General features: G+C 54.0%; 54 protein-coding genes, 1 other RNA gene and 1 other annotated feature (1 of these 56 only partly in view). Of the genes, 32 read left to right on the forward strand and 23 right to left on the reverse strand.

Annotation, left to right across the window (positions count from 1 at the left end):
• The 3 genes from spy to hutH all read left to right on the forward strand — a co-directional run.
• A protein-coding gene (gene spy, locus LH23_RS14280; RefSeq protein ID WP_039292319.1) for an ATP-independent periplasmic protein-refolding chaperone Spy crosses the window boundary here: on the forward strand, positions 1-262 show its 3' portion. The gene continues 224 nt to the left of window position 1, outside the view; the window shows 262 of its 486 coding nt (coding positions 225-486); its start codon lies beyond the left edge, outside the window; the stop codon is at positions 260-262.
• 476 nt (positions 263-738) lie between these two features.
• Positions 739-1284, forward strand: a complete 546-nt coding sequence (ves, locus tag LH23_RS14285) for an environmental stress-induced protein Ves (protein WP_008456615.1) — start codon at positions 739-741, stop codon at positions 1282-1284.
• Positions 1285-1546: 262 nt separating this feature from the next.
• On the forward strand, positions 1547-3091 hold the full coding sequence (hutH, locus tag LH23_RS14290) for a histidine ammonia-lyase (protein WP_039292323.1): 1545 nt from the start codon (positions 1547-1549) through the stop codon (positions 3089-3091).
• 30 nt (positions 3092-3121) lie between these two features.
• Here hutH and cho read toward each other — a convergent pair whose 3' ends face one another.
• From cho to nadE, 3 genes are all read right to left on the reverse strand, one after another.
• On the reverse strand, positions 3122-3985 hold the full coding sequence (gene cho / locus LH23_RS14295; RefSeq protein WP_039292326.1) for an excinuclease Cho: 864 nt from the start codon (positions 3983-3985) through the stop codon (positions 3122-3124).
• A 66-nt stretch (positions 3986-4051) separates the two neighbouring features.
• The gene (yddG, locus tag LH23_RS14300; RefSeq protein ID WP_039292328.1) at positions 4052-4942 is read right to left on the reverse strand and encodes an aromatic amino acid DMT transporter YddG; all 891 of its coding nucleotides are present in this window, start codon (positions 4940-4942) and stop codon (positions 4052-4054) included.
• A 66-nt stretch (positions 4943-5008) separates the two neighbouring features.
• The gene (gene nadE / locus LH23_RS14305) at positions 5009-5836 is read right to left on the reverse strand and encodes an ammonia-dependent NAD(+) synthetase (protein ID WP_039292331.1); all 828 of its coding nucleotides are present in this window, start codon (positions 5834-5836) and stop codon (positions 5009-5011) included.
• A 267-nt stretch (positions 5837-6103) separates the two neighbouring features.
• Between nadE and osmE the strand changes: the two genes are divergently transcribed.
• On the forward strand, positions 6104-6445 hold the full coding sequence (gene osmE, locus LH23_RS14310; RefSeq protein ID WP_008456607.1) for an osmotically-inducible lipoprotein OsmE: 342 nt from the start codon (positions 6104-6106) through the stop codon (positions 6443-6445).
• Between the two features lie 150 nt (positions 6446-6595).
• A complete protein-coding gene (gene cedA / locus LH23_RS14315; RefSeq protein WP_039292334.1) occupies positions 6596-6832 on the forward strand; it encodes a cell division activator CedA in 237 nt (78 codons plus the stop codon).
• Between the two features lie 45 nt (positions 6833-6877).
• Here cedA and LH23_RS14320 read toward each other — a convergent pair whose 3' ends face one another.
• The 3 genes from LH23_RS14320 to hxpB all read right to left on the reverse strand — a co-directional run bounded on the left by LH23_RS14320 (position 6878) and on the right by hxpB (position 9782).
• Positions 6878-8269, reverse strand: a complete 1392-nt coding sequence (locus LH23_RS14320) for an L-cystine transporter (RefSeq protein ID WP_039292335.1) — start codon at positions 8267-8269, stop codon at positions 6878-6880.
• 132 nt (positions 8270-8401) lie between these two features.
• Positions 8402-8992, reverse strand: coding sequence for a metal-dependent hydrolase (locus LH23_RS14325; RefSeq protein WP_039292338.1), 591 nt, complete (start codon positions 8990-8992; stop codon positions 8402-8404).
• A 121-nt stretch (positions 8993-9113) separates the two neighbouring features.
• Positions 9114-9782 (reverse strand): hexitol phosphatase HxpB, encoded by a 669-nt coding sequence (gene hxpB, locus LH23_RS14330; protein WP_039292341.1) that lies wholly within the window; start codon positions 9780-9782, stop codon positions 9114-9116.
• A gap of 168 nt (positions 9783-9950) precedes the next feature.
• Here hxpB and LH23_RS14335 point away from each other — a divergent pair, with 168 nt between their 5' ends.
• On the forward strand, positions 9951-10487 hold the full coding sequence (locus tag LH23_RS14335) for a YniB family protein (RefSeq protein WP_039292345.1): 537 nt from the start codon (positions 9951-9953) through the stop codon (positions 10485-10487).
• A 35-nt stretch (positions 10488-10522) separates the two neighbouring features.
• Here the strand turns inward: LH23_RS14335 and LH23_RS14340 are convergent, their stop codons facing one another.
• The 3 genes from LH23_RS14340 to pfkB all read right to left on the reverse strand — a co-directional run bounded on the left by LH23_RS14340 (position 10523) and on the right by pfkB (position 12792).
• Entirely contained in the window at positions 10523-11383 is an 861-nt protein-coding gene (locus tag LH23_RS14340; RefSeq protein WP_039292348.1) for a fructosamine kinase family protein, read from the reverse strand.
• Positions 11384-11481: 98 nt separating this feature from the next.
• Positions 11482-11763, reverse strand: coding sequence for a type V toxin-antitoxin system endoribonuclease antitoxin GhoS (ghoS, locus tag LH23_RS14345; protein ID WP_039292350.1), 282 nt, complete (start codon positions 11761-11763; stop codon positions 11482-11484).
• A 99-nt stretch (positions 11764-11862) separates the two neighbouring features.
• Entirely contained in the window at positions 11863-12792 is a 930-nt protein-coding gene (pfkB, locus tag LH23_RS14350; protein WP_039292352.1) for a 6-phosphofructokinase II, read from the reverse strand.
• Positions 12793-13082: 290 nt separating this feature from the next.
• On the opposite strand from pfkB, the gene LH23_RS14355 reads away from it, so the two are divergent.
• The 18 genes from LH23_RS14355 to selO all read left to right on the forward strand — a co-directional run bounded on the left by LH23_RS14355 (position 13083) and on the right by selO (position 29303).
• The gene (locus LH23_RS14355) at positions 13083-13841 is read left to right on the forward strand and encodes a DUF481 domain-containing protein (RefSeq protein WP_039292354.1); all 759 of its coding nucleotides are present in this window, start codon (positions 13083-13085) and stop codon (positions 13839-13841) included.
• Between the two features lie 124 nt (positions 13842-13965).
• On the forward strand, positions 13966-14220 hold the full coding sequence (locus tag LH23_RS14360; RefSeq protein WP_039292356.1) for a hypothetical protein: 255 nt from the start codon (positions 13966-13968) through the stop codon (positions 14218-14220).
• A 258-nt stretch (positions 14221-14478) separates the two neighbouring features.
• Positions 14479-16407 carry a threonine--tRNA ligase gene (gene thrS, locus LH23_RS14365; protein ID WP_039292358.1) on the forward strand — a complete coding sequence of 643 codons (1929 nt, stop codon included), beginning with the start codon at positions 14479-14481 and terminating at the stop codon, positions 16405-16407.
• Positions 16408-16410: 3 nt separating this feature from the next.
• Positions 16411-16953: a translation initiation factor IF-3 gene (infC, locus tag LH23_RS14370; RefSeq protein WP_071530481.1), complete on the forward strand. Its 543-nt coding sequence runs from the start codon at positions 16411-16413 to the stop codon at positions 16951-16953.
• 91 nt (positions 16954-17044) lie between these two features.
• The gene (rpmI, locus tag LH23_RS14375; protein ID WP_006118955.1) at positions 17045-17242 is read left to right on the forward strand and encodes a 50S ribosomal protein L35; all 198 of its coding nucleotides are present in this window, start codon (positions 17045-17047) and stop codon (positions 17240-17242) included.
• A gap of 44 nt (positions 17243-17286) precedes the next feature.
• Positions 17287-17643, forward strand: a complete 357-nt coding sequence (gene rplT, locus LH23_RS14380; protein ID WP_000124850.1) for a 50S ribosomal protein L20 — start codon at positions 17287-17289, stop codon at positions 17641-17643.
• Positions 17644-17883: 240 nt separating this feature from the next.
• Positions 17884-18007 (forward strand) — a sequence feature (Phe leader region).
• Positions 17889-17933 (forward strand): pheST operon leader peptide PheM, encoded by a 45-nt coding sequence (pheM, locus tag LH23_RS23995; RefSeq protein WP_106120997.1) that lies wholly within the window; start codon positions 17889-17891, stop codon positions 17931-17933. Its footprint overlaps the feature before it by 45 nt.
• A gap of 60 nt (positions 18008-18067) precedes the next feature.
• On the forward strand, positions 18068-19051 hold the full coding sequence (gene pheS / locus LH23_RS14385) for a phenylalanine--tRNA ligase subunit alpha (protein WP_039292361.1): 984 nt from the start codon (positions 18068-18070) through the stop codon (positions 19049-19051).
• A 14-nt stretch (positions 19052-19065) separates the two neighbouring features.
• The gene (gene pheT, locus LH23_RS14390) at positions 19066-21453 is read left to right on the forward strand and encodes a phenylalanine--tRNA ligase subunit beta (RefSeq protein WP_039292363.1); all 2388 of its coding nucleotides are present in this window, start codon (positions 19066-19068) and stop codon (positions 21451-21453) included.
• Between the two features lie 4 nt (positions 21454-21457).
• Complete coding sequence (gene ihfA, locus LH23_RS14395; protein WP_001229265.1) at positions 21458-21757, forward strand: integration host factor subunit alpha; 300 nt, start codon at positions 21458-21460, stop codon at positions 21755-21757.
• Positions 21758-21885: 128 nt separating this feature from the next.
• On the forward strand, positions 21886-22839 hold the full coding sequence (locus LH23_RS14400; protein WP_039292389.1) for a bifunctional helix-turn-helix transcriptional regulator/GNAT family N-acetyltransferase: 954 nt from the start codon (positions 21886-21888) through the stop codon (positions 22837-22839).
• Between the two features lie 107 nt (positions 22840-22946).
• Positions 22947-23927: a vitamin B12 ABC transporter permease BtuC gene (gene btuC / locus LH23_RS14405; protein ID WP_039292391.1), complete on the forward strand. Its 981-nt coding sequence runs from the start codon at positions 22947-22949 to the stop codon at positions 23925-23927.
• A 26-nt stretch (positions 23928-23953) separates the two neighbouring features.
• Positions 23954-24505, forward strand: coding sequence for a glutathione peroxidase (locus tag LH23_RS14410; RefSeq protein ID WP_039292394.1), 552 nt, complete (start codon positions 23954-23956; stop codon positions 24503-24505).
• A gap of 1 nt (position 24506) precedes the next feature.
• Positions 24507-25253 (forward strand): vitamin B12 ABC transporter ATP-binding protein BtuD, encoded by a 747-nt coding sequence (gene btuD / locus LH23_RS14415; protein WP_039292395.1) that lies wholly within the window; start codon positions 24507-24509, stop codon positions 25251-25253.
• Positions 25254-25329: 76 nt separating this feature from the next.
• Entirely contained in the window at positions 25330-25791 is a 462-nt protein-coding gene (locus tag LH23_RS14420) for a C40 family peptidase (RefSeq protein ID WP_039292396.1), read from the forward strand.
• Between the two features lie 127 nt (positions 25792-25918).
• Positions 25919-26893, forward strand: coding sequence for a LacI family DNA-binding transcriptional regulator (locus LH23_RS14425; RefSeq protein ID WP_039292399.1), 975 nt, complete (start codon positions 25919-25921; stop codon positions 26891-26893).
• A gap of 117 nt (positions 26894-27010) precedes the next feature.
• Positions 27011-27793 carry an EAL domain-containing protein gene (locus LH23_RS14430; RefSeq protein ID WP_156108041.1) on the forward strand — a complete coding sequence of 261 codons (783 nt, stop codon included), beginning with the start codon at positions 27011-27013 and terminating at the stop codon, positions 27791-27793.
• Positions 27794-27857: 64 nt separating this feature from the next.
• A complete protein-coding gene (gene selO / locus LH23_RS14435; protein WP_039292402.1) occupies positions 27858-29303 on the forward strand; it encodes a protein adenylyltransferase SelO in 1446 nt (481 codons plus the stop codon).
• Here the strand turns inward: selO and LH23_RS14440 are convergent, their stop codons facing one another.
• From LH23_RS14440 to LH23_RS14475, 8 genes are all read right to left on the reverse strand, one after another.
• Entirely contained in the window at positions 29304-30083 is a 780-nt protein-coding gene (locus tag LH23_RS14440; RefSeq protein WP_039292406.1) for a heme ABC transporter ATP-binding protein, read from the reverse strand.
• Positions 30080-31039: a FecCD family ABC transporter permease gene (locus LH23_RS14445; RefSeq protein ID WP_039296715.1), complete on the reverse strand. Its 960-nt coding sequence runs from the start codon at positions 31037-31039 to the stop codon at positions 30080-30082. Before LH23_RS14445 ends, LH23_RS14440 begins: the two co-directional genes overlap by 4 nt.
• A gap of 35 nt (positions 31040-31074) precedes the next feature.
• The gene (locus LH23_RS14450; protein WP_039292408.1) at positions 31075-31890 is read right to left on the reverse strand and encodes a heme/hemin ABC transporter substrate-binding protein; all 816 of its coding nucleotides are present in this window, start codon (positions 31888-31890) and stop codon (positions 31075-31077) included.
• Positions 31887-32918: a hemin-degrading factor gene (locus LH23_RS14455; protein WP_039292409.1), complete on the reverse strand. Its 1032-nt coding sequence runs from the start codon at positions 32916-32918 to the stop codon at positions 31887-31889. Before LH23_RS14455 ends, LH23_RS14450 begins: the two co-directional genes overlap by 4 nt.
• Positions 32919-32929: 11 nt before the next feature.
• The gene (locus LH23_RS14460; RefSeq protein ID WP_039292410.1) at positions 32930-34909 is read right to left on the reverse strand and encodes a TonB-dependent hemoglobin/transferrin/lactoferrin family receptor; all 1980 of its coding nucleotides are present in this window, start codon (positions 34907-34909) and stop codon (positions 32930-32932) included.
• Between the two features lie 103 nt (positions 34910-35012).
• Positions 35013-35177 carry a hemin uptake protein HemP gene (gene hemP, locus LH23_RS14465; RefSeq protein ID WP_039292411.1) on the reverse strand — a complete coding sequence of 55 codons (165 nt, stop codon included), beginning with the start codon at positions 35175-35177 and terminating at the stop codon, positions 35013-35015.
• Between the two features lie 187 nt (positions 35178-35364).
• Entirely contained in the window at positions 35365-36411 is a 1047-nt protein-coding gene (gene aroH / locus LH23_RS14470; protein ID WP_039292413.1) for a 3-deoxy-7-phosphoheptulonate synthase AroH, read from the reverse strand.
• A gap of 170 nt (positions 36412-36581) precedes the next feature.
• A complete protein-coding gene (locus LH23_RS14475; protein WP_008456534.1) occupies positions 36582-37415 on the reverse strand; it encodes a pyruvate, water dikinase regulatory protein in 834 nt (277 codons plus the stop codon).
• 327 nt (positions 37416-37742) lie between these two features.
• On the opposite strand from LH23_RS14475, the gene ppsA reads away from it, so the two are divergent.
• A complete protein-coding gene (gene ppsA, locus LH23_RS14480) occupies positions 37743-40121 on the forward strand; it encodes a phosphoenolpyruvate synthase (protein ID WP_039292417.1) in 2379 nt (792 codons plus the stop codon).
• Positions 40122-40199: 78 nt separating this feature from the next.
• On the opposite strand, the gene LH23_RS14485 is transcribed toward ppsA, so the two are convergent.
• Entirely contained in the window at positions 40200-41762 is a 1563-nt protein-coding gene (locus LH23_RS14485; protein ID WP_039292420.1) for an alpha/beta hydrolase-fold protein, read from the reverse strand.
• Positions 41763-41913: 151 nt separating this feature from the next.
• On the opposite strand from LH23_RS14485, the gene LH23_RS14490 reads away from it, so the two are divergent.
• Positions 41914-44076, forward strand: a complete 2163-nt coding sequence (locus tag LH23_RS14490) for a TonB-dependent siderophore receptor (protein ID WP_039292424.1) — start codon at positions 41914-41916, stop codon at positions 44074-44076.
• A gap of 9 nt (positions 44077-44085) precedes the next feature.
• Complete coding sequence (locus tag LH23_RS14495; RefSeq protein ID WP_052050244.1) at positions 44086-44988, forward strand: alpha/beta hydrolase; 903 nt, start codon at positions 44086-44088, stop codon at positions 44986-44988.
• Here LH23_RS14495 and rprA read toward each other — a convergent pair.
• Together rprA and ydiK are read right to left on the reverse strand one after the other, a co-directional pair.
• Positions 44985-45091: antisense sRNA RprA (gene rprA / locus LH23_RS23500), an RNA gene on the reverse strand. The two genes, LH23_RS14495 and rprA, sit on opposite strands and share 4 nt — an antisense overlap.
• 357 nt (positions 45092-45448) lie before the next feature.
• Positions 45449-46561: an AI-2E family transporter YdiK gene (ydiK, locus tag LH23_RS14500; protein ID WP_039292429.1), complete on the reverse strand. Its 1113-nt coding sequence runs from the start codon at positions 46559-46561 to the stop codon at positions 45449-45451.
• A gap of 203 nt (positions 46562-46764) precedes the next feature.
• Here ydiK and LH23_RS14505 point away from each other — a divergent pair, with 203 nt between their 5' ends.
• From LH23_RS14505 to LH23_RS14520, 4 genes are all read left to right on the forward strand, one after another.
• Positions 46765-49821: an FAD-binding and (Fe-S)-binding domain-containing protein gene (locus tag LH23_RS14505; protein ID WP_039292439.1), complete on the forward strand. Its 3057-nt coding sequence runs from the start codon at positions 46765-46767 to the stop codon at positions 49819-49821.
• Entirely contained in the window at positions 49818-50228 is a 411-nt protein-coding gene (menI, locus tag LH23_RS14510; RefSeq protein ID WP_039292448.1) for a 1,4-dihydroxy-2-naphthoyl-CoA hydrolase, read from the forward strand. Before LH23_RS14505 ends, menI begins: the two co-directional genes overlap by 4 nt.
• Positions 50229-50361: 133 nt before the next feature.
• Positions 50362-51186 carry a CPBP family intramembrane glutamic endopeptidase gene (locus LH23_RS14515; RefSeq protein WP_039292451.1) on the forward strand — a complete coding sequence of 275 codons (825 nt, stop codon included), beginning with the start codon at positions 50362-50364 and terminating at the stop codon, positions 51184-51186.
• Positions 51187-51320: 134 nt separating this feature from the next.
• Positions 51321-51833 carry a DUF4823 domain-containing protein gene (locus tag LH23_RS14520; RefSeq protein ID WP_039292452.1) on the forward strand — a complete coding sequence of 171 codons (513 nt, stop codon included), beginning with the start codon at positions 51321-51323 and terminating at the stop codon, positions 51831-51833.
• 78 nt (positions 51834-51911) lie between these two features.
• On the opposite strand, the gene LH23_RS14525 is transcribed toward LH23_RS14520, so the two are convergent.
• Positions 51912-53552: an ABC1 kinase family protein gene (locus tag LH23_RS14525; RefSeq protein ID WP_039292455.1), complete on the reverse strand. Its 1641-nt coding sequence runs from the start codon at positions 53550-53552 to the stop codon at positions 51912-51914.
• A 63-nt stretch (positions 53553-53615) separates the two neighbouring features.
• Between LH23_RS14525 and LH23_RS24000 the strand changes: the two genes are divergently transcribed.
• Positions 53616-54683: a hypothetical protein gene (locus tag LH23_RS24000; RefSeq protein ID WP_156108042.1), complete on the forward strand. Its 1068-nt coding sequence runs from the start codon at positions 53616-53618 to the stop codon at positions 54681-54683.
• 70 nt (positions 54684-54753) lie between these two features.
• On the opposite strand, the gene LH23_RS14530 is transcribed toward LH23_RS24000, so the two are convergent.
• Together LH23_RS14530 and LH23_RS24440 are read right to left on the reverse strand one after the other, a co-directional pair.
• Complete coding sequence (locus tag LH23_RS14530) at positions 54754-55815, reverse strand: acyltransferase family protein (RefSeq protein ID WP_039292462.1); 1062 nt, start codon at positions 55813-55815, stop codon at positions 54754-54756.
• 373 nt (positions 55816-56188) lie between these two features.
• The gene (locus LH23_RS24440; protein ID WP_081946098.1) at positions 56189-56650 is read right to left on the reverse strand and encodes an SGNH/GDSL hydrolase family protein; all 462 of its coding nucleotides are present in this window, start codon (positions 56648-56650) and stop codon (positions 56189-56191) included.
• Between the last annotated feature and the right edge of the window lie 724 nt (positions 56651-57374).

Genomic DNA, 57374 nt, shown 5'->3' on the forward strand with positions numbered 1-57374 from the left:
CAAGATGCAGCGTCCATCCGTTGACGAACGCCGCGCCATGCACGACGTGATTGCCAGCGACAGTTTCGACCAGGCCAAAGCACAGGCGCAGGTCGATAAAATGGCAGAGCAGAATAAAACGCGCATGCTGGCGCATCTGCAAACCCAGAACAAAATCTACAACATCCTGACCCCGGATCAGAAAAAACAGTTTAATGCGAATTTTGAGAAGCGTCTGACAGAACGTCCCGGGCATGAAGGTAAAATGCCAGCTGCTCAGTAAGTCTGAGCAACTAAATTAAGACCGCCGGTCTTGTTCACAATAGCGAGGTACGCTGTGAACAGGGCCGGCGGTTTTCTCGTTTAATCTTGTCACTCCGCGATTTTTCCCTATGTTTGACTCAAATAATACCGCCTCGTGACAATCACTATGGCGGGGAAAGCCATTTTAAACACCCAATTTCAGCAACTTACATTCAAAATTGCAGCTCACTCCGCAGATTTTATCGCCCGATATTGAGGGTGATAAATTTACTTTGCTTCCCGACAAAAAAGCCGCTAAATCATTGTCACAAAAATAGAACCAGGGCTACAGCAACCGGCTTCGGCTGCCGATAACACTGGCGTCAGGCAAAGATCTGACGAACAAAACAGAGAACTGATGAGCAGGCCGCCGGGGCGGAGATCTTCCTTTGGGGGCGCTCAATTTAAAGAGCAAATGCCAGGGTGCACGGATGCCGTGCGTCCTCAGGAGTGGTGATGGAATTCTTTGATATACGAAAGGTGCCGGTTAACCTCTGGCGCAACGGCGCCGGGGAAACGCGAGAAATATGCTGTTTTCCGCCCGCGACGCGTGACTTCAACTGGCGCGCCAGCATCGCCTCTTTGGCTCACAACGGCGAGTTTCCCGTCTTTCCGCAGGTTGACCGGGTGATGACTCTGCTGGAGGGGAGTGAGGTCGTTCTGGACGGCGGAAAGGCGTTCAGGCATACGCTTAAACGCCATCAGCCTTTTACTTTTGCTGGCGAACAGCCCGTAAAAGCTGAACTGACCCGCGGTATGTCGATGGATTTTAACGTCATGACGCGCCGGGACCGATGTCGGGCCCAGGTGCGGGTGGCGGACAGAACCTTTACCACTTTTGGTACCCGGGGCGGCGTTGTTTATGTCCTGAGTGGGGAGTGGCAGTTGGAAGATAAGCTGCTGTCACCGGACCAGGGCGCCTGGTGGCAGGAAGGGAGCCATACGCTGCGGTTGCTAAAAAACGAAGGCCAGCTGCTGTTCAGCGAAATTACCTATTTGTAGACTGAATGCCCGGGTAACGACCGGGCAATCCACTATCTTTCTGCTGGTTATCCTCAGAAACGGCTGTTTTGTTGCGGTTTCGCTCTCCATTTCCCCTCCATGTAAACGTCCTGCAGCATCCCGTGCTGGATAAATTTCACAAGCGCGATCCGGCTCACCGTTCGATAAAAAAGTCCTATGACCCGCTGGCGGAATATTTGGTTTATTAGTTAAGTTGTATATACAAATATAGACAAAAACCCGATGCAAACAGGATGCTGACATGTCAACGCAAAAGAAGCTATGCAGTCTCACTCCAGGTTCCGTTTCACTGGCCACTCTGCGCGAGATCTATCACGGAAACGTGCTGCTCAGGCTTGACCCCGGTGCGGTTGCCGCCGTTGAGCGTGCGCTCGGCACGGTAGAGGCTATTGTTGCCCATGGCGACGTGGTTTACGGTATTAACACCGGTTTTGGCAAGCTGGCACAAACCACCATTGCTACCGATCACCTGGCCGAACTTCAGCGTAACCTGGTGCTTTCTCACAGCGTGGGGCTTGGGGAAGCGCTGCCGGATGATGTGGTCCGGCTAGTGATGGCCAGTAAAATTATCAGCCTGTCACGCGGGCATTCGGGCGTTCGCCTGCTGGTGATCGACAGCCTGATTGCGCTGTTCAACTCGGGCGTAATGCCGGTGATCCCGGAGAAAGGCTCGGTGGGGGCATCCGGCGATCTGGCTCCGCTGGCGCACCTGTCGCTGATGTTGCTCGGGGAAGGGAATGTCAGGGTTAACGGCGAACAGATCCCTGCCGTTGAAGGTTTGAAGCTGGCAGGCGTTAAGCCGCTAGTGTTGGGGCCAAAAGAAGGTCTGGCGCTGCTCAATGGCACTCAGGTTTCGACGGCGCTTGCGCTGCGAGGGCTGTTTGAGGGCGAGAAGGTGTTCGCCGCCGGGCTGGTGGCTGGAGCTTTGTCGCTGGAGGCTATCAAAGGCTCAGTGAAACCGTTCGATGCGCGTATCCATCTGGCTCGTGGCCAGGCGGGACAGATTGATGTGGCTGCGGCGGTCACTTCGCTTCTGGCCGACAGTAAAATTGTTGATTCTCACGCCCACTGCGGCCGTGTACAGGATCCTTATTCCATTCGCTGCGTGCCGCAGGTGATGGGCGCGTGCCTGGATAACCTGCGTCATGCCGCGCGTGTGCTGCAGATTGAGGCTAATGCTGCCTCCGACAATCCACTGGTGTTCAGTGACACCGGGGAAGTGATTTCAGGCGGGAACTTCCACGCGGAGCCGGTTGCCTTTGCCGCCGATATTATCGCGCTGGCAGTGGCGGAAATTGGGGCGATTTCGGAGCGTCGTCTGGCATTGCTGCTGGATACCGGACTTTCTGGCCTGCCGCCGTTCCTCGTGAAAGAGGGCGGGATTAACTCCGGCTTTATGATTGCGCAGGTCACCGCCGCCGCGCTGGCCTCGGAGAATAAATCGCTCGCCCATCCGGGCAGCGTCGACAGTCTGCCAACGTCTGCGAATCAGGAAGACCATGTTTCGATGGCGACCTATGCGGCTCGTCGTCTGGGATCCATGTGCTTTAACACTGCGGCAGTGGTGGGGATTGAGGCGATGGCTGCTGCTCAGGGCATTGAATTTCACCGGCCGTTGCGGAGCTCGCCGCTGCTTGAAAAGGTCTTCGGAGATATTCGCGAGCGCGTGGCATTCCTGGAAAAAGACCGTCTGCTGGCACCGGATATCGAGCAAATGCGCCTCTGGGGCTGCAGCGACGGTTGGCCGGAGGCTATCATGAAGCTTCTGCCTTCATCGGCGGCATAGCCCTTTCAGACTCCTCTCTTTGAGGGGAGTCTACTCGAGCTCTATCACCTCATATTCCCCGCTCAGCATCAGCTTGCAAAGGATCTTGTAGCCATCGTTGTCAAAACCTTCGGGCGGCTGACGGCGGACTGCAGCTTTATCCAACTGCGGCACGGAGCCCAGATAAAACCAGTGATCGATCAGGTGATACTCGGTCATCTCCGGGCTGCGTTCCACGATGGCGACGGCGTTTTTCCATGGCCAGCAAATCAGGCGAACCTGCTCGAGAGCCTGAACCAGGCGGGCGTGATGCTCGGCCTGAGTCTCTTTCCCGCAACAGGCTCCGGCGCAGCGTTTAAGCGCAGAGCGAAAACAGGCCCGGCCTTTACTCAGTGATTCCAGACCCAGCAGGCCATAACAGAGATAATGCTCATCGGCCAGCCCTTGCAGCGTTTGCAGCGCTGCCCGACGGTTAGCGTACAGCCCGTACAGGCCCGGCTGGCGGGAGAAATCGACATCTTTGGCGTAGACAACCTGCGGGGTGGCCCCCTGAAGAGACAGGGAACAAAGCTGGCGGTTACGACGCAGGCGTTTGTTGAACAGAGGCTGTTGCTCTTTGATCATTTGCGCTTCGAGCAGCAGCGCCCCGAGTTCGCCGGCGGTGCGGATAAAGGTAATCCGGCGGGACTGCCTCAAGAGCGCAGCTTCATCAGGCGTACGAAAATGGGACATCACGCGCGTGCGGATATTGACGCTTTTGCCGATATACAGCGGCATGACGTCGCTTTCACCGTGAAAAACATAGACGCCGGGTTTCTTGGGCAGGTCATCAAGCCACGGCCTGAGATGCTCCGGATATTCATAGACCGCCGCGGCTTCAAACTCTAGCCGCGACGTATTTGCACGCCTGACCACATCGGACTCCTGGGTACTGTTTATTTCACCAGTATAGCAGTCCAGGGCGTGAAGGGGGAACCGCCGTTAACCATAGCGGCGCGTGGCAAACCAGCAGAGCAGAGAACCACCGACGACCATCAGTACGCCCTGCCAGAACGCAAAGCCAGGATGCAAGCCCAGCCACAGCGTGGCGAGGAGGGCCGATAACACCGGCGTGAAGTAGGACGCCGTGGCAAGCAGCGTCATGTTTCCCTGCTGAATACCCATATTCCAGGCTGAGTAGGCGACGGCGGTAGAAATCCCCATAAATAACAGTTGTGCCGTGCCGGATAGCGTAAAGTGCATTTCCGGGTGTTCCACAAAGGCGAACTTAATCCATAGCACCAGCGCGGTGGCGCAGAAAAAGAGGCTGACGCCGCTTTTACCTTCACTCCAGCGGCGGGTAAGGTTGCAGTAAAGCGCCCAGATAACGGCGGCGGCGAAAGCCAGGCCGTAGGCCAGCGGGTTATCGAGAATGTTGTGCCACATCACGAGAGGAGACCAGTCGCCATCTCCTTTCATAACCTGCACAATCCCTGCAAGGGAAAGCGCGAGCCCTGGCCACAGCCATAAGTTGCTGCGTTGCCCGTTGATAAACAGGGCGAAAAAAACGGTCAGGCAGGGCCAGAGATAGTTGATCATCCCCAGCTCCAGGGACTGAGCGCGAGTGTGCGCAAAGCCGATTGAGAGCGCCAGGCTTATTTCATAGCCCACAAAGAGCAGCCCGCCAACCCAGAGATAGCGGGGTGGCAGTTCGCCTATTTTGGGTAAGCCCCGGACGAGGCAAAGACACAATGCGCTGACGGTGTAGAGCAGAGCCGCCCCACCGACTGCGCCAAAGTGCTCGCTGATGCTGCGCAACAGGCCAACGGAGGTACTCCAGAGTAGGATTGCGATAAGGCCGATGAGCGTGGCGCGCTGCGAAGAGGTGTCCATGTCCATCCTGTAAAAAAGGCGGCATTTTGCCGCCCTGAAAAATTGCTAACGCAAAGCTGGTTCTGGCTATTTTTTCCAGAAATCATCAAAGACGGTAATTGGCGGACGACGTTTGTGTTCCGTTTTCAGATACCAGCCTTCGATGATTTTTGCGGTTTCAGCCGGAACGGTTTTGCCTTCCAGATAATCGTCAATTTGCACGTAGGTGACGCCCAGGGCTGCTTCATCCGGCAGAGAAGGGCGATCGTCTTCGAGATCGGCTGTAGGGGCCTTCAGGTACAAATGTTCCGGGCAGCCGAGCGTTTTCAGCAGCAGTTTGCCCTGGCGTTTGTTGAGGCGGAAAATAGGGTTAATGTCGGTGCCACCGTCGCCATACTTGGTGAAGAAACCAGTAACGGCTTCCGCGGCATGGTCAGTCCCCACGACGACGCCTTTGGTCATCCCGGCGATGCTGTACTGTGCTTTCATGCGTTCACGGGCTTTTTCATTGCCGCGAACAAAATCGCTCAGTTCGATACCCGCTTCGCGCAGCGCCTGCTCGCTGGCAAGCACGGCGCCCTTAATGTTCACCGTTAGTACGCGATCGGGTTGAATAAATGTAATGGCGTCCTGGCAGTCCTGCTCGTCGGCCTGCACGCCAAACGGCAGGCGCACGGCGATAAACTGATAGCCGTTGTCGCCAGTTTCTTCACGCAGTTCGCTAATGGCTAGCTGGCAAAGTTTGCCCGTCAGCGTGGAGTCCTGGCCGCCGCTGATCCCCAGCACCAGAGATTTAATAAACGGGTAGGTTTTAAGGTACGTTTTCAGAAAATCAACGCTGACGCGGATCTCTTCGGTGGCGTCGATCTGTGGCTTGACGCCCAGTGCCTGAATAATCTCTTGTTGCAGAGCCATTTAACCCCTCCAATAAGCATTACCTGCAACGTGCAGGCTGCAAAATTTAACTGCCCTAAAACTTACCCTGTTGTGCTGAAAACGACAAGGCTCAAAGGCTTACCCGGCCCGCAGGCGGCGAGTTTTCCTGCAGACCAGACAGGATCCTTATGCATACTCATATTGTCCGAATTTTCGCGTGTTAAGGCTAACAATTTGAAAAATGTTCTTTTATATTCCAGGCTTATCTAACACGCAGGATCAATACATTCATTGATGAGGATAATTATGAATAATAAATTTGCAGGATTTTTAGGCGCGGCAGCGGTAATGACTATGCTGGCAGGGTGTACCGCTTACGATCGTACCAAAGATCTGGTGACTGAGCCGGTGGTGAAAGATGTGAAAAAAGGCATGACTCGTGCCCAGGTGCAGCAGATTGCGGGTAAACCGTCTTCCGAAATAACCATGATCCACGCCAAAGGCACCTGCCAGACCTATATTCTGGGCCAGCGTAACGGCAAAGCTGAAACCTACTTTGTTGCACTGGATGACACCGGTCGCGTGATGAACTCCGGCTACCAGACCTGTGCTGAATACGACACCGACCCGCAGGCACCTAAAGCCTAAGTTATTCCGCGTTAAAGAGCCCGGCAGCAGTCTCTGCGCCGGGCTTTTTTTACCTTACAGGCGGAGACAGAGAAGAGGGGGCGACGAAGAAGGGGGAGATCCGCTATCATGGTGAGGTTGTTCACTAATTCATTTCAAATCCCGTTGCCTATGAAACCACTGCGCCAACCGAATACTCGCCCAATCATTACCTACACGCCTCGCGTGGAGCCAGCGCCGCCTGCTCATGCGTGGCGAGTAGACGGGTTTAAAGATGTCTATCTGCTGCGCGGGCAGTATGTAGCGTTTGTTTTACTGGGTGATGCCTTCCGCCAGTCGCCGCCGTTTACTCTGCCCGAGTCGGCACAGCGCTGGGCAAAACAGGTTCGACAGGAAAACGAAGTATAAAAAAAGGCCGCTATCATTAGCGGCCTTTTTGTTTTTCAGTTCAGATTAACGGTGAGCTAATTCCACTTCATCATCACTGTTCAGAATCTCTTTGTCAGTCTGCTTCATCAACTGGCTGGTAATGGTCCCGGCGGTCATTGACCCGCTAACGTTCAGGGCGGTACGGCCCATATCAATCAGCGGCTCAACGGAAATCAGCAGTGCGACCAGCGTTACCGGCAGCCCCATTGCTGGCAGAACAATCAGCGCAGCGAAGGTTGCACCACCGCCCACGCCGGCCACGCCAGCGGAGCTAACGGTCACAATCCCTACCAGCGTTGCAATCCAGACAGGGTCCAGCGGGTTAATCCCGACGGTCGGCGCCACCATCACGGCAAGCATAGCCGGATAGAGGCCCGCACAGCCGTTTTGGCCGATGGTTGCACCGAAGGAGGCTGAGAAGCTGGCGATAGATTCTGGTACGCCAAGACGGCGGGTTTGCGCTTCCACGTTCAGAGGGATACTCGCCGCGCTGGAGCGGCTGGTGAATGCGAAGGTCAGCACCGGCCAGACTTTGCGGAAGTATTTCACCGGGCTAACGCCGTTGAACGCCAGCAGAATCGCGTGAACGCCAAACATAATCGCCAGGCCAAGGTAAGATGCCACCACAAAGCTGCCCAGCTTGATGATGTCCTGCAGGTTTGAACCTGCTACCACTTTGGTCATCAGCGCCAGCACGCCGTATGGCGTCAGCTGCATTACCAGGCGAACCAGTTTCATGACCCAGCTTTGCAGGGTGTCGATAGCTACCAGCACACGCTCGCCTTTTGGCGCATCATCTTTCAGCAGCTTCAGCGCCGCGACGCCCAGGAAGGCAGCAAAAATTACCACGCTGATGATAGACGTCGGGTTGGCACCGGTCAGATCGGCAAACGGGTTTTTCGGCACGAAGGAGAGGATCAGCTGCGGGACGGTCAGGTCTGCAACTTTACCAATGTAGCTGGACTGAATCGCCGCCAGGCGGGCGTTTTCTGCGTTGCCCTGAACCAGACCTTCTGCGGTCAGACCAAACAGGTTGGTGACCAGCACCCCGACCAGCGCGGCAATCAGCGTGGTAAATAACAGAGTACCGATAGACAGAACGCTGATTTTCCCCAGCGAAGACGCATTATGCAGCTTGGCTACGGCGCTCAGGATTGAGGCGAAGACCAGCGGCATAACAATCATCTGCAGCAGTTGCACATAGCCGTTCCCGACCACATTAAACCACTGAATGGAATCTTTCAGCACTGCGCTGTCGGAACCATAAATAGTGTGCAGCGCCAGGCCAAAGATCACGCCCAGTACCAGACCTGCCAGCACTTTTTTGGCGAGGCTCCATTGCTTATGGCGAGTTTGTGCCAGCAGCAATAGCAATACAACGAACACCACAATGTTCGCTACCAGTGGAAAATTCATCCCCGTATCTCCTGATTTATTGTCACGCGGCCGCGCATGGGCGACCGTTATGTTGCAAAGCGTAACAGATGGCAGGGTGTTGGCTTATATTCAAAAGGAATTGATTATTACAAAATGAATGATATTGGCTGTTTAACGCTCAGTCTGGTGAGTTATGAAGCTATTAAAGGTGGTTTGCAGCGAATTTATCATCTGCGAAGACCAGCGCACTGCACCGTTTTCGGGCAGGCTTTGGGGCATCCATACCGCAAAACCAAACAGCGCCATGCACAGGGCGCGCTCGAGCTGATTGCCTTTTTGCGGGCGGACGATGGGGAAACGGAAACGCCAGCGGCACGGCCACAATAGCGGCACCCCGGCAGGGGTCAGCATGTCTGCAAGGATATGGCTCAAATAACCCAGCACCATGCCCTGCAGCGCATCCGCCGGAATAACCCAGTTTTCCGGTACCTTGAGGTAAAACAGCGCCAGCCCGGCAAACACCGCAAACAGGCTGTGGGTAAAGCCCCGATGGCCGCACATTCGCGCCACCGGTTTTGAGATCCAGCTCAGCCGCTGGCCCAGGAAGGATTTGGGGTGGTCAATATCCGGTAACAGGCAGGTCAGAATTGCGGACGGCACAATATGCCACCAGTCCCCCTGAGCGAGAACGGGCGTCAGTTCGGCGTTTTTGGCAAAAACTGCGCAGGCAATAGAAAAGAGCAGGTGGCCTTCCGCCGTCATGATACAACCTGAATGAAGAAACTGTCGATTCATCCAGTATAGGGTTTTTGTACAGTATTCGGAAGCGGTGACGGTGTAACATTTTGTCAGGAAGATGGGCGGCCTGAACCGCCCAACAGGTTTAGCCTTTCAGGCTTGCTTCGGTCAGGTGAACCAGCGAAGGTAGTTTGACGTCCGCCAGACACCAGCGTGGGTCGGCAAAGTTCTCATCGGCAGGCACCACAATGGAGCGCATACGTGCCGCTTTGGTGGCTATCATGCCGTTGACGGAGTCTTCGAGCGTCACGCAGGATAGCGGGTCGATTCCCAGTTTGGCGGCAGCATCCAGATAAACTTGCGGATGCGGTTTGCTGTAAGGTAGATGCTCGGCTGAGGCGATAGCGTCGAAATACTGGCGCAGATCGAACATTTCTAGCACTTTTTCCAGCATGTGCAACGGGGAGGCGGAAGCCAGGCCAACCTTCAGGCCCAGCGTTTTGCAAAGCTTCACTGCCTCAACAACGCCAGGCAGCAGCGGGCGCTGTTCTTCAACCAACGCAATAGCGCGTTCGATAACGCGCGCGGTCACATCCTCACGTGATGGTCCGGTCCATGGCTGGCGCGAATACCAAAGTTCGACCACCAGGTCGATGCGTAATCCCAGCGTATCGGGCAGTTCATGACGACGCGTAATATCGACGCCGATGCTCTCCAGCACGTCCAGCTCCGCACGATCCCAAAGCGGTTCTGAATCTATCAGCAGCCCATCCATATCAAAAATTGCCGCAAGGATTTGGCGCGTTTCGGCCATAAAATGACTCCTTTCTGTTCGTCAAAATAAAATGTTTGTGTATCTTTAGCCGGAAACGAAGCCCGAAGCTACCGCTTTTGCGAATTTAGCCCGCAAAGCTCAGGCGAAATAGCGCCACACAGGGTAGACTTTGAGCGTATAACGTTACGTCCTAATAAAGGGGAGTGCATGACGTATCAACAAGCTGGACGCATTGCGATTTTAAAGCGCGTGGCGGGCTGGGTTATTTTTATCCCGGCGCTGCTGTCGACGGTGATTTCCGTCCTGAAATTTATGTATCAGCACAGTGAAAAACAGCCGGGCATTGACGCCGTGATGATGGATTTCGCCCACGTGATGATTGAGATGATGCGTTTTAATACGCCGTTCCTGAATCTCTTCTGGTACAACTCGCCGCTGCCGGATTTTAACGGCCAGGTGAATATTTTCTTCTGGCTGATATTTGCGCTGATTTTTATCGGACTGGCGCTACAGGACTCCGGGGCTCGCATGAGCCGCCAGGCGAAATTCCTGCGCGAGGGCGTGCAGGATCAGCTGATTCTTGAACAGGCGAAAGGGCCGGATGGACTCAGCAAGGCGCAGCTCGATGCGAAAGTGGTTGTACCGCATCACACGATTTTACTGCAGATTTTCCCGCTCTATATCCTGCCGGTGATTGTCATCGTGGTGGGCTATTTCTTCTTCAAGCTGCTCGGCTTTTTATAAAATAACGGCCACGCCTTCCAGGAGTGGCCCGCTTTTTACACCGCTAACACTTTCTCCAGCGCTTTTTGCGCCGTCACCAGGTGCTGCCCGCCGAACAGAATCGCCCGGTTAAGCAGGGTATACAGTTGGTAAATGGGCTGGCGGTCGAGAAAGCCTGTCGGCAGCGGCGATACGGATTGATAGCCGTCGTAAATTTGTGGCGGCTGGTCGGTGTGCAGCGGCAGCATGGCCAGGTCGCATTCCCGGTCACCCCAGTAGCAGGCGGGGTCGTAAATAAAGGGCCCGTCAGGCCCAAGGGCGCAGTTGCCCGACCAGAGATCGCCGTGCAGCAGCGAAGGCTGGGGCTGATGAGAGGCCAGCGCCTGTTGGACAAAATCAACGATCAAATCAATATCGCCATAGTCGATACCTTTTTCTGCCGCCATTTCCAACTGCCAACCAATGCGTTGTTCGGCAAAGAAGGTCGACCAGCGCCGCTGCCAGGCGTTGGGCTGCGGTGTGGTAGAGAGATCGTTATCGAAGTCGAGACCGAACTGCGGCTGGTCGCTCCATTGATGAAGCCGGGCCAGTTGCTGACCGAGGAGAAAGGCGTTATGGGCATCAAGGGGTTTAGAAGGCAGAAATTCCAGCAGCAAGAAGCTGTAATCTCTGTCGCTGCCGAGAGCCCAGACTTTGGGTACTCTGACGGTTTTACTTCGCGACAGTAGCTCTAGCTGGTCGGCTTCTGCCGTGAAGATGGGCAACATTTCTCGTTCGTCACACTTGACGAAAATCTCGTGGCCCGCATAACGAATATGCCATGCCGCGTGAATTTCGCCGCCGGGTAGTTCAGTGCGCTGTTCAATCTCTGCTTCGCCCAACTGCTCGCTTAACAAATGACGGATGGCTTGCCACATGACTTTTCTCCCCAGGTTTGCTGGTAGACACTGCAATCAATAGCTTATCGCCGTTTGCGGGGCAAAAACACGCGCTGACGCACAACCCCGGCCACTACTTACTTTTGTTTCTGCCAGATTTCCCAGCGTGTAACAACGACAGCAGGCTCCGTTCCCAACGCCACTGCTCCCAACCCTCTGGCCAGGGCTTCAACTTCTTGTTCGTCAAGCGGGCTGATTAGCCCGAAGCTGCCCGGGCCAAGTTCGTGAATTTTGCCTTGATCATCGGTGAGCGTGAGGGTAAAGCCGCCGCGCGTGAGCTGGTTGTTCAGCTCGTTGATGTCGGCCAGGCTTTGTTCCGCAAATTGCACCGTTATCACATAGCGTTCAACATCGCTCATAGTCACCCCGTTGTTATCCTGAAGGATTTAGCATAGTTCATGCTGCCGGAATGGCGATATTCTCGCCCCGCGGCAGCCCGTTTATTATGCAACGAAACGTTAGCCTCGTAGCCAGGTGTAAATTTTCTGCGTATTTTCCAGCGAGCAGAGGCGGGTGCCTTTGTTCAACGTAGCGGCACTGCCGGCAGCCACTCCATAGCGAACGATATCCAGCAGAGGCGCGTTTTCCGCAAGCTTGAGCGTCATGGCACCAACCATGCTGTCCCCTGCTCCGACGGTGCTTTGGCTTTTAACCGGCGGCGGCACAACGTGTACGCATTCGTGTGCATCCACCGCCAGGGCTCCCTGTGCTCCCAGAGAAACCACGACGCGTTTTGCCTGGCCCGTGTCCACGAGGTGCTGAGCTGCAGCACGCACGTCGTCCGGCTGCGTAAGTTCGCGCTGAACTAAGGCACTCAGCTCTTTTTGGTTTGGCTTCACCAGTTCGATGTCGCCTAACGTGAGTGTGGCTTTCAGCGCCTCACCTGAACTGTCCACAATGCAGCGTATGCCTTTTTCCTGAGCCGTTTTTACCAGATGGCAAAGCTTTTTGAGATCAACGCCCGGCGGCAGGCTGCCGCTGATTGCCAGAATATCGCCGCGATGAAGGGCCAGCGCTTTTTGTTCCAGCTGCAGGAACTCATCATCCGTCAGGGCGGCTCCGGGCATAACAAATCTATATTGTTCGCCAGTAGATTCGGTATGAACGTGCAAATTCTGGCGAGTCCAGTCTTTTGCTTCTACGGTGTCCACGGTGACATGTTCTTCAAGCAGCAGATCGCGAAGATGCTGGCCAGTCGCGCCGCCAACCGGAAATATCGCCGTGGCATGCCCCCCCAAATGCACAATGGCACGGGCAACGTTTATGCCGCCGCCGCCGGGTTCAAAAATGGGTGAGGTGCAGCGAAGTTTCCCTTCAGGGTAGATCTGCGCCGTGACGGTGGCGCTGTCGAGGGAAGGGGCGAGGGTGAGTGTAAAAATAGCGGTCATGTCTCCTCCTTTTTAGCCATTGTCCTAAAGCGTAGCACCGAAGCGGGAAGTGAAATGTTAATTAAAATCATGATTTATCGAATGATTATCCAAAAATCATAACCTTCGTATCCTTATGAAAATAAAGATATTTTAAGAGCTCTCTTATACAAAAAATGAAACAAGAATCCATTGCTATGTTATTGCGGAGTTTTTATAATTTGTAACCTTTCCGGGGCGGCTTCGATTTGATCCCGTGGAAAGATTCCGGAACCTTAGTGGTTTCTTTTTTGTGTTGTACGGATTAATAAATGAAGCTTTTAAAGACAGTGCCGGTTGCACTTTTACTCACCGGTGGAGCGTTCTTTAGCCACTTCGCAGTGGCAGATGACTCAGTATTTACTGTCATGGATGACCCGACTACCGCGAAGAAACCCTTCGAAGGTAATCTGAATGCAGGCTATCTTGCGCAGGCAGGCAATACCAAAAGTTCCAACTTGACTGCTAACACCAATATGACCTGGTACAACACGGCTACCGCCTGGTCAATTTGGGGTACCGCCAGTAACACCTCTTCCAACGATGTGCGCTCTTCTGAGAAATACTCAGCAGGTGGGCGTGGTCGTTACAACATGACTGACTATGACTATCTCTTTGGTCAGGCAAGCTGGTTGACTGACCGGTACAACGGCTATCATGCGCGCGATGTATTCACCGCGGGTTATGGTCGTCAGTTGCTGAACGGCCCGGTTCACAGTCTGCGTGTGGAATTCGGTCCAGGTGTTCGTTATGACGAATTTACCGATGGTAACAACGAGACTCAGGCGCTGGGCTATGCGTCTGCGACTTACAACTGGCAGCTAACCGACAACGCTAAATTTATTCAGGGCGTGTCCGTGCTGGGCAGTGACGATACCACGGTGAACTCCGAAACGGCGCTGGATGTGGCCATCAGTGAGCACTTTGGCCTGAAAGTAGGCTACAACGTGACCTGGAACTCCGATCCGCCGTCTACTGCACCAAACCATACCGACAGACGTACGCAAATTACGCTCGGATATAAGATGTAAGATTAGGAAGCCGGATACTATCCGGCTTTGTTTTTTCCTCGTGTGGCCGCTCTTCGTTTTTTCCTATCTTTTTGAGAACCAAAACCGCCTGGCAAACTGCATCGTGCCCTGAGAATAATCGTGCATGACTATCTATCGCGTACGAGTAGGGTTTCATAACCCTTCAGCCCTGACCTTCAGGCAGCTTGATGAAATACTGGAGCCGCAGCGATTCTGGCGCACTGAGTCCGGCGGCGGGACCTTTCGTTATTTCATGGAATACGAATATGAGTCGGAACTAAGGGATCTTTGTGCGGTTTGCGAACTGGCATACTCCCAGGCCTGTAAGGTAAAAAAATGCCCGCTGGTGCTGGTGGAAGAGAAAAGCAAAGCGGCATAACATGCCTTGAGAAAGGCAGATGGCAGCCTTATTTATCAAGCGTGTTCCTGGCAACAAGGGATGTATTCCCCTATGCGTTAGTGTTACCATCTACAGTTCAGGTGAGATGGCAGCGATGCCATTTTTCATTTGTACACCAGACTGCGTACCAATTCGGCGATTGTTGGTCAAATGGTTACGCAACGAGTTGTTCTAAATCCAATTTCTCTACTGTATGTGATCTTTCGTGTGGGTCACCACTGCAGATAAGGACTTAACATGCCTGTTATTACTCTTCCTGATGGCAGCCAACGCCATTACGACAAACCCGTTAGCCCAATGGACGTTGCGCTGGATATCGGTCCAGGTCTTGCCAAAGCCTGTATCGCTGGCCGCGTAGACGGTGAACTGGTTGATGCTTCCGATATTATCGAAAACGACGCGAAGCTTGCCATTATCACCGCTAAAGACGAAGCGGGTCTGGAAATTCTTCGCCACTCTTGTGCTCACCTGCTGGGCCATGCCATCAAGCAGCTGTGGCCGCACACTAAAATGGCGATCGGCCCGGTTATCGACAACGGTTTCTACTACGACGTTGATCTGGACCACACCCTGACGCAGGAAGATCTTGAGCTGCTCGAGAAGCGTATGCACGAGCTGGCCGAGAAAGATTACGACGTTATCAAGAAGAAGGTGAGCTGGCAGGAAGCGCGTGAGACTTTCGTCAATCGCGGTGAGAACTATAAAGTCGCCATTCTTGATGAAAACATCAGCCATGATGACAAACCAGGTTTGTATCATCATGAAGAATACGTGGATATGTGCCGCGGGCCACATGTGCCAAACATGCGTTTCTGCCATCACTTCAAGCTGCAGAAAACCTCCGGCGCATACTGGCGCGGTGACAGCAACAACAAGATGCTGCAGCGTATCTACGGCACCGCCTGGGCGGACAAAAAGCAGCTGAATGCTTATCTGCAGCGTCTGGAAGAAGCGTCCAAGCGCGATCACCGTAAAATCGGCAAGCAGCTTGACCTGTACCATATGCAGGAAGAAGCGCCGGGTATGGTGTTCTGGCATAACGACGGCTGGACTATTTTCCGCGAGCTGGAAGTGTTCGTTCGTTCCAAGCTGAAAGAGTACCAGTACCAGGAAGTGAAAGGTCCGTTCATGATGGACCGCGTCCTGTGGGAAAAAACTGGCCACTGGGACAACTACAAAGACGCGATGTTCACCACCTCTTCCGAGAACCGTGAATACTGCATCAAACCGATGAACTGCCCGGGCCACGTGCAGATCTTCAACCAGGGCCTGAAGTCCTACCGCGACCTGCCGCTGCGTATGGCGGAATTTGGTAGCTGCCACCGCAATGAGCCTTCAGGCGCGCTGCATGGCTTGATGCGTGTGCGCGGCTTTACTCAGGACGATGCCCACGTCTTCTGTACTGAAGAGCAGGTTCGTGATGAAGTAAACAGCTGCATCCGCATGGTATACGACATGTACAGCACCTTCGGTTTCGAGAAAATCGTGGTGAAACTGTCTACCCGTCCGGAAAAACGCATCGGCAGTGACGAAATGTGGGATCGCGCGGAAGCGGATCTGGCCGTTGCGCTGCAGGAAAACAATATCCCGTTTGACTATCAGCCGGGTGAAGGTGCATTCTACGGCCCGAAAATTGAGTTCACGCTGTATGACTGCCTGGATCGTGCGTGGCAGTGCGGTACCGTTCAGCTTGACTTCTCCCTGCCAACCCGCTTGAACGCCTCCTATATTGGCGAAAATAACGAGCGTTTGGTGCCGGTAATGATTCACCGCGCCATTTTAGGTTCAATGGAACGCTTTATCGGTATTCTGACTGAAGAGTTTGCTGGTTTCTTCCCAACCTGGCTTGCTCCAGTGCAGGCGGTGGTGATGAATATCACCGACGGCCAGGCAGAATACGTTAACGAATTGACTCGTAAACTCCAAAATGCGGGCATTCGCGTAAAAGCAGACTTGAGAAATGAGAAGATAGGCTTTAAAATCCGTGAACACACGTTACGTCGTGTCCCTTATATGCTGGTTTGTGGCGATAAAGAGGTCGAAGCAGGCAAAGTTGCCGTTCGTACCCGCCGCGGCAAAGACCTGGGGAGCATGGACGTCAACGAATTGATTGAAAAGCTGCAGCAAGAAATTCGCAGCCGCAATCTTCATCAACTGGAGGAATAAAGTATTAAAGGCGGAAAAAGAGTTCAACCGGCGCGTCCTAATCGCATTAACAGAGAGATTCGTGCCACTGAGGTTCGTCTGACCGGTATTGATGGCGAGCAGATTGGTATTGTCAGTCTGAATGAAGCTTTAGAAAAAGCCGAAGAGGCTGGGGTTGATTTAGTAGAAATCAGTCCAAACGCCGAGCCGCCTGTTTGCCGCATCATGGACTACGGCAAGTTCCTCTACGAGAAAAGCAAATCTTCTAAGGAACAGAAGAAGAAGCAAAAAGTTATTCAGGTTAAGGAAATTAAATTCCGACCTGGTACCGATGATGGCGACTATCAGGTAAAACTCCGCAGCCTGGTTCGCTTTCTGGAAGACGGAGACAAAGCCAAAATCACCCTGCGTTTCCGTGGGCGTGAAATGGCACACCAACAGATTGGTATGGAAGTGCTTAACCGCGTCCGTGACGATCTGAGTGAACTGGCAGTGGTCGAATCCTTCCCAACGAAGATCGAAGGCCGCCAGATGATCATGGTGCTTGCTCCGAAGAAGAAACAGTAAGGCCATCAAGTAACATACCGCGGGGCTTCGGCCTCGCGGGTTTTGTTCGCCTACTGGTTCGTTTTATTAACAATGCGAAGTGGAAATTGAAATGCCAAAGATTAAAACAGTACGCGGCGCCGCTAAGCGCTTCAAAAAGACTGCTTCTGGCGGTTTTAAGCGTAAGCACGCTAACCTGCGTCACATTCTGACTAAAAAGTCTACCAAACGTAAACGTCATCTGCGTCCGAAAGGCATGGTCTCCAAAGGGGATCTGGGCCTGGTTGTCGCTTGTCTGCCGTACGCATAAGTAAACTTTTTTTAATTAATTCAGAATAGAAACAGGAGAGCTAAATGGCTCGCGTAAAACGTGGTGTAATTGCACGTGCTCGTCACAAAAAAATCCTCAAACAAGCTAAAGGTTACTATGGTGCGCGTTCTCGCGTATACCGCGTTGCCTTCCAGGCTGTTATCAAAGCTGGTCAGTACGCTTACCGCGACCGTCGTCAACGTAAACGTCAGTTCCGCCAGCTGTGGATTGCACGTATCAACGCTGCAGCTCGTCAGAACGGTATCTCTTACAGCAAATTCATCAACGGCCTGAAAAAAGCCTCTGTTGAAATCGACCGTAAGATCCTGGCTGACATCGCCGTATTCGACAAAGTGGCATTCACTGCCCTGGTTGAGAAAGCGAAAGCAGCTCTGGCATAAGCCAGTTATAAGAGGGAGCTTGCTCCCTCTTTTAATTTATCCCCGTCATACTTCAATCTGTAGCTGCGTTAACTGCACTCGCTGACCCCAGTCACTTACTTAAGTAAGCTCCCGGGGATAATCAAGCTTGTCGCCTTACTACAAATCGAATTATTAGGGCATAACACAATCAATTTATTGACTTTCAACGCCGTAGCTCGTTCAATAGCCAAAGCGAAATTTGTCAAAATAAGGTAACTGCAAGCATGAATGCTGCTATTTTCCGCTTCTTTTTTTACTTTAGCGCCTGACTCAGGGGGCTTTGCGCGTAAGAAAAGAAACGAAAAACAGCGCCGAAAGCCTCCTGTACGGAGGCTTTTTTTTTGCGTTTCGTTTTCGAATCAGACCAACTACCCCGGCAGTTTGCCGGCATAAGAGGAATACCATGCCACATCTCGCAGAGCTGGTTGCCAGTGCCAAAGCAGCCATAAACGATGCCCATGATGTTGCCGCGTTAGATAACGTACGCGTCGAATATTTAGGGAAGAAGGGGCACCTGACCCTTCAGATGACCACCCTGCGTGAGCTGCCACCGGAAGACCGTCCGGCTGCGGGCGCGGTGATAAACGAAGCTAAAGAGCAGGTTCAGGAAGCCCTGAATGCCCGTAAAGCTGACCTGGAAAGTGCTGCGCTGAACGAGCGTCTGGCTGCGGAAACGATTGACGTTTCTCTGCCCGGTCGCCGGATTGAAAACGGTGGCCTGCACCCGGTAACCCGCACCATCGACCGTATCGAAAGCTTCTTCGGCGAGCTGGGCTTCACCGTAGCGACCGGCCCTGAAATCGAAGATGACTATCACAACTTCGATGCGCTGAATATTCCTGGTCACCACCCGGCGCGCGCGGACCACGATACTTTCTGGTTTGACGCCACCCGTCTGCTGCGTACCCAGACTTCTGGCGTGCAGATCCGCACCATGAAAGACAAACAGCCGCCCATTCGCATTATCGCCCCGGGCCGCGTCTATCGTAACGACTACGATCAGACCCACACCCCGATGTTCCACCAGATGGAAGGCCTGATCGTTGATACCAACATCAACTTCACCAACCTGAAGGGAACGCTGCACGATTTCCTGAACAACTTCTTCGAAGAAGACCTGCAGATTCGTTTCCGTCCGTCCTACTTCCCGTTCACCGAACCGTCCGCAGAAGTGGATGTTATGGGTAAAAACGGCAAGTGGCTGGAAGTGCTGGGCTGCGGCATGGTGCATCCGAACGTGCTGCGTAACGTGGGCATTGATCCGGAAGTTTACTCCGGCTTCGCCTTCGGTATGGGCATGGAGCGTCTGACCATGTTGCGCTATGGCGTAACCGATCTGCGTGCATTCTTCGAAAATGATTTACGTTTCCTCAAACAGTTCAAATAAAGGCGGGATATCCAATGAAATTCAGTGAACTCTGGTTACGCGAATGGGTAAACCCAGCCAACAACAGTGACGAACTTTCCAGCCAGATAACCATGGCCGGGCTTGAAGTTGACGGTGTCGACGCCGTCGCAGGAGCTTTCCACGGCGTTGTGGTCGGGGAAGTGGTTGAATGCGGTCAGCACCCGAACGCCGACAAACTGCGCGTAACAAAAGTTAACGTCGGTGGCGATCGCCTGCTGGATATCGTCTGCGGCGCACCAAACTGCCGTCAGGGTCTGAAAGTCGCCGTGGCGACCGTTGGCGCCGTGCTGCCGGGTGACTTCAAAATCAAAGCGGCGAAACTGCGCGGCGAGCCATCCGAAGGCATGCTGTGTTCCTTCTCCGAGCTGGGTATTTCTGATGACCACAATGGCATCATCGAGCTGCCGGCAGACGCGCCAATCGGTACCGACATCCGCGAGTACCTGAAGCTGAACGACAACACCATTGAAATCAGCGTCACGCCAAACCGTGCCGACTGCCTCGGTATTATCGGCGTAGCTCGCGACGTGGCGGTGGTGAACAAGCTGCCCCTGGCTGAGCCGGAAATTACCGCCGTTGCCGCGACGATCAATGACACGCTGCCTATTCGCGTAGACGCCGCAGAAGCTTGCCCACGTTATCTGGGCCGCGTCGTGAAAGGCATCAACGTTAAGGCACCAACGCCGCTGTGGATGAAAGAGAAGCTGCGCCGTTGCGGCATCCGTTCCATTGATGCGGTCGTTGACGTGACCAACTATGTACTGCTGGAGCTTGGCCAGCCGATGCACGCCTTCGACCTGAACCGCATTGAAGGTGGGATCGTCGTGCGTATGGCGGAAGAGGGCGAAACCCTGGTCCTGCTGGACGGCAGCGAAGCGAAGCTGAACGCCGACACCCTGGTTATTGCTGACCACAATAAAGCGCTGGCCATGGGCGGTATCTTCGGCGGCGAGCATTCAGGCGTTAACGACGAAACTCAGAACGTACTGCTGGAATGTGCCTTCTTCAGCCCGCTGTCCATCACCGGTCGTGCGCGTCGTCATGGTCTGCATACCGATGCTTCTCACCGCTATGAGCGCGGCGTCGATCCAGCGCTGCAGTACAAAGCGATGGAGCGAGCGACCCGCCTGCTGGTGGATATCTGCGGCGGCGAAGCTGGCCCGGTTATCGATGTCACAAGCGAAGCGCACCTGCCTAAGCGCGCCACGATCACGCTTCGTCGTAGCAAACTGGACCGTCTGATTGGTCACCACATCGAAGATGCTCAGGTCAGCGACATTCTGCGTCGTCTGGGCTGCGAAGTGACCGAAGGTCAGGCGCAGTGGACCGCCGTGGCGCCAAGCTGGCGTTTCGATATGGAAATTGAAGAAGACCTGGTGGAAGAAGTGGCCCGTGTTTACGGCTACAACAGTATTCCAAACAGCCCGGTACAGGCAGGCCTTGTGATGGGCACCCATCGCGAAGCCGACCTCTCTCTGAAGCGTGTGAAAACCATGCTGGTGGACAAAGGTTACCAGGAAGTCATTACCTACAGCTTCGTCGACCCGAAAATTCAGCAGCTTCTGCACCCTGGCGAAGAAAATCTGATTCTTCCTAATCCGATCTCTACCGACATGTCCGCTATGCGTCTGTCGTTGTGGAGTGGCCTGCTGACCACCGTGGTTTATAACCAGAACCGCCAGCAAAGCCGCGTGCGTATTTTTGAGTCTGGCCTGCGCTTTGTGCCTGATACTCAGGCAGACCTTGGGATTCGTCAGGATCTTATGCTGGCGGGGGCTATCTGCGGCAACCGCTATGAAGAGCACTGGGATCTGGCGCGTAACACCGTTGACTTCTATGATCTGAAAGGCGATCTGGAGTCCGTTCTGGCCCTCACCGGCAAACTTTCAGACATCGAATTCAGAGCGCAGGCAAATCCGGCCTTGCATCCTGGGCAAAGTGCTGCCATTTATTTAGCTGGTGAATGCATTGGTTTCATTGGTGTTGTTCACCCGGAGCTGGAGCGTAAACTGGACCTTAACGGCCGCACGGTGGTGTTCGAGGTGCTGTGGAGCAAGCTCGCAGACCGCGTGGTGCCTGAGGCGCAGGACGTTTCTCGCTTCCCGGCAAACCGCCGCGATATCGCTGTTGTGGTGGCTGAAAACGTCCCGGCAGCAGATGTTTTGGCCGAGTGTAAGAAAGTTGGCGCAAATCAGGTAGTTGGCGTAAACTTATTTGACGTGTACCGTGGCAAGGGCGTAGCCGATGGCTACAAGAGCCTGGCCATAAGCCTTATCCTTCAGGATACGGGCCGTACACTCGAAGAAGAGGAGATGGCCGCTACCGTTGCAAAATGTGTAGAGGCATTAAAAGAGCGATTCCAGGCATCATTGAGGGATTGAACGTATGGCGCTTACAAAAGCTGAAATGTCAGAATATCTGTTTGATAAGCTTGGGCTTAGCAAACGAGATGCCAAAGAGCTGGTAGAGCTGTTTTTCGAAGAGATCCGTCGCGCTCTGGAAAACGGTGAGCAGGTTAAACTCTCGGGCTTTGGTAATTTTGACTTACGCGATAAAAACCAACGTCCCGGGCGCAACCCGAAGACCGGTGAAGATATTCCCATTACGGCGCGCCGTGTGGTGACCTTCCGACCTGGTCAGAAGCTAAAAAGTCGGGTTGAAAACGCGTCGCCAAAAGACGAGTAACCTGAGTTAACAAAAAAGGCCGCATTCGCGGCCTTTTTCTTTTAAGCTCTATTGCTTAACGACATACGCTTGACAAACATTCTCGCCAAATGGTTGTATTGTACAACCATATTTTAACGGTATCGATTATGTCTGACAGCACCCTTATCGAATCTATTCGCGCCTCGTCGCGCCAGGTTGTGCGCGAGCTTGGTTTCCTGAACTCAACGCTTGCCGCGACGAACTACTCGGCTTCTGCGGTTCATGCTTTGCTGGAAATTGATTCACGGGAGAACGTCACTGCCGCCGATCTGGTTCAGGTGCTTAGCCTGGAGAAGTCGAGCGTCAGCCGAATGATAGGCAAACTGCGAAAGGCGGGAGAACTGTTCGAGAGCGTTTCAGACGAAGATGCCAGAGCCAGGCGGCTCCAGTTGACTCCCCAGGGTAAACAAACGGTCAGGGAAATCCACCGATACGGCAGAATGCGCGTAGAGAAGGCGCTGGTGCACCTGAATGCTCAGGCACAGCAATCTGTAGCGGATGGCTTGTTCAACTATGCTCAGGCGCTGAAAGCCTGTCGCGGTGAGTTGACGGGCGACAAGGGAAGAAAAAACTTCGAGATAATGACGGGATACCAGCCGGGTGTAATTGGCCGCGTGGCGGAAATGCACGCTAACTATTACTCAAAGCACTATGGCTTTGGCCATTTTTTTGAGGGGAAAGTCGCCGCCGGGCTGGCGGAGTTTTCAGGGCGGTTGGATCGCTCGTGTAACCGCATCTGGGTGGTGTTCCGCAATGGCAAAATAGTAGGCTCTGTATCCATCGATGGCGAGGATCTGGGCAATCACGAAGCCCATTTGCGCTGGTTTATTCTCGACGATGAGTGCCGTGGCAGCGGTATCGGGCGGGCGCTATTACACGAAGCCATGCGCTTTTGCGATGAGTATGGGTTTTCCGCCGTGCAGCTGTGGACTTTTAGCGGCCTGAATGCGGCTCGCCATCTTTATGAATCGATGGGATTTGAACTAACCCGGCAATGGCAGGGTGAGCAATGGGGAAGCTCAATGCTGGAGCAGCAGTTTACGCGGAAACGACCGGCATAAGAGTCATTCGGGACAAGCGTGCTATTACGGTCTTTTCTTTGCTTGTTCTCTTCGGCGAACTCCCCGTAAAATCAGGCGCATAAACGGGCAGGGGGAGCCTTTACGGAATGCTGAATTTTGTAACCAGACAACGCCGCTTTGAGCGACACTGGCTAACAGCCCTGGTTTTTGCCACGGTGGCTATGCTTGTCCTGAGCCTGTGCGCCGGGGATGTCTGGTTTTCACCTCTTTCCTGGTGGAGTGACGAAGCTAAGCTCTTCATCTGGCAAATCCGCTTGCCGCGAACGCTTGCGGTCCTGCTGGTGGGTGCAGCGCTGGCCGTGACCGGCACGGTTATGCAGTCGCTGTTTGAAAATCCTCTGGCAGAACCCGGTTTACTGGGCGTTTCCAATGGCGCTGGCGTCGCGCTGGTTATCGCTCTGCTGCTCGGGCAGGGGATGCTGCCAGGTTGGGCGCTGGGGCTGTGTGCCATTCTCGGTGCCTTAGCGATCACTCTTATTCTGTTACGTTTTTCCCGTCGTCATCTCTCTACCAGTCGTCTATTACTTGCAGGTGTCGCGCTCGGCATTATTTGTAGCGCCCTGATGACCTGGGCGGTCTACTTTAGCTCCAGCCTCGACTTGCGTCAGTTGATGTACTGGATGATGGGCGGTTTTGGCGGCGTGGACTGGCGGCAGAGCTGGCTGATGCTGACGCTGCTGCCGGTAGTGGTCTGGCTGTGTCGGCAGCATGCGCCGCTCAACCTGATGGCGCTGGGTGAAAACTCAGCTCGGCAGCTGGGGCTTTCCGTCTGGCTTTGGCGCAATATTTTGGTTGTAGTGACCGGCTGGCTGGTTGGTGTGAGCGTCGCGCTTGCCGGCGCGATTGGATTTGTCGGTCTGGTTATCCCACACATGCTGAGGCTTGCCGGGTTAACCGATCATCGCGTTTTGCTGCCTGCCAGCGCGCTGGCAGGGGCCGCGGTCTTAACTGGTGCGGATGTGGTGGCAAGGCTTGCGCTAAGCTCTGCCGAGCTGCCCATTGGCGTAGTCACCGCTACGCTCGGCGCGCCGGTGTTTATCTGGCTATTATTGAAAGCCGGACGTTAATTCGGCTCACAGAGGAAGAGGATGATATGCAAAGCAATGTTCTGAATACCGAAGTCACTACCATTGACGGCGAAAACACCACGCTGGAGAGCTGGCAGGGAAAAGTGCTGCTGGTGGTGAACGTCGCGTCTAAATGCGGCCTGACGCCGCAATATGAGCAACTGGAAAACCTGCAAAAAGACTTTGAAGCCCAGGGGTTCAGCGTGCTCGGCTTCCCATGCAACCAGTTCCTGGGGCAAGAGCCGGGCAGCAGCGAAGAGATCAAAACCTTCTGCAGCACCACCTATGGCGTGACGTTCCCGCTGTTCAGCAAAATCGATGTCAACGGCGAGCACCGCCATCCGTTTTATCAAAAGCTGATTGACGCGCGTCCGGCCGCTGTTGCCCCGGAAGGTAGTGGTTTCCTGGAGCGAATGAGCAGCAAAGGGCGTGGCCCGCTTTACCCTGACGACATCCTGTGGAACTTCGAAAAATTCCTGATTGGCCGTGATGGCAAAGTGATTCAGCGTTTCTCACCGGACATGACGCCGGAAGATCCTGTGGTGCTGGACGCCATTAAACAGGCTTTGGCGAAATAATTTGTCCCTGCTGCAGCTGACAGGCGTCACCGTCGCGGGTCGGGTTGGGCCGATATCTGCGGCGGTGGAGCCCGGGGAACTTATCCATCTTGTCGGGCCAAACGGGGCAGGCAAGAGTACGCTGCTCACGCGGATGGCAGGATTAAGCGCCGGGCAAGGCAGCCTTTTGTTTAATCAGCAACCGCTTGACGGCTGGTTGCCTGCCGAGCTTTCCCGGCGTCGGGCCTGGCTAAACCAGCACCAGCTTCCTCCGTTTGCGATGCCTGTCTGGCATTACCTGCAACTGCATCAATCCTCGCCTGAATCCGAAGCGGCAATGCTGTGCCTGGCGGAGTCGCTTTGGCTCTCAGACAAACTGACCAGAGCGGTCAACCAGCTTTCCGGTGGTGAATGGCAGCGTGTTCGTCTTGCGGCCGTGCTGCTACAGGTTGATCCCTCGGTCAATCCAGAAGGGCAACTTTTGCTGTTGGATGAGCCGATGAATAGCCTCGATGTGGCCCAGCAGGCCGCGCTGGATCGTCTTCTGCACGCATTTTGTGAAGCCGGCATCGCGATAGTGATGAGCAGTCATGATTTGAACCACAGCCTGCGTCATGCCCACAAGGTATGGCTTCTGCGTGAAGGCAAAATGGTTGCTCAGGGTGCCAGGGATGAAGTGTTAACGCCGAAAAACTTAGAGGCTGCCTATCAAATGCCGTTTCGGTTATTGCGTATCGAAGGGCACAGTATGCTGATAAGCCCGTTATAACATCGTGGAAAGCTTGCAATAATTCCGGGCGACAGGCTAAATTACTGGAAACAGCAAGACCGGGAGTTGTCTGAAAATGCGTTTGTGGCTTATTGCAGTGGCATGCATAGTGTTGGTGGGGTGTAGTCATAATGCCCCTCATCCGAACGCCAGGCTTTCCGATTCCATTACCGTTATCGCTCAGCTAAACGATCAGCTCCGCAGCTGGCATGGTACACCGTACACCTACGGCGGCATGAGTCGACGCGGCGTGGACTGCTCCGGCTTCGTGTTGATGACCTTCCGCGATAAGTTTGACCTGATGCTGCCGCGGATGACCAGCGAGCAGGCAGAAATCGGGACAAAAATTGACAAAGACGAGCTGCTGCCGGGTGACCTTGTATTCTTCAAAACCGGCTCGGGTGAAAGCGGCCTGCACGTTGGCATTTATGATACCGACAACACGTTCATTCACGCGTCCACCAGCCGCGGCGTAATGCGTTCCTCTCTGGATAACGTCTACTGGCGTAAAAAATTCTGGCAAGCCCGCCGTATATAGCCTTTTCTGATTTTACCTAAGTTGAAAAACCGTGACCGTTCCCGCAAATCTGCGGGCAACGTCAACGGTATTGGCAATATCAGGTAATATCGGGAGGCATTGTGCTTTTCCCGCTAAGGATTGTTTCATGGTCACCCTCGAAGATGTTGCTGCCCACGCCGGCGTCTCCCGCGCCACCGTATCCCGCGTGGTGAATGGCGACACTAAGGTTAAATCACAAACCCGCATTAAAGTGGAGGCCGCGATTGCTGAACTTGGCTACTCCCCCAATCCTGCAGCCAGAGCGCTGGCGTCAAGCCAGAGCCATTCCATTGGCCTGGTGACCACGTCATACACCGGGGGTTTCTTCGGGGCGCTGATGGATACGGTGCAAAGCGAAGCGGAATCCAACGGGAAACAGCTCCTGGTGACGCAGGGGCGTGGCGTAGAAGAGAACGAGCGCAATGCTATTCAGCGACTCTACAACTTGCGCTGCGATGGGCTGATCCTCCATGTCCGCGCCATTGCCGACGAAACCTTGATTCAACTGGCGGAACGCGGTAACCGGTTTATCGTGCTCGACAGAGACGTGCCCGCATTAAGCGCACGCTGCGTGGTCTTCGATCATCGCCTGGCTAGCCACATGGCCACCCGCTATTTGCTGGATGCGGGCCATCTGGCAATAGCCTGCCTGCATGGCCCAACTCAGCGTGCCTCAAGTCTTTTACGGCGTCAGGGCTTTCTCGATGCCATGGAAGAGCAGGGGATTACTCCGGTTGCGGTGGTGGAAGGGGAGTACGATATGCCCAGCGGCTATCGGCAAACCTCGGCCTTGCTGGATGAATATAAAATCAGCGCCCTTTATTGCTGTAACGAAGAGATGGCCGTTGGGGCGATGCTGGCCATTACCGAGCGGGGGTTACGCATTCCTCTGGATATATCCCTTATTTGTTATGACAGTGGCGATCGTGCGGCATTTGTTCGCCCGGCGTTAACCAGCGTTTATTTCCCAATTGGTGATATGGCCCGCTACGCGACGCGTAAATTACTGAATGAGCATTGTGAGAATGAATCTTTTTTACCTTGCATCATTGCTCGTGATTCCGTTCGGAATTTACGTTAAAAACTGGCTATGTACGGATATCCAGGATAAGCTAAAAGTTATTAAAACATAAAGCTTAAACGTTTCAGGGATGAGTGTGAAATTCACAGCGATAGCTGCTATCCGACTATTTTCGGATTGGCGCTGTATCTCTCTGCCGTCCAACCAGAAATCTACAGGGCTGGCAAAATGATTGTTTCACTTGATAGTGTTTATTGTTCTCACCTTTACTATCGCCCCGTCGTCAGGCCGGACGATAGCATTTTGGGCGTCGAAATCGTAGCAAACTTCGTGGGGGCCAGCGCGCCAGTTCGTATTCCAACCGAATTGTTAATTCCTCATCTTGTGCCGGAACAGCACCTCGAACTGTTTAGAGAAAAATTAACACAAATAGAAGAACATCAGAATTTCTTTATCACCCGGCAACTTGTTGTCTGGGTTCATATTAATGAAACTATTATTGACGCGTTAATTAGCAATCAGGATTTATTTATCCGGCTAAAGGCTTTGCCGTTTATTGAATTAACGATCGGTGAAAGCTTTCCTGATTTAAATAGCGGTAAAACGAATTTAAGACTGGCCTGGCTGGCTGAACGTTTCTCACTCGGTCTGGCTGACTTTGGTGCAGGCCATGCCACCACAAAATCTATTTTTGATGGGCTGTTTCGGCATGTGATTCTGGACCGCTTTTTTGTTCAGAAACAGCTTCCGGGCCGCACGTTCTCGCCCTTTATGCTCGCCATTCTTGGGCAGGTTTCACCGTATTGTCAGGCTTTGCTGATTGCCGGGATAGACTCCGCCAGCGCACGGCGTAAAGTGCAGGGTTTGGGCTTTGCCGCTATGCAGGGTAAACTCTGGCCGCTGGTGCCGCCGGAGGAACTGGCCTCACTTTTCCCCCCTCATGAAGGTCTGGTTCACTAAAGCCCCTGCTGCGCGACCGTGTTTAAAATGCATTACTGGGGCTACACTGTCGGGCGGAGGAACCATGACCAATACTTTAGCTTTTCTGAATACCTGGCACGATGAGCTGCCGGGGTTCTACAGCGAATTAACCCCCACGCCGCTGAAAAATGCCCGGCTGCTTTATCACAGCCAGCCGCTGGCTGATGATCTGGGGATTAACGCCTCGTTTTTTGCCGCACCGCAGCAGGGGATCTGGAGTGGCGAAACGCTACTGCCCGGCATGCAGCCACTCGCCCAGGTTTATAGCGGGCACCAGTTCGGCGTTTGGGCCGGGCAGTTGGGAGACGGGCGGGGTATTTTGCTGGGCGAGCAGCAACTGGCGGACGGACGCAAGGTTGACTGGCACCTCAAAGGTGCTGGCTTGACGCCATACTCACGCATGGGCGATGGCCGGGCCGTGCTGCGTTCCACGATTCGGGAATTTCTCGCCAGCGAAGCCATGCATGCTTTAGGCATCCCGACGACGCGAGCATTAACGATAGTCACCAGCGATACGCCGGTACAGCGTGAAACGGTTGAGCAGGGGGCAATGCTGCTGCGGGTGTCCGAAAGCCATCTGCGTTTCGGGCATTTTGAGCATTTCTACTATCGCCGCGAGCCGGAAAAAGTCCAGCAGCTTGCCGATTACGCCATTCGTCACCACTGGCCGCATTTGCAGGGGCTTGAAGAACGCTATGAGCTGTGGTTCAGCGACGTGGTGGCGCGTACCGCTGGGCTAATTGCAAGCTGGCAAACGGCAGGCTTTGCCCACGGGGTAATGAATACCGACAATATGTCGATTCTTGGCCTGACCATGGACTACGGCCCGTACGGCTTCCTCGACGACTACCAGCCTGAGTTTATCTGCAACCATTCCGACTACCAGGGCCGGTATGCCTTCGACAATCAGCCCGCGGTGGGGCTCTGGAACCTGCAGCGCCTGGCGCAGACGCTGTCACCGTTTATCAGTGCCGACAAGCTGAACGCGATTCTGGACGGCTACCAGCCGGCCATCATGCGCGCTTTTGGCCAGCGGATGCGCGCCAAACTGGGACTGTTTACCGAACAGCAGGCCGATAACCAAATCCTGAGTGAGCTCTTCGCCCTGATGAGCAAAGAAGGCAGTGATTACACGCGCACCTTCCGTATGCTGAGCGTGACGGAGCAGCTCAGCGCGGCGTCGCCGCTGCGGGATGAGTTTATCGACAGGGCAAGTTTTGATGCCTGGTTCGGGCGCTATCGTGAACGGCTTCAGGCGGAGCAGGTGAGTGACGCAGAACGCCAGCAGAAAATGCAGGCGGTGAACCCGGCACTGGTGTTACGCAACTGGCTGGCGCAGCGGGCAATCGAAGCCGCGGAGCAGGGCGATACTCGTGAACTGGCGAAACTCCACGAGGCGCTGCTCCAGCCGTTCTCCGATCGTGAGGACGAAATGACGCAACGTCCACCGGACTGGGGAAAACGGCTGGAAGTCAGTTGCTCAAGCTGATCACTGGCGCAGGCCTACCTGAGGAACCGGGTGTTCCGGATGTCGGAACACCCGCAGATCGGCCTGGTACCAGCGCTGTAACGTTTGCTCTTCCAGTACTTCATCAGGCGTGCCGTTCGCCACCAGCCTGCCTTTATGCAACAGCACGATACGGTCGGCCCAGAGTGCCGCCAGATTTAAATCATGCAGCACAACGCACACCGACAGCGTTCCCTGCTGCGCCAGGCGGCGCAGCAGGCGAAGCACGTGTTGCTGGTGGTAGAGATCCAGCGCCGACGTAGGCTCATCCAGAAACAGCCAGCCGTGAGGTTGTCCGTCGCACCAGAGCTGCGCCAGCGCCCGGGCAAGCTGCACCCGCTGCTGCTCACCGCCGGATAAGCGGCAAAAATCTCTGCCGCTAAGATCTTCACACCCGGTCAGCGCCATGACTTCCGCCACGACGCTGGCCGTTGACGCCTGTGGCCAGGGTGCGCGACCCATGGCAATCACATCTTCTACCGTCCAGCTAAATGCCATGCTGCTTTGCTGGCGCATCACCGCGCGTTTGCGGGAAAGCGCTTCGTTGGACCACTGATTTAAATCCTGGCCCGCCAGGGAAACGTGCCCGCTGTCAGGCTGTTGAAACCCGGTTAACAGCCGCAACAGCGTGGATTTGCCCGCGCCGTTTGGGCCAATCAGCGCCACAACTTCACCCGGCTTCAGGCTGACATTGACGTTATCAATCAGATAACGATGGCCCAGCTTCAGTGAAATATCGTGCGTGGACAGAACTTCATTCATCTCGCGCTCTCCTTGCTGCGAAAGATCATCGCCAGGAACCAGGGGCCGCCTATCAGGCTGGTCAACAGGCCCACCGGCATTTCTGCTGGCGCGACAATCGTTCGCGCCAGCGTATCGGCTACTAACAGCAACATGGCACCGGCCAGCACGGAGCCGGGCACCAGCCAGCGATGATCGGATCCAAGCCACATGCGCACCAGATGCGGAACCACCAGACCAACGAAGCCGATAACGCCGCTGATGGCCACCGCAGCGGCAACCAACAAGGCGCTCAGGATTAGCAAATGCCGCTGCGTTGTTTTGACATCCACGCCCAGGTAATGTGCCTCTTCATCGCCAAGCTGGAGCAGGTTCAGGCGCTTTGAAAGCAGCCAGATGCCCACGCTTGCGGGAAGAATTAGCGACGCGGTGGCAAGCAGCGTTGACCATTGTGCCTGGCCCAGGCTACCCATCCCCCATAAAGAGAGCTGGCGCAGTTGAGCGTCATTGCTTATCCACGACAGCACGCCAACCGCCGCGCCGCACAGCGCATTGATGGCGATGCCCACCAGCAGCAGACGAGACAAACTGTTGGTGCCTTTCCTGCTAAGCAGGAAAATCGCCAGCGTCACCGCCAGGCTGCCGACAAACGCCGCCAGCATAGGGACATAAAGCGCCAAAACCGCCGGCAGAGCCAGCGGCATGACAATCGACAGACCCACCGCCAGCGCGGCCCCGCTGCTGATCCCAAGCAGACCCGGGTCGGCAAGCGGGTTACGGAACAACCCCTGCATCACGCAGCCCGACAGCGCCAGAGCGCCGCCGATCAGCGCCGCCAGCAGCACCCGTGGCAAGCGGATGTTAAGCCAGATGTCGCGCAACGCCTCGTCATGCGTCTGCCACAGCACGGCCACGGACAGCCGCATGGCGCCGAGATTAGCGGCAATAAGCGCCATTGCCAGCAGAACCAGCCCCATCAGACACAGGGCATGGTGAGGCAGAGGTCGGCGTATCACGGCAGTTGCTCCGCTTTTTTGCGCAGGGCGAGGATCGTTTGTGGGGTATCAATCCCAAAACCGAGCAGCGCCATGTCATCGACGACCATCAGCTGCTTATTTTTCCCGGCTGGCGTTTGTGCAAGCCCTGGTAACGCCCAGACGTTAGCTTCCCCGCCGAGGGTTTTCACCCCATCGGTGGTGACCAGGATCAGATCAGGTTTGCTGGCGATCACGCCTTCCTGGGACAGAGGCTGGTAGCGCTTGAAGCCCTGCATGGCATTGTCCAGCCCGGCGGCATGAATCGCAGCATCTGCGGCGGTTTCCTGCCCGGCAGCCATGGCGGTCATACCGCCGTGGCTCATAATGAACAGCACTTTTTTGCCTAACGGTTTGGCCGGAATTGCTGCTAACTGGTCATGAAGCGTTTTGCGAAGCTTGTCGCCTTCCGCCGTTTTACCCAGAGCGGTAGCTACAGCAGCCACTTTGGCATCAATGCTCTCGAGAGTATTTTCCGCCGGGACGGTAACAACCTTCACTTTGCTGGCCTCAACCTGCTTCAGTGCCATGGAAGGCTGAGCCTGAGCGCTGGCCAGCACCAGCGACGGGCGCATGGCGAGAATGCCCTCGGCATTAAGCTGGCGCAGATAGCCCACATCCGGCAGTTTTTTCACGGCATCGGGATGGAGGCTCGTGCTATCACGAGCCACCACATCCTGACCCGCACCCAGAGCCCAGGCAATCTCGGTGACATCGCCACCGATGGTTACCACGCGCTCTGCCGCACCTGCCATTAATGGCAGGGCGAGGATGGCGAGTAGCAGGCGTTTCATGCCGCTAACCCTTTGCCGATCAGCGCTTCAATTTGCAGGCGCCACTGCTCTTGCTCAGGCTGGCCTTCAGTGCGCTGGCCGTACAGCTGGGCAATTTGCGTGCCGTCGGCGGCGAACAACTCAAGGCTGGTCACGTGGCCGTCGGCGGTTGGTTTGCGGGTTACCCAGCTTTCGGCGATGGTGTCGCCCATCAGGTGCAGGGTGAATTCCGGGTTGAAAACGTTGACCCAGTTTTCCATCGGCACCACTTTGCGGATTTCACCGGTGAAGATCTGCACGCAGCCGCGGTTGCCGACGAAAATCATGATCTCGTTGCCGTCTTCTTTCGCCTGGTTCAGTAACTGGGAAAGCGCTTCGTTGTCTACGCGGCAGGCCAGATCGTCTTTCACCAGGCGGAAAGCCTGCTGACGAGTCAGCTGGTGGCGTTTCAGCAACTGGAAGAACTGGTGCACGTCGGTCATCGCGCGCCATTCAGCATCCACTTTGTCGGCTTCGACGGTTGGGGTCATCACCGCTTCTTCAGCGGCTTTGATCTCTAGCGCCGGGTTGTCGGTGTGGATGAAGCGGGTCAGGACTTCGCTCCAGGCTTCAACATGGGTGTTGTCGGTGGTGTACACCTTCAGCAGTGCGTCACCCTGATGGTCAAAGAATTGAATGCTTTGGCGCTCACCGCGTGCAGTCTCTTCACGGACGTGGAACACGCTTGCCCACTGGTTCAGGAACAAACGCAAATCCAGCGCGCGTGGGTTCAGCACCAGCCCGGCGTGGCCGTTCAGGTGCTGGTTCTCAAAGCGGCCTACCTGCTCGTGAACGGCATATTCGTTGCGGCAGATACACTTGGTTTCGCCCACGGCTTCCAGCGCGGCGAAGATCTCTTTCACATCACCATTCAGGCGCCATGCGTCGTGTCCGACGCGGGCATGGGTCAGTTCCGCTTCACTGATTTGCATCAGTTTGGCGATATCCCGGGCATATTTTTTCGGGTGTTCTTGCTTAAGCTGGATCCAGCTGTCGTAACGCTGACTCATGAATAACTCCTTTACCATTGATAGCTCACGAAAATTTTACCGTTACGGCCATCCTGCGGGAGACCCTGCGGTGACCAGTACTCTTTATCGAAGGCGTTGCCAAACACCAGCGTGGTGGTTAAACCCCGCAGCTGCTGCTGCCCTTTATAGCTGACATAAAAATCACTGACCGCGTAGCCCGGCTGCTGTGCATAGGAGCTGCTGATGTGGGTGGAACGCTCGGCGAAGGTGCCGACCCAGCCCACAGAGAAGCCGCTGTGTGACACAGGGATGTCCAGGGTGGTGGTGACGGTGTCCGGGTTCAGGCTGGAAATGTACTCGCCGGTATCTTCATCTTTACCGCGAGTGCGGTTATAGGCGGTATCCAGGCTGAACAGATCGGCGGTGTACTTCGCGGTTACGTCCCAGCCCCAAATTTTGGCTTTTGGCACGTTATAGGACATGGTGGTCGCTTTGGCGAAGTCCACGGTGGTAGAGATGTAATCTTTCGCTTTGGTATCGAAATAGCTGGCTTTGAATTCCAGGCCGTCGTTAGCCATCGCCAGATTGTCGAAGCGCAGACCGAAGCCGTATTCCTGCGTTTCATTGGTTTCCGGACGCAGGTTCGGGTTTGGTACCCAATAGTTGGTGTAACGAGTGCCGATAGAGAAGTGCTTGGAGTCGTTGTACATCTCGCCCATGGTCGGCGCACGGAACGCCTGTGCATAGGAACCAAACAGCATCAGCCAGTCGGTTGGCGTGACGGAAACCGCCCCGCGTGATGACCACTTGTCGGCATCCACGTCTTTATAGCCCTGGCTGCTACCGCTGTAGTTGTCATAGCGCGTCCCGGCCAGGATAGAAATCGGCAGGTCGCGCAGGGTGATTTCATCCTGCAGCCAGCCGGAACCAAAGTTGATTTTCGCCTGTGGGAAGCCGGTCGTCAGGCCACCAGGAGCCTGCTCCTGACGGTAATATTCGCTGCCGTAGGTCAGCAGGTTGGCCGCGAAGCTGTCGCTAAACAGGCGGCTGCGGTTTTCGAGCTTGCCGCCTTTGGTCGTCTGTTTACGGAATTCACCGCCCTGATTCGGGGTTTCGGCGTTGATACGAGCTTCAGACCAGTAGGCAGTTGCGGTGGCGTTCAGCCAGTCGTTGTCCTGCGGGCCAAGGTGGTATTTCAGCTGCGCGTCGCGCTGAATGGTAGAGCGATTGGTCATCGGGTTGCTGGAGGCGGAGGCATCCGGCGTCTGCGGGTTTTTCGGTTCCTGGGCATTATTATTGTAGTAACGCAGGGAGCCGGACAGCGACTGAGCCGAATCGATATACCAGGTGCCTTTGGTCAGCAGGTTACCGATGTTCTCGTCATTAGGCGCGGTTTCGCCGTTGCTCTGGCGCAGATTACCGCGATCGCGGCTGGACCAGGCGACAACGCCGTCCAGATTATCGGTGCGTCCGAAGGCGCTGGCACCCATGCCGATGCTGTGGTCGCCGGTACCGCCGGTGCCGAAGACGCGGAAGCCGCTGTTTTGGCCGTCAAATAACAGATCGGCCGCATCGGCGGTTTCATAGGAAATAACGCCGCCCAGCGCACCGCTGCCGTACAGCAGAGCTGCCGGGCCACGTACCACTTCAATACGTTTAATCAGCGCAGGATCGAGGAAGGTGCTGTTCAGGTGGCCGGTGTCGGTGCCCTGACGAATGCCATCGACCAGAGTCAGCACGCCGCGGCGATCGTAACCACGCATATTGATGTCCTGGCCATTGGTACGTCCGGTGCCGTCGATGGTGATCCCCGGTACTTTACGCAGCATGTCAGCGGCGGAAGTGGACGTCTGGCTCTCCGGTGAATTTGCGTCGATAACGCTCACCATCATCGGGGCTTCGAAAGTGCTGCGTTGGTTACCGGTGGCAACCACGGTCATTTGCTCGTCTTTCGCGAAAGCGGGCAGGGCGGTAAATACGGCTAACGTGAGTACAGACAGACGAAAACCTGCTGTGTTGGTGCAAGGCATAGCGCAACTCTCCTAAGGAATTTCGAAAGCGCTGGCTGCCTGGGGATGACCTGGGTGGCTGGCTAATTTCCCCTTTTTGGATTTGGGGAACGGTTTGTTTAATTTATTTGGTCAGGATCAGTTTCCCGGCCTGAGTCTGGCGTAACAGATATTGCTGCCCTTCATGGACGATAACAACGCGGCCTTCAACGCCGAGCAGCGCTTTGCTGTCCACCTGACGAGGCTCTGTCGCGGGCTGCGGGCGGGCGGGGGTGAATGGTTTGTCCATACGCTTCACTCTGTTTACAAATGACAATCAGTGTAACAATGAGAATCATTATCAGAAAAAGCCGAATCAGCAGCAAGCATTATTTGTAATAATTGTGTGAATCAGGGAATTTCCTGGCGGGCGAGTTGTCGTGAGGCGTAATGCTATGATATCCGGCGGGTTATTCCGTTCCCGCCGGTAGCCTGAATTAGAAGCGTCGGTCAGTAGCCTGCGACAGCATAGCGACCAGCGTTTCCGTATCTTCCCAGTTAAGGCAAGGATCGGTGATCGACTGCCCGTAAGTCAGGGGCTGGCCGGCAACGATTTGCTGCGTCCCTTCTTTCAGGAAGCTTTCCGCCATGATCCCGGCAATTGCCCGAGAACCATTGCGAATTTGCGTGCAAACATCCTCGCAAACATCCAACTGGCGGCGGTGCTGCTTCTGGCAGTTTCCGTGGCTGAAATCAATCACCAGATGTTCAGGCAAGTCAAACGCGCTCAGCGTGTCGCAGGCGGCAGCAATGTCTTCCGCGTGGTAATTCGGCTGCTTGCCGCCGCGCATAATAATATGGCCGTAAGGGTTACCGCTGGTCTGGTAAATCGTCATCTGCCCTTGTTTATCCGGGGAGAGGAACATGTGGCTGGCACGCGCGGCGCGAATGGCGTCCACTGCTATGCGGGTATTGCCATCGGTGCCATTTTTAAAGCCGACCGGGCAGGAGAGTGCGGACGCCATTTCGCGGTGGATCTGGCTTTCGGTCGTGCGTGCGCCAATCGCGCCCCAGCTAATCAGGTCGGCGATATACTGCCCGGTCACCATATCCAGGAATTCTGTCGCGGTAGGGACACCCAGTTCGTTGACCTGCAGCAGCAGGCGGCGGGCCTGTTCGAGGCCATAGTTAATGCGGTAGCTGCCGTTCAGATCAGGATCGGAAATTAACCCTTTCCAGCCAACCACGGTGCGCGGTTTTTCGAAATAGGTGCGCATCATGATCTCAAGGCGATCCTGATGTTTTTCACGCAGCGTTTTGAGGCGGCGAGCATAGTCCATCGCGGCGTCAAGATCGTGGATCGAGCAAGGGCCGACGATCACCAGCAGGCGTTTGTCTTCGCCGGTCAGGATCTTTTCTATCCGGCGTCGGGCGGCGGTAACGTGCTGGGCAACCTCAGCGGAAACCGGGAAGCGCTCGGTTAACTCAGCCGGTGTCACCAGGCTGTCGATGCGCGCGGTTCGCAATTCATCTGTTTTGTTCATTGGGTGTCTCAGAAATTTTGTCTTCTCTGCGGCAGATTTACCGGGAAGTGATGGGGATCACAATAAACCAAAGCTGACCGATTTCAACATCCGGCCTGCTTTGGCGAAAGGATTGCCCCACCGCAGTCTGTACACCCTAGCATACACGCCTGGTCTTTTGTACTAGTTTCTTAGTACATGCGGCGATTCAGTCCCATAATGTCGAGAATTTTGGTCGCCATCTCTTCAACAGAGTAGTTGGTACTGTTGAGGTAGCGAATCTGGTTTTTACGGAACAGGGCTTCCACTTCGGCGACTTCCAGACGGCACTGGCGGAGAGAGGCATAGCGGCTGTTTTCACGGCGTTCCTCTCGAATGGCGGCCAGGCGCTCAGGGTTGATGGTCAGGCCAAAAAGCTTGTGCTGCAGCGGTTTAAGCACCGCAGGAAGCTGAATGTTGTCCATATCATCGGCAATAAAAGGGTAGTTCGCGGCGCGAATGCCAAACTGCATCGCGAGGTAGAGGCTGGTCGGGGTTTTGCCACAGCGTGACACGCCCAGCAAAATGACCTGCGCCTGATCGAGATTGCGCATCGAAATCCCGTCGTCGTGCGCCAGCGTGTAATCAATGGCGGCAATACGGGCGTCGTATTTCGTCAGGTTGCCTGGGTTAAGGCCATGCGTTCTGTGGGCTACGGGAGTCGGATCCAGCTTTAGCTCCTGCTGCAGCGGCGCAACCAGCGTTTGCACGATGTCCTGGCAAAAGCCTTCGCTCTGCATAATGATGTCGCGGATATTGGGCAGCACGATGGAATAAAATACCAGCGGGCGCACCCCGGTTTGCTGATAAATCGCGTCAATCTGCTCTTTTACCGCTTTTGCACGGCTTTCATTCTCAACAAACGGCAGCGTAATACTGTTGATAGATACCGGGAATTGTGACATCACCGCGTGACCAAGTACTTCAGCGGTAATGGCAGTGCCATCGGAAATACAAAATACCTGACGATCGACTAAATTATCCATTTTTATTCCTGAACGGGGAACCGGTTTCCCTAAAGCATAAAGTAAAACAAGGGATTCCGAGTAGCGCTAATCTTAATTTAAAAAGTGAAATAGCGTTTTTAAATTTAATTAACCATCGGAAATATATTCAAATCAATACTATACCCATTATCATTGTGAGGATTATATGATAATCAATGGTTTATGAAATGAGCGGATCTATCCGAAAATGTCATATTTTATTTTGCTTGAACGATTCACTGGTTTCATTCCCCCCTAAGAATATGCAAAGCTAAATACGAAGTCTGGTGTTTCTTGTACCCATTCATTTAAAAAAGGATTGTTTCGATGTCCAATAACGGCTCGTCACCGCTGGTGCTTTGGTATAACCAACTCGGCATGAATGATGTAGACAGGGTCGGAGGCAAAAATGCCTCCCTGGGTGAAATGATTACCAATCTTTCGGGCGTGGGTGTTTCCGTCCCGAACGGTTTTGCGACCACCGCCGAGGCGTTTAACCTGTTTCTCGACCAGAGCGGCGTGAACCAGCGTATCTACGAGCTGCTGGATAAAACCGACATTGACGATGTGAGCGAGCTGGCGAAAGCCGGAGCGCAGATTCGCCAGTGGATTATTGACACACCTTTCCAGCCTGAGCTGGAGCATGCCATTCGTGAAGCCTACCAAACGCTTTCCTCCGATGATGCCGAAGCCTCTTTTGCGGTGCGTTCTTCTGCCACTGCGGAAGATATGCCGGACGCTTCCTTTGCCGGGCAACAAGAAACCTTCCTCAACGTGCAGGGCTATGATGCCGTGCTGGTGGCGGTGAAACACGTTTTCGCCTCGCTGTTTAACGACCGTGCAATTTCCTACCGTGTGCATCAGGGCTACGACCATCGTGGCGTGGCGCTCTCGGCTGGTGTTCAGCGCATGGTGCGCTCCGACCTTGCTTCTTCCGGGGTCATGTTCTCCATTGATACCGAGTCCGGTTTCGACCAGGTGGTGTTTATCACCGCCGCGTGGGGCCTGGGTGAAATGGTTGTGCAGGGCGCCGTAAACCCGGATGAATTCTACGTCCATAAGCCAACGCTTGAGGCAGGCAATCCGGCCATCGTTCGCCGTACCATGGGCTCGAAAAAGATCCGCATGGTTTATGCCCCAACTCAGGAACACGGCAAGCAGGTACGAATTGAAGACGTGCCGGAAGCTGACCGTGACCGTTTCTGTATTACTCAGGAAGAGATTCAGGAACTGGCTAAACAAGCTGTACAAATCGAAAAGCATTATGGCCGCCCGATGGATATCGAGTGGGCCAAAGATGGCCACACCGGCAAGCTGTTCATCGTTCAGGCTCGCCCGGAAACCGTGCGTTCTCAGGGCCAGGTAATGGAACGCTACCAGCTGCATGCGCAGGGGCAGATCGTGGCGGAAGGCCGCGCGATTGGGCACCGCATCGGCGCTGGCCCGGTAAAAGTGATCCACGACATCAGCGAAATGAACCGCATCCAGCCGGGCGACGTGCTGGTCACCGACATGACCGACCCGGACTGGGAACCGATCATGAAAAAAGCGGCGGCGATCGTCACCAACCGTGGCGGACGTACCTGCCACGCGGCAATTATCGCGCGTGAGCTTGGTATTCCAGCCGTTGTAGGCTGCGGCGATGCCACCGAGCGCATGAAAGACGGCCAGAACGTGACCGTTTCCTGTGCCGAGGGCGACACCGGCTACGTTTACGCGGAGATCCTCGACTTCACCGTGAAAAGCTCTACGGTAGATGCCATGCCGGATCTGCCGCTGAAAATTATGATGAACGTCGGCAACCCGGATCGTGCGTTTGACTTCGCCTGCCTGCCGAACGAAGGCGTTGGCCTGGCGCGTCTGGAATTTATCATTAACCGCATGATTGGCGTGCACCCGCGTGCGCTGCTGGAGTTCGACCAGCAGGAGCCCGCGCTGCAGGCGGAAATCCGCACGATGATGAAAGGCTATGACGACCCGGTTGAGTTCTACGTGGGCCGCCTGACCGAAGGGATCGCGACCCTGGGCGCGGCGTTCTGGCCGAAGCGCGTGATCGTCCGCCTGTCTGACTTCAAATCTAACGAATACGCCAACCTGGTGGGCGGCGAGCGTTATGAGCCGGAAGAAGAGAACCCAATGCTGGGCTTCCGTGGCGCCGGTCGCTACGTGGCGGACAGCTTCCGCGATTGCTTCGCGCTGGAATGCGCGGCCATGAAGCGCGTACGTAACGAAATGGGCCTGACCAACGTCGAAGTGATGGTGCCGTTTGTGCGTACCGTTGCCCAGGCCAAAGCAGTGGTTGAGGAGCTGGAGCGTCAGGGCCTGAAGCGCGGTGAGAACGGGCTGAAGATCATCATGATGTGTGAGATCCCGTCCAACGCCCTGCTGGCGGATGAGTTCCTGCAGTACTTTGACGGCTTCTCCATCGGCTCGAACGACATGACGCAGCTTGCGCTGGGCCTGGATCGCGACTCTGGCGTGGTGTCTGAACTGTTTGACGAGCGCAACGACGCGGTGAAAGCGCTGCTGTCGATGGCAATCAAAGCGGCGAAGAAGCAGGGCAAATACGTCGGGATTTGCGGTCAGGGGCCGTCCGATCACGAAGACTTTGCCGCCTGGCTGATGGAAGAGGGGATTGACAGCCTGTCCCTGAACCCGGACACCGTGGTGCAAACCTGGCTCAGCCTTGCCGAACTGAACAAGTAACGTTTAACCCTTCTCTTCAACAAAGAGAAGGGATCCGGGCCGGTGCCTGCCTGCTTTATGCGGGCACCGGGCCGACACTTATCCCCGCCTAATCAAATCCTTCATGCCGGTAATAATGGCCTCGCACCAGGCGGCGTAATCATGCCCGCTCGACCAGGGATTAAAGCTCACCTCATAGCCCTTTTCACGCAGCACAGCTTCAAGCTGTTGCGTGTTGCGGTAAATACCGCCGTCTGCGCCTTTGCTTTCAAAGCGCCCCGCCTGCAGCCAAAAACGCACTGGCAGGCGCGGTGACGCCTGATACTGCCGGGTTAACCAGCCGGGCGCTTCGCCCTCGGGTGACCACCAGTAAGAGCCGGACAAACTCAGCACGTTGCCAAACGCTTCTGGATGGCGCAGCGCCACCCAGGCCGAAGCCAGGCCGCCGTAGCTGGAGCCTGCCACGATGGTTTTTTGTGCCGGAGTGGTGATGCCCTGTCGGCGCAGCCACGGCACCAGCTCTTCGGCCATAAAATCGGCGAAATCGGCATTGGGCGGCAGCTCTTTTTCCCGTCGCTCACCGTCGAGGCTGTCGATAAACACGGCGTTAAGTGGCGGCAGGGCATGGCGGGCTATCAGGCCATCCAGCACATTGGCAAGATGATAACGGTCCTGGTACATACGGCCATCGAACAGCATCAGCGTCCAGCGGGCGGGCTGCCCGCCGCGTGGCCGGTAGACGGTGACTTCCCGACGGTTTGCCAGCTTTTTGCTTTCTACCTGATAGCGAACCAGGGAGCCTTGCCGAATCGGCTCGGCGGTGGCCTGCGGGGTAAAATAGCGGTGGGTGGTCAGGTCCAAAAGTGAGAAACGACTCCAGCGGTCGCCTTTGCCTGCGGGGCTGACTTGCGGGTTGAGCGGGTCGGTCTGGGCCGACACCAGAATCGCCCGACGCTGGTCGCGCGCAGTGCCTTCCACAAGAGGAACGTCTGGGGCCAGTTTGTACTGCATAAGCGTATCCGCCGGTACTACATAGCTGCGGTACCAAACGTCGGACTGCCCGAGGCGGAACATCGGGTCATGGTCGCCGGCCGGGGAACCGAGCACAAACACGTTACCCTGTGCGCCGCGCCACAGGAACGTCACGCGTTTGCGGCTGGCATCGATGGGCTCGATCAGTGGCGTCCCCTGTTCACGTCTTTCCTGCCAGAAGGCTTCGGTGCTTGCGCCGTGGCTTAACGCTTGCTCAAGCGCCAGTAGCGCCGGACTTTCCGGGGATTGTTCGTCGTTACGCTTGAGCGGGACGGTTTCACGAATCTGCCAGCGGAACAGCCAGCGCCTGCCGGGTTCACCGCGAAGCACCAGCGTAGAAGGCTGGCCGACGGGCAGGGCAAAAAGCGGATTATGCTTGCCATCCACCGGCCCGTTTTCCACCAGGGAGCGCCAGAGCCTGCCTTTGCTGTCCACCAGGCTGGCGTCGGTTACACCGCTCAACCGGACGTTGGCGTAGTTTTCACCCAGTGCCGGAAGCCCAAAGCAGATTTCGCCGCTGGCGTCGAACTTCCCATCCTGCTCACCCTGGCTGCCGGTAAAAGTACAGGTCGCGGCCACCGCCGACGCTGAACAAAGTCCCAACATTAATGCGCTCCACGCGGCTCTCATCGTGCTTATCATTCCTGATAAAAAAGTGCATACACGCTAATGCAAATGAGATTGATTTGCAATAACATTGCAAGTCGTTGCGTTTTACGACAAAACGTAACAGGAGAGAAAGGCGAACTTAATTCACCTAATCACATGGGATGTTACGGTCATGCACTTTAAAAATAATAAAGTCACCCGCGGCCTTTGGCTGATGGGATTCAGTGCCCTGGGGATGGGAAACGGCGTTCAGGCGCAGGAGCGGCAGGTCAGCGAGGAAACTCTGGTGGTCACCGGCTCGGTTAGTGAGGATCCTTCCGCGCCGCTTAAGGGAATGGTGGCCACCAAAACGTTATCTGCCACGAAAACTGCGGCTGACTTGCTCAAAACGCCGCAGTCGGTTTCGGTGATTACCCGTGATCAAATGAACGCGCAGGATGTCACCTCCGTGTCGCAGGCTTTACGCTACTCGGCCGGGGTGTTGACGGAGTATCGGGGCAGTTCGAACCGCAACGACGAGGTGTTTGTGCGCGGCTTCAGCTATGTGCCGAAGTATCTCGACGGACTGAGCTATGGGGCGACGGCGTCTTCCCAGACCGGGACGTTTGACCCGTGGTTGCTTGAGCGAGTGGAGCTGGTGCGCGGCCCGGCGTCCGTGCTGTTCGGCCAGGTAAACCCCGGCGGGCTTATCAGCATGACCAGCAAGCGCCCGACAAGGGAAGCGATACATGAATTGCAGTTCCGCTCAGGCAACCAGCATCTGGCCGAGGGGGCTTTTGATTTTGGCGGCTCGCTAAGCGACGATAATCGGGTACTTTATCGCTTAAACGGGATTGCCCGCACGCAGCACAGCCAGGTTGCTGATTACAAAGAACAGCGCATGGCGATTGCGCCGGCGCTGACCTGGTATCCCAACGATCAAACTCGTTTTACTTTGCTGACCAGCTACCAGAAAGATCCGAAGGCTGGCTATCGTAATTTCCTGCCTGCCGCAGGCCTGGTGACGGAAACCGCGGCGGGGTATATCCCGCTGGACTTTAACGTCAGCGATCCCAGTTACGACCAGTCGTGGCGTGAGCAAACGATGGTGGGCTATGAGTTCGAGCACAGCTTCAACGATATCTTCACCTTCCGCCAGAATGCCCGTTACGCCAGTATCAAACAAAAGTACCGTTACCTCGTGTACTCCACCTCGAAGAGCGACACGTTACTTTCGCGCCGTGCGCAGCGAGAAACGCGTGATACCGATGAGTTTGGCATCGATAACCAGCTTGAGGCGCAGTTTGATACCGGCGCGTTGGGGCATACGCTGTTAGGCGGCCTGGATTACAAGTCTAACCATGACCGGCAGCAGCTCAGCCGGGGCACCGGGGCGAAATACGATCTGTACTGGCCGAACCCGGCGTATGGCCTCAATGTGGACGAAAGCACCTTCAGCGCGGTGAATGACGACCAGCAGAATCTCGACCAGACGGGCGTCTACCTGCAGGATCAGCTCAGCTGGAATAACTGGCAACTGCTGCTTTCCGGGCGTTACGACTGGGCCGAAGTGCGCACGACGGACAGGTTAAAAAGCAAAACGACGCAGCAGAATGACAGTAAATTCACCTGGCGTACCGGGCTGCTTTACGCCTTTGATTTCGGCCTGTCGCCGTATATCAGCTACAGCACCTCGTTTGAACCAAACCTGCAGACCAACCGCGCGCCAGGCGCTGCGCCGTTCGACCCAAGCCTGGGCAAGCAGACCGAAGTGGGCCTGAAGTATCAGCCGCTGAAAGAGACCTTCATGACACTGGCGCTGTTCGATCTTCGCCAGACAAACGTTGGAACCTATAACAGCGCGCTGGGCTGGTTCGAAAACGCCGGTGAGATCCGTTCTAAAGGGCTGGAGGCGGAGGTGCATTCCACGCTGTTTAACAGCCTCAACCTGATAGGGTCTTACACCTGGACGGATGCGGAAACCGTGAGCACCACGGTGGCGGGTACCGAAGGAAAAACCCCCGCTCGTGTTCCAACGCATATGGCGTCGGCGTGGGGCAGTTACACTGTTCCACAAGGTATGCTGAAAAACCTGACGGCAGGTGTCGGGGTTCGCTACATCGGCACCAGCTATGGCGATGCGAAAAATACCTTTAAAGTGGCGGCCGTGGATCTCTATGACGCTATGCTGCGTTACGAGTTAGGTGAAGTTAGCCCTGATTTGAAAGGGGCAGCCTTGCAATTCAACGTCAACAACCTTGCGGACACAAAATACGTGGCATCCTGTGCATCGGATTCGGCCTGTTTCTACGGCATTGGCCGCACCTTAACCGCCACCGTCAGCTATCGCTGGTAAGGAGAACTTTTGCGCTATCTGCTTATGGCGCTTATCGCACTTGCTGCCCCCTCGGGGGCAGCGGTCATCGAAGATAAGCCCTACACGCTGGCGAATACGCTGGTACACAATCTGCATTCGCCGGAAAACGGTGAATATAAAATTATGGTTTCCTGGCCTGAGGGCGAAGCCCCGTCAGAAGGCTGGCCGGTGATTTATCTTCTGGACGGCGAGTCCGTCTTCCCCGGTGCGGTGTCGCTGATGCAGCGCCTGACCTGCGAACGCTGCCCGTTAACACCGGGCGTCGTGGTGGCGATTGACTACCCGGGAAACAGCCGTCGGGAGCGCGATTATCGCCCTGCGGTGGATAAAGTCGTGCTGGAGCCTAATCCGGCGGGAGGCACTTATCCGCCAGGTACACCCGGTGAAGCGCAGAAGTTCTGGCAGTTTATTGACGCTGAGCTTCGGCCCTGGGTCGAAAAGAAATGGAAAATTAATCCGCAGCGGCAGGCTCTGTTTGGTCATTCCTATGGTGGACTTTTCACTACCTGGCTGTTTACGACCTCGCCGGGCGCTTTCCAGCATTATTACGCCTCAAGCCCTTCGGTGTGGTGGAACGACCGCTATCTGCTGCGAATGGCAAAAAACTGGCGGCCTGATGAGGGAAATGCTCAGCTATCGCTCTCTGTGGGAAGTTATGAACAGTCGCTGCAGCCGCAGGAGGCCAGGCTGTCGGAAGAGAAGCGTGCCACGCTATTAAAACATCGTGGGCAGAGAGCGATGGTGGACGGCAATCGTGAAATGGCTAATGCCTTGATAGCTAAGGCCCCGACTCGGGTTGATTTTACGCTGGTAGAAGGGCAGAGCCACCTGACCGTTGCTCCGCTGGTTCTACATGGGGCGCTTATCAATCACTTTGCGAAATCAGAATAAAAAAAAGCCCATCTTCAAGATGGGCAAAGACTACACACAGCAATTCGTTGTTTCACTCAGGGGATTTCGATGTTTATAAATCAACGTGTTGATTCATAACCGTGAGTTAAATAGTAGGCATCTCGCTAAGTGGCGTCACTCAGATTCGTCTCAATCGTTAACAGAAGGTAAATAACTTGAGACAGCATAGCCCGGAGTGGGGGCTTCAATGGCTGGAATAGCGAGGGAAAAAGGCGTTATTGATTAGACTTATTAACCATTTGCGTTAAGTCACTGCTTTCGGGATATGCATAGCGTTGTTTCTGATTTTTACCCTCACCCTAACCCTCTCCCTGGAAGGGAGAGGGAATAAACAATGTCTTCTGTAGCTAGTTTTCCCCCTCTCCACTCTGGGGAGAGGGCCGGGGTGAGGGGATATTTGTGTCAGGCTCTAACCGTTCCCGAATAAAAGTCGGTGGGGTTACCGCTTGAGCGTCTCTTGCTCCTCAAGCAGTTCGACCACCTCTTGCGGATCGTCCTGCGGGGCAGGGGCTTCGTGCATCCAGACCGAAATCAGCCGATAAGAAACCGCCAGCAGCACCGGGCCGATAAACAGACCAATCATCCCGAAGGCAATCAGGCCGCCGATAACGCCGGAGAGAATCAGGATCATCGGCAAGTCCGCGCCCATGCGGATAAGGACCGGACGAATCACATTGTCCATGGTGCCGACGACGCAGCTCCACACCAGCAGCACTGTTCCCCAGGTGGTATCCCCGCTCCAGTACAGCCAGATTATGGCGGGCACCAGAATAACCAGCGGGCCAAGCTGAATCAGGCAGCTAAGCACCATCAGTACGGTGAGCAATGCGGCGTAAGGAATGCCGGACACTGCGAGGCCAATACCGCCCAGCACGCCCTGCGCGAGCGCGGTGACAACTACGCCCAGCGCTACGGCGCGAATCGCCTGGCCAGCCAGCAGCACGGCCGCATCACCACGTTTGTCCGCTAAGCGGAAGGCGAAGTGGCGTATACCGTTCCCCAGCGTCTCGCCTTTGGCATACAGCAGCACGCTGAACAGCAGCATCAGGCCGAGATGCACCAGCAGGGTGCCAATATGCACAGCCTGGCCGAGGAACCAACTGGTCGTCGTGCCGATATAAGGGCGGACTTTTTCCATAATCGCGCTGCCGCCGCTGCTCACCAGCGTGTTCCAGCCGCTGTAAAGCTTATCGCCGATAAGCGGGATGCTGTGCAGCCATTCGAAGGCGGGCAGCGCCATGTGCCCTTTGGTTGCCCAGTTAATCACCGGGCCGCTGTTGTCCACCAGGCTGTTCACTAACATAGCGACCGGGATGACAAACAGCATTAGCAGCAGCAGCGTCATCACCAGCACCGCAAGGGAGCGTTTGCCCCACAGCAGCTTTTGCAATTTGATGAGCAGCGGCCAGGTTGCAATGACGATGGTTCCGGCCCAGGCGAAGCCTAAAACAAATGGGCGGACAATCCACAGACAGGCGAGAATCATCACGGAAATAAACAGCACGGACAGCAGGATCTGCAGCAGATCCTTTGGCTGACTGACTTTGATCATAGGAAGAATCACCTCAATAAAATGCACCCGCGCTAAATTCGCATGGCGATAATTTAATGATGATGTATTTCCTCGATTTTTGACAGGCGCATTTCGCTTCGCGTTATCTGAAATAACAGCCGCAAATCGCGACGGAATATGATAAAAACAAAACAGACACGCAAACGATAACTCTTACTAAGCAACACAGGGTCGACCCGTCAATGATCCCACAAATTTCTCAAGCACCTGGCGTCGTTCAGCTGGTGCTCAGCTATTTAGCATCACTGGAGCAACAGGGCTTTACCGGCGATACCGCCACCAGCTACGCAGACCGCCTGACCATGGCGACCGATAACAGCATTTACCAACTGCTGCCGGATGCGGTGCTTTTCCCTCGTTCAACCGCAGACGTCACGTTGATTACCCGCGTGGCCGCCGAAGATCGCTTTAAATCCCTGGTGTTTACCCCGCGCGGCGGCGGCACCGGCACCAACGGGCAATCGCTGAACGGCGGCATCGTGGTGGACATGTCCCGCTACATGAATCGCATCATCGAAATTAATCCGGAGCAAGGTTGGGTGCGGGTGGAAGCTGGGGTCATTAAAGATCAGCTCAACCAGTTCCTGAAGCCGCACGGCTACTTCTTTGCCCCGGAACTGTCGACCAGTAACCGCGCCACGCTGGGCGGGATGATCAACACCGATGCCTCCGGGCAGGGGTCGCTGGTGTACGGTAAAACCTCCGATCATGTGCTGGGTGTGCGCGCCGTGCTGATGGACGGTGAAATTCTGGACACGCACCAGATGGCAACCGGGCTTGCCGAAGAACTGGGTCGCGAAGAGACCACCAGCGGGAAAATCTACCGCACCGTGCTTGAGCGCTGCCGCGAACAGCGCGAGCTGATTATCGATAAATTTCCCAAACTCAACCGTTTCCTCACCGGCTATGACCTGCGCCATGTTTTCAATGACGACCTGAGCAAGTTCGATTTAACCCGTATTCTTACCGGCTCCGAGGGGACGCTGGCGTTTATCACCGAGGCGAAGCTGGACATCACCCGCTTGCCGAAGGTGCGCCGGCTGGTGAACGTCAAGTACGACTCCTTCGATTCCGCCCTGCGAAACGCACCCTTTATGGTGGACGCTCGGGCGCTGTCGGTGGAAACCGTCGATTCCAAAGTCCTGAACCTGGCGCGGGAAGACATCGTCTGGCACTCGGTCAGTGAGCTGATCACCGACGTGCCAAATAAAGAGATGCTCGGGCTGAACATCGTTGAATTTGCCGGGGACGACCAGGCGCTTATCGACGGCCAGGTCACTGAGCTATGTGCTCGCCTTGATGCACTGATGGCCGAAGGCGAGGGTGGGGTGATTGGCTGGCAGGTCTGTGATGAGCTGGCCGGTATAGAAAAAATCTACGGTATGCGGAAAAAAGCCGTTGGCCTGCTGGGGAACGCCAAAGGTCAGGCTAAACCGATTCCGTTTGCTGAAGACACCTGTGTGCCACCTCAACATCTGGCGGACTACATTGTGGAGTTCCGCGCGCTGCTGGATAGCCACAACCTGAGTTATGGAATGTTTGGCCACGTTGATGCTGGCGTATTGCATGTTCGTCCCGCGCTGGATATGTGCGACCCGCAGCAGGAAATGTTGATGAAAAGCATCTCCGACGATGTGGTAGCGCTGACGGCAAAATACGGCGGTCTGCTGTGGGGTGAACACGGCAAAGGGTTCCGTGCCGAGTACAGCCCGGCCTTCTTCGGTGAAACGCTGTATGAAGAGCTGCGCCGCATTAAGGCCGCGTTTGACCCGGCTAACCGGCTCAATCCTGGCAAAATTTGCCCACCGCTCGGCGTGGACGACCCGATGATGCAGGTCGATGCCGTTAAGCGCGGGACGTTTGACCGGCAAATTCCGATTGCGGTGCGTACTTCCTGGCGCGGCGCGATGGAGTGCAACGGCAACGGCCTGTGCTTTAACTTCGATGTGAAAAGCCCGATGTGCCCGTCGATGAAGATCTCCAGCAACCGCATTCACTCCCCGAAAGGGCGGGCCACGCTGACCCGTGAATGGCTGCGGCTGCTGGCCGAGCGCGGCGTTGACCCGCTTGTGCTTGAGAAACAGCTGCCGGAGCAGCGCGCCAGCCTGCGGGGGCTGATCGAGCGTACCCGCAACTCGTGGCACGCCAGCAAAGGCGAATACGATTTTTCCCACGAAGTGAAAGAGGCGATGTCCGGCTGCCTGGCCTGTAAAGCCTGCTCTACCCAATGCCCGATTAAAATCGACGTGCCGGAGTTCCGCTCTCGTTTTCTGCAGCTTTACCACACGCGCTATCTGCGCCCGCTGCGCGATCACGTCGTGGCCTCGGTGGAGAGCTATGCACCGCTGATGGCGCGTGCGCCGAAAACCTTTAACTTCTTTATGCGTCAGCCGTGGGTGCAGAGTTTGTCCCGCAGGCACATCGGCATGGTCGACCTGCCTATGCTGTCTACGCCGACGCTGCAGCAGCAGTTGGTCGGGCACAGCTCCGCCAACGTCACGCTGGAACAGCTGGAGCGTTACTCCGATGAGCAGCGGGCTAAAACGGTGCTGGTGGTGCAGGATCCGTTCACCAGCTATTACGATGCTCAGGTAGTGGCAGATTTTATTAAGCTTGCAGATAAGCTAGGCTTTGAGCCTGTGGTGCTGCCGTTCTCGCCGAACGGTAAGGCCCAGCACATTAAAGGATTCCTGCAGCGTTTTGCGCGCACGGCGAGTAAAACGTCTGAGTTCCTGAACCGCATTGCGAAACTGGGTATGCCGATGGTTGGCGTCGATCCGGCGCTGGTCCTGTGCTATCGCGATGAATACAAACAGACATTAGGCGAAGAACGCGGAGATTTTCAGGTTCAGCTGGTGCACGAATGGCTCCAGACTGCGCTGAAAGAACGGGAAGTGCAGGGCGCGGGGGGAGAAGCTTGGTACCTCTTTGGCCACTGCACCGAAGTGACGGCGTTGCCGGCGGCACCGAATCAGTGGGCCGGTATTTTTGCTCGTTTTGGTGCGAAACTCGAAAGCGTAAGCGTTGGCTGCTGCGGCATGGCTGGCACTTACGGTCACGAGGTGAAAAATCTCGCCAATTCATTGGGCATTTATGAACTCTCCTGGCATCAGGCGATGCAGCGCCTGCCGCGCAACCGCTGTCTGGCAACCGGCTACTCCTGCCGCAGCCAGGTCAAGCGCGTTGAGGGCAACGGCGTGCGGCATCCATTACAGGCTCTTCTGGAGATTATCGGATGATTTGGCGACGTGAAGCCACGCTTGCCGCGCTCAACAAATTGGGCGCGAACAATATGGTCGGCCATGTAGGCATTGAATTTACGCGTTTTGACGACAACGAAATTGAGGCCACCATGCCGGTGGATGAGCGCACCCGGCAGCCGTTTGGCCTGTTGCACGGCGGCGCGTCGGTCGTGCTCGCGGAAACGCTGGGTTCAGTGGCGGGCTACCTGTGCACCGAAGGCGACCAAAAGGTGGTTGGGTTAGAGGTCAATGCCAACCACATCCGCTCGGCGCGAGAAGGCGTGGTGCGCGGCGTTTGTCGCGCAGTGCATGCGGGGCGTCGTCATCAGGTGTGGCAAATTGATATCTACGATCAGCAAGACCAGCTGTGCTGTACCTCTCGTCTGACCACGGCGGTGGTGTAGCCTAATCCCACGTTCAGCCTTCAGGGACGTGGGATTGTTTTAATTTGTTATTATTTCATTGAAAAACTATATATCCACAACACATTTTGCTAAAAAGCCTTCCTCCGGATATTTTCAGGCTTAAGGAAAAACGATGTGGATATTGCTGGCAGCCGCCTTACTGGTTTTACAATTTAATAAAAAGATTTCCCTGGGATTGCTACTCGCGACCGTACTATGGGGTGCCGTTGATGGCGTACTCGACTGGCGGGCACTGGCTTCACTGGCGGTAATCGCCGTGCTTGCCGTCGCTTATTTAAAAGCCGCAAACGGAAAGCCCGTTCGTTACGTGCTTGAGTTTTTGCTGGTCGCCGCCTCGGTAGCGCTGACTATCCATGTTATTCCTGGTTTCCATAATCCAAAGGTGCTGGACTCGGTGAGTGCCGGGCCGCAAAGCGCGCCTTTCTCGATGTATTACAATTTCGACAAAGCGCTGGTGCCGTTTATTTTGCTGGTGGTAATGAAATCGCTGTTTGTCAGCGAGCCGAAGTCCCGGCCTGCTAAGTTCGGGTGGATCCTGCTGGTTGCGTTGATCCCAGGGCTATTGTTATTGGCGGTAGCGTTGGGTGGCTTAAAGATTGAGCCTCATTCCCCGCAGTGGCTGGTGCAGTTCCTGTTCGCGAATATTTTCTTTGTTTCCCTGGCGGAAGAAGCGTTATTTCGAGGTTATCTCCAGCAGCGTTTATCCGGCTTTATGCCTCCGGTTATGGCACTGATTATTTCAGCTGTGATATTCGGCGGGCTGCATTTTGCCGGTGGACCGCTGCTGATTATTTTTGCCGCGCTGGCGGGGCTTATTTACGGCCTGGCGTGGATGTGGAGCGGACGACTGTGGGTTGCCGTGGCATTTCACGTCGGGCTGAATATGGCCCATTTATTGCTGTTTACCTATCCGGTGCTGCAGCATACTGTGCATTAATTTGTCGCGGTAATAGGCTGGCAAGCCTTGTTACTAGCTATTACCGCGATAATGCTTGTTTTATTGATATATATTTAAGTTAAACATCAACAACGTTGTTACTATCGCCCGCTTTGAAACGATAAGGAATGATAATGAAGCGGTTTTTGTTTATTATTACTGTTGTATTGCTTACTGGTTGTTCTGCTAAATACAGTACCAATAATGTTCAAAAGAGCACTGAGCTTTTAGTCAACAATTTACCCGTTGCGGTAGCAAAACCCGCTGACGGCGTTTATGAAACCCGGAGCTACGCAGGGTCTGGCGATACCACTGCAGCAGTTGTTAAAGCAGCAATTTTGCGCCACTCCGATAATGTAAGCGTATATTCTGATTGCGAAGATCTGATGTGTTTAAAAGACAAGCATATGATGAACCGTGGCTACTATGTGGTTCCACAGATTCTTCATTGGGAAGACAGGGCTACGCAATGGTCAGGTATTCCAGATAGAATAGAAATCAAAATTTCAGTTTACAATGCTGAGTCCAATGCAATAGTTGCATCGACCATTATTACCGGGAAAAGTAAATGGGCCACATTTGGTGGCGATCATCCTCAGGATCTTTTACCTGTCCCAATTAATGCCTGGATTGCAAGCCTGTATTAAATTGCCACTGACAAAAGAATTAAGCTCCGTGCCAGCGGAGCTTGTACTGCCATTCTACATAATTCCACCTCTGTGTAATTATTGTCTTAACAGCCGAAATACCAGCCATATGCTCCCTGTAATGGCGCACAACAAGCCGAGCACCGGGAAAAATGGGATGCCAAACAGCATCCAGTTCAGCCCGAACAGCCACGGCGCGATTGCCATCGTCAGAGCGGATAAAACAAGGGCCAGCGCCAGCGTAGAAGCCGCACGTTCAAGCGACTTTCCAAGCTGGTTAATATTCTCTACGTTAATGTCCGCGTGCAATTTGCCGTGACGAAGCCTTTGCATCACCAGGCGGAGGGTCTGTGGCAACGAATCACCTCCCTCAAGAAGCTGGTTGCCGAGTTTAAGCAGGCGTCTGCGGCTCCCGAGGCGGGTATAGCGCTTTAACAGCTCCCGCTTAATCACCGGACGAAGAATGCGAAGGATGTCAAACTGCGGATCCATTCTCAGCAATACGCCGTCCGCGGTGATCAGCGCCTTAAACAACAAAACCAAATCCGGCGGCAGCGCCAGCTGGAATTCCCGGACGGTGGAAAGCATATCGGTCAGCGCTTTTCCCAGCTGTAGCGGGAGGTTACCCTGTTTTTGCAGGAAATAGCTGGCCGCCAGCTCTAATTCGGTAAGTTCTAATGCCTCCTTTCCACTCCAGGCGATGAGGGCATCGACAATGCCGCTGGCGTCATGCTCGCTGATGGCATAAATCAGCGACAACAGCTCGTCGCGCCGCGCCTCGCTCAGGCTTCCCACCATGCCGAAATCAATAAAACCGACCCGGTTACCCGCCAGGGCCATGACATTACCGGGATGAGGATCTGCGTGGTAAGTCCTCAGTTCAAAGAGCATATTGATAAACGCCGTCGCGCCTTTACGTGCCAACAATGGGCCGTCAAATCCTGCGGTGGCAAGCTGCTGGCCGTCAACCGGCGCCATACCGGGCAAAAAGGCCTGCACCATCAATGTGGGATGACACCAGTCCCAATAAATCCTGGGGATGACAATATCGTCGTTGTCGGCGAAAAACTGATAAATCTTTTCCCCGTTGGCCGCCTCATGGCAAAAATCCAGTTCCTGATTCAGAGCGTTTTCCAGATAACGCACCAGCATCACTGGCTGAAAGCGCGCGAGCGCCACGCTCTGCTGGGCCAGGCTTTCTGCCAGATAACGTAATAAACGCAGGTCGGCTTTGAGGGTTGTTTCAATCCCTGGGCGCTGAATTTTGACGATAACCTCGTCGCCGTTTTTCAGCGTGGCCCGGTGAATTTGCGCTATAGAGCCACTGGCTAGCGGGGTTTCATCAAAGGTGGTGAAAACCTCAGCAGGTGAAGCCCCGAGTGTCGCCACAACGCTCGGTTCAAGCTGCGGCCAGGGCAGAGGGCTGGCGCTCGAATTCAACTGGCTAAGCGCTTCCGTCCAGGCGGGTTCAAGCAGGTCGCTGCGAGTCGAGAGGATTTGCCCGAGCTTAACGAACGTCGGGCCCAGTTCTTCCAGCGCCGCGCACAGGCGCTGCGGCATCGGCAAAGCATCGTGTTGGCTGCCGCCACGTATTTTGTCATGCAGCGAGGACAGGCCCAGCAAGCGCACAATGTCCTGCAATCCATAGCGGAGAAAAACGCCGGTGATTTCCTGCAGCCTCACGCGATCGCGGGCGGTGACCATAATCATTTTTAGCATCAGGCTAAGCTCCCTTTTCTTTATCAGGAGGATAGTTGATAAATCAGAACAGGGAGTTTCGCCGTGGAATGTCTGAAAATTACTGGTACTTTTCGTGGTGAGTTTCGCATTCAGTGCGTTTCCAATCACATAAATAGATATTCTCATTATTACGAGAAAACAAGCAGATTAGTTTCGCCAGTAACTTTGGTTCCTGATGGTGCTCATCCAGCAACAGAAGGTTACAAAATGTCAGGCCGGAACATGGCCATACCTCTTGTTAGTGCACACGTATTGCGTAAAGCATGGGATAAGGCAGGATTAGCTAACTCCACTTATTACGATAATATTACTAACTCAAGACAGTATCAAACTACAGGAACGCCATTCAATAGATTCCAGGGGGGGTTATCAGGAATAAGAGTTTCAGCAAAAACAGGGGTGAATATGGCTGTTATTTTGGATGCTCCAACTGATGATACGGTTATGGCAGTATATGGTCTCCAATGGATATCAGGGACTATTAGTGAACTGTACGAGAATGGCTCTGCCGCAGGTGAGGAATTTGGTGGGCAAATAAACCAGTACAACAATATTACAACTACTGACTGGGAAGCATGCTATATACCTCCTCGTTGTAAGCTATATGCTGGACTGCATGTTATTGGAATCCTTTCTGACACTTCACTTGCAGGTGCAGGTGCAGGTGCAGGTGGGGAAGGATTTTCGATTAGTGGTCTAGGCTTAGTTCCGCGCATAGATATCGGAACCGGAATGGCTGACTCAACTGAGTTACGAAATTACAATGTGGTATGTACAAACTCTGAGATCGTTTTTGACCTTCCACTTTTTTCAATAGGCACTAATTTTACTCTGAAAGGATGCTCCAATAACATTTCTGTAATAAATTTAGAGTGGAATGGAACTGGAGCAGCATTAAACCTGACCACCACATCAGGAGGGACTTACCAAATTTCGCCGTCTGTAACTCCAGCAGTATACAGGGTGAGAATGAAATTTAATTCCGACAAAACAATTTCTGTAAACATTGGTAGTGCTTCAGCTGTCATTATCCCTGCCAGTCCATCACCATGGCCAAACATGTATGTCGGAACTCTTAGTCAAACATTCACTATAAGGTATTTGAGTTAACTGTATTACAAGAACCGCCCACCATGGACTATTTTAATTTATCCGATCCATGTGTGGGTGGTGCAGAAGTCTAAAGGTATTTAGTCAGGTTCTTACCAAGTCGGATAAATGTAACTTCGATGTATCTAAATATTAAATTAGAAATAGCAATAGCAACGCCTGCCGCAATTATGAAGTACGTAAGACTAGAGCTTGGGTTTATATTTAAAGGAGTTAAAATATAATACTTCAAGGCGAAGAACGTTATGATGTGTGAAAGGTAAAGTGAGTAAGATATATCACCAAGTCTATCTAGTATGGTAATTTTAGGAAGTAAACCTGAGCGTTCAAATGAAAGCCCTGAAATGACGATGCACACACCTGCAATTCCATAATTTAATGGGCCATGATAGCTTGATACATCGAATGCAAACAGCAATATAAATGCAGAGAATGTTGCACACGATAGTAAAATATATATTATTTTACTTAGTTTTAATTTTGTGATGATAACTGAAATTGCGATGCCATAAACAAACTCAACTAACATTGGCGATGCAAGTAATTTGAATATACCTTGTGAATACATTGTTTGAGATGAAAAATCTAAAGCGACATGTTTATTTGATATGAGTTGCAGAATGACAACAAAAAATAAGATTGCTGCAGATGCTAAAAGACCTCTTTTGGTATGCGAGAAGCATATTGCAATAACAAAGATAGAGTAAAATAAAAGTTCATACGTTAGCGTCCATGCCGGATAAAGGAAGTTATATCCGAAGAATGGGGCTGGAGCGTCAAAGTTCAGAGGAATAAACATCAATCCCTTTACTAGATCAACGGGCTGTGGTGTCCCTGGCGCAATGGAGATGAAAGCAAGAACGCAAAATAGAAACACAGGATAAATTCTGAACGCTCGCCTTATAACGAACGTAAGTGGTTTGCTGTGCTCTCTCTTCAGTGTTGATTGATGGATAATAAACCCACTTATTATGAAGAATAAGTCAACACCAAAAATACCATGTGAGAATAGTTTTGAACCGATATCCGGTAAACCAAATGCGCCATTTAAATCTTCTTTGAGATGAGTGAAGACAACCATCAGCGCTGCAATCCCTCTCAAATACTGGATGCTATGAAAACGTTCCTGCATTGCGTAACTTCCTGAAAAAAATATACCGAATCATAGCAGCATGATGCTGGCGATCAAGCAAACATCTCAAATCGCTGCCAAACCTGCAGTGGTAGCTACTTGCATAACGGTTGCGAAGTTTCGAATGAAAGATAAATTTTGGTGGGTTTTTCTTACTCTTTTTGTCCATCTTTGATGTTAGAGTGACATCCCGGCGGATACTTAATGGTGTGAATGTTGATGATTCCTGGCGCGACACCTGAACCTTGTTGAAGTCTTCGCTTCGGTAGTGTGAGATATTGTCCACGCTCGGCATGGCTTACAGTGTAAAGAGTGAGCTTAAAACTGTTCTAATCTGTATTAAACCCGCACCGGCAGGTTTTTTAGCTGCATATCAGTAACGAGCTCTGTAATAGAGATTATAAGGGAAATTAGCCATCTTTTTGTTAATCTCCCTTTTCCATAATGTAAAACCTAATGCGTTAGGGTGTACGCCATCTGCAATTGTGTATTTCAAATCAATACCATCTTTACCGATCATACCTTTAGGTAATGGTATGACTTGGCAATTCTTATATTGAGAACAAGTCTTATAAATCATGCGATTTGCAGCACCAAAATCAGATGAGATGAAAGGGTACTTTAAACGATTTGGAACGAATGTTTCCATAACGTAGAGTTGTTTGGTTCGGGGGGGCGCGTAATCAATTATGGCGCCAATCTCGTCTACCAGATCCCAACCAGACTCTCCCTGCAAGAAATTGTTTGCACCTACAGATATCAATAACCCATCATACTTATCAATATGTGTTTCTTTAATCCTCTTAAGTACGCCATGTACAGTATCACCTCCGATTCCAAGGTTAACTTAGCTAATTTGCAATTTGTTTGGGTTAAGACCTTGAACGATAGAGTCACCAAAAAAAAGATAATTTTTGGTTGAGGCTTGAGATAGCCGCATTTTATTTATTTTGTTTGTTATGCCGAAAAAACTGATGTGCTTTCATCAATATGATATTGCGACTCTGCCATGGATATGGATGGAATAAGCGCAAGTATTAATACTAATTTTTTCACAATACCCCCTTTTAAGCAGGTTGCAGATTTTATCAGTTATGATGAGAGCGGTCGAGGATTGGGCGCGGATAACTCAGTTCGCGAAATGTTGCGAATGAGTAACAAAACTAGCTCAAAATAACCCAAGCAGTGGATGGTACAGAGCCGTCTTGCGCTAATGCTTTGTTATGTTGTTTTACGAGAGGGATTTTAGGGGCACTATGGGGGCATTTTCATGCCTGGGGGCAGGATTGGGGACACAAAAAAGGCTCTATTTGTCCTTGTTTGTCTTAAAGAGGAATTTTCTAACTTATTGTTCTGCTTCTAAGTACCTGTTTTTAGCCTTTTCGAGCTGCCAATCACATAAATAGATATTTTCTATGCATCTTTTGCCTTGCCCGGCTCAGCCGTTTTTCATCTTTGATATTTCCTTTTACACCAGTGGGTTAAACAGCTCTTTTCGCTATCTGCAAGAGTTTCATGACGGTCTATCCTTAGTAAAGACGCCTAAAAAACCAGCGTTT

It is taken from the genome of Cedecea neteri, assembly GCF_000758305.1.
GTDB lineage: Bacteria > Pseudomonadota > Gammaproteobacteria > Enterobacterales > Enterobacteriaceae > Cedecea > Cedecea neteri_C.

Excerpts from the sequence above, each read along its gene's own strand:
- ves (WP_008456615.1), top strand. The coding sequence starts at position 739 with ATGGAATTCTTTGATATACGAAAGGTGCCGGTTAACCTCTGGCGCAAC.
- hutH (WP_039292323.1), top strand. The coding sequence starts at position 1,547 with ATGTCAACGCAAAAGAAGCTATGCAGTCTCACTCCAGGTTCCGTTTCA.
- yddG (WP_039292328.1), bottom strand. The coding sequence starts at position 4,942 with ATGGACACCTCTTCGCAGCGCGCCACGCTCATCGGCCTTATCGCAATC.
- nadE (WP_039292331.1), bottom strand. The coding sequence starts at position 5,836 with ATGGCTCTGCAACAAGAGATTATTCAGGCACTGGGCGTCAAGCCACAG.
- osmE (WP_008456607.1), top strand. The coding sequence starts at position 6,104 with ATGAATAATAAATTTGCAGGATTTTTAGGCGCGGCAGCGGTAATGACT.
- cedA (WP_039292334.1), top strand. The coding sequence starts at position 6,596 with ATGAAACCACTGCGCCAACCGAATACTCGCCCAATCATTACCTACACG.
- LH23_RS14320 (WP_039292335.1), bottom strand. The coding sequence starts at position 8,269 with ATGAATTTTCCACTGGTAGCGAACATTGTGGTGTTCGTTGTATTGCTA.
- LH23_RS14325 (WP_039292338.1), bottom strand. The coding sequence starts at position 8,992 with ATGACGGCGGAAGGCCACCTGCTCTTTTCTATTGCCTGCGCAGTTTTT.
- hxpB (WP_039292341.1), bottom strand. The coding sequence starts at position 9,782 with ATGGCCGAAACGCGCCAAATCCTTGCGGCAATTTTTGATATGGATGGG.
- LH23_RS14335 (WP_039292345.1), top strand. The coding sequence starts at position 9,951 with ATGACGTATCAACAAGCTGGACGCATTGCGATTTTAAAGCGCGTGGCG.
- LH23_RS14340 (WP_039292348.1), bottom strand. The coding sequence starts at position 11,383 with ATGTGGCAAGCCATCCGTCATTTGTTAAGCGAGCAGTTGGGCGAAGCA.
- ghoS (WP_039292350.1), bottom strand. The coding sequence starts at position 11,763 with ATGAGCGATGTTGAACGCTATGTGATAACGGTGCAATTTGCGGAACAA.
- pfkB (WP_039292352.1), bottom strand. The coding sequence starts at position 12,792 with ATGACCGCTATTTTTACACTCACCCTCGCCCCTTCCCTCGACAGCGCC.
- LH23_RS14355 (WP_039292354.1), top strand. The coding sequence starts at position 13,083 with ATGAAGCTTTTAAAGACAGTGCCGGTTGCACTTTTACTCACCGGTGGA.
- LH23_RS14360 (WP_039292356.1), top strand. The coding sequence starts at position 13,966 with ATGACTATCTATCGCGTACGAGTAGGGTTTCATAACCCTTCAGCCCTG.
- thrS (WP_039292358.1), top strand. The coding sequence starts at position 14,479 with ATGCCTGTTATTACTCTTCCTGATGGCAGCCAACGCCATTACGACAAA.
- rpmI (WP_006118955.1), top strand. The coding sequence starts at position 17,045 with ATGCCAAAGATTAAAACAGTACGCGGCGCCGCTAAGCGCTTCAAAAAG.
- rplT (WP_000124850.1), top strand. The coding sequence starts at position 17,287 with ATGGCTCGCGTAAAACGTGGTGTAATTGCACGTGCTCGTCACAAAAAA.
- pheS (WP_039292361.1), top strand. The coding sequence starts at position 18,068 with ATGCCACATCTCGCAGAGCTGGTTGCCAGTGCCAAAGCAGCCATAAAC.
- pheT (WP_039292363.1), top strand. The coding sequence starts at position 19,066 with ATGAAATTCAGTGAACTCTGGTTACGCGAATGGGTAAACCCAGCCAAC.
- ihfA (WP_001229265.1), top strand. The coding sequence starts at position 21,458 with ATGGCGCTTACAAAAGCTGAAATGTCAGAATATCTGTTTGATAAGCTT.
- LH23_RS14400 (WP_039292389.1), top strand. The coding sequence starts at position 21,886 with ATGTCTGACAGCACCCTTATCGAATCTATTCGCGCCTCGTCGCGCCAG.
- btuC (WP_039292391.1), top strand. The coding sequence starts at position 22,947 with ATGCTGAATTTTGTAACCAGACAACGCCGCTTTGAGCGACACTGGCTA.
- LH23_RS14410 (WP_039292394.1), top strand. The coding sequence starts at position 23,954 with ATGCAAAGCAATGTTCTGAATACCGAAGTCACTACCATTGACGGCGAA.
- LH23_RS14420 (WP_039292396.1), top strand. The coding sequence starts at position 25,330 with ATGCGTTTGTGGCTTATTGCAGTGGCATGCATAGTGTTGGTGGGGTGT.
- LH23_RS14425 (WP_039292399.1), top strand. The coding sequence starts at position 25,919 with ATGGTCACCCTCGAAGATGTTGCTGCCCACGCCGGCGTCTCCCGCGCC.
- selO (WP_039292402.1), top strand. The coding sequence starts at position 27,858 with ATGACCAATACTTTAGCTTTTCTGAATACCTGGCACGATGAGCTGCCG.
- LH23_RS14440 (WP_039292406.1), bottom strand. The coding sequence starts at position 30,083 with ATGAATGAAGTTCTGTCCACGCACGATATTTCACTGAAGCTGGGCCAT.
- LH23_RS14445 (WP_039296715.1), bottom strand. The coding sequence starts at position 31,039 with ATGGGGCTGGTTCTGCTGGCAATGGCGCTTATTGCCGCTAATCTCGGC.
- LH23_RS14450 (WP_039292408.1), bottom strand. The coding sequence starts at position 31,890 with ATGAAACGCCTGCTACTCGCCATCCTCGCCCTGCCATTAATGGCAGGT.
- LH23_RS14455 (WP_039292409.1), bottom strand. The coding sequence starts at position 32,918 with ATGAGTCAGCGTTACGACAGCTGGATCCAGCTTAAGCAAGAACACCCG.
- LH23_RS14460 (WP_039292410.1), bottom strand. The coding sequence starts at position 34,909 with ATGCCTTGCACCAACACAGCAGGTTTTCGTCTGTCTGTACTCACGTTA.
- hemP (WP_039292411.1), bottom strand. The coding sequence starts at position 35,177 with ATGGACAAACCATTCACCCCCGCCCGCCCGCAGCCCGCGACAGAGCCT.
- aroH (WP_039292413.1), bottom strand. The coding sequence starts at position 36,411 with ATGAACAAAACAGATGAATTGCGAACCGCGCGCATCGACAGCCTGGTG.
- LH23_RS14475 (WP_008456534.1), bottom strand. The coding sequence starts at position 37,415 with ATGGATAATTTAGTCGATCGTCAGGTATTTTGTATTTCCGATGGCACT.
- ppsA (WP_039292417.1), top strand. The coding sequence starts at position 37,743 with ATGTCCAATAACGGCTCGTCACCGCTGGTGCTTTGGTATAACCAACTC.
- LH23_RS14485 (WP_039292420.1), bottom strand. The coding sequence starts at position 41,762 with ATGAGAGCCGCGTGGAGCGCATTAATGTTGGGACTTTGTTCAGCGTCG.
- LH23_RS14490 (WP_039292424.1), top strand. The coding sequence starts at position 41,914 with ATGCACTTTAAAAATAATAAAGTCACCCGCGGCCTTTGGCTGATGGGA.
- ydiK (WP_039292429.1), bottom strand. The coding sequence starts at position 46,561 with ATGATCAAAGTCAGTCAGCCAAAGGATCTGCTGCAGATCCTGCTGTCC.
- LH23_RS14505 (WP_039292439.1), top strand. The coding sequence starts at position 46,765 with ATGATCCCACAAATTTCTCAAGCACCTGGCGTCGTTCAGCTGGTGCTC.
- menI (WP_039292448.1), top strand. The coding sequence starts at position 49,818 with ATGATTTGGCGACGTGAAGCCACGCTTGCCGCGCTCAACAAATTGGGC.
- LH23_RS14515 (WP_039292451.1), top strand. The coding sequence starts at position 50,362 with ATGTGGATATTGCTGGCAGCCGCCTTACTGGTTTTACAATTTAATAAA.
- LH23_RS14520 (WP_039292452.1), top strand. The coding sequence starts at position 51,321 with ATGAAGCGGTTTTTGTTTATTATTACTGTTGTATTGCTTACTGGTTGT.
- LH23_RS14525 (WP_039292455.1), bottom strand. The coding sequence starts at position 53,552 with ATGCTAAAAATGATTATGGTCACCGCCCGCGATCGCGTGAGGCTGCAG.
- LH23_RS14530 (WP_039292462.1), bottom strand. The coding sequence starts at position 55,815 with ATGCAGGAACGTTTTCATAGCATCCAGTATTTGAGAGGGATTGCAGCG.